Here is a 43,656-nt window from a genome sequence, read left to right on the forward strand (position 1 = left end):
CACGCCGCCAGCGTTCGTCCTGAGCCAGGATCAAACTCTCCAAGATATCTTGAAGCTATTTGAATAGCTCATTTGTTTTGTTGTCGCTACCATTAAGTAGCTTTGAATTATGGTTGGTTTTGACTATGTCAAAACCCGCACTCTGGCATATGTTCAATCATTATGATTGATTACCTATCATTGTTCAGTTTTCAAAGATCTGTACCAGTCTACACATTCTTTCATCGAAGTGTTTCATCAACTGGCGACTTGATTATTCTATCAAGTTAAGCTCATTACGTCAAGTGCTTTTTTTAACTTTTAAGAAGTTTTTTATACTTATCATTTGAGCTGTGTCTTAATGACTTGTATTAGTATAGCATAAATATAATAAACGTCAATATATAAAATTGCTACCTTATTATTTTCATCTTACTTTCATCATTTTCTTAACATTCTATATATAATATCTCATTAAAACCCATTTTAACTTGTTAAATACTTCTTTACCCAATTTTTATCTTAAAATATCTATAGTTCTAAAGGAGTATATCTTTTTACCCATATATGATACAAAGCAAGTGCTATCACCATAACCAATGCAGTGAACATATATAAATATTGATAGCCCCACGCACTAGCTAATACTGCAAGTATAACCGATCCAGCACCGACACTTATATCTAAGGCTAGAAAATAAGTTGCTGTTGATACACCCGCACGCTCAATAGGAGCTGATTGTATAGCCAGCGCTTGGAATGCAGGTTGTGCTGCACCATAGCCTAACCCCAACAACGGAGCGGTGAATAGAATAGCTAATGGTGTTATAGCCAATCCCAATACAAATAAGCCTAGTATAAATAATCCTAATCCTGTATAGATAATAATTTTTGAACCATATCGAGCATATATTTTTCCTACTATGGGTCGACTAATAATAATCATCAACGCAAAAATAGCAAAGAAAGCACTTCCCCATATTCCTGCCCCCATGCTATTAAGTTCTATAGGTATAAAAACTAAAACACCAGAATAGGTAAACCCAATAAATAAGCCCATTAAAGCCCAAGGTAAACTTTTATTTTCTATAAACTGGGAAATATGCCAACCTTTATATTTTGATTGTTTAGGTAATGCTAACTCTTTTGATAGGGGAATAATATTACTTAAGACCATAGCCAATCCAGTCATAACCGTTAAAAATATGTACAATGCCATACTACCATATGACGATAAAGCATATAGGCCGAAAGCAGGTCCTAATACCATTGCTATATTTGAAAAGATAGCAAACATATTAACTCCCTCACCTTTTCGACTAGGAGGTAATACTAATACTGCTAGAGTAGCCATTACAGTTGTTCCAAGGGCAAACACAACACCATGTAACCCACGTAGTACGAAAACAGCCTCTAAGGATGTAGTAAAATTAAATAATCCCATAATAATGAAAAACAAGGCTGTTGATATTAATAGAACAATACGCTTATTAAAACCATCTATTAATCGTCCTGCAAAAATCCTACATAAAATTGTACCAATTTGAAAATATGTCATCGCTAAGCCCGCATCAAGATCACTGCCACCTAGCTCAGACGTAATTACAATTGGCAATGCCGCTACGAGAACATATTGAGTCATATATAAAATGCCACTACTAATACCATAATTAGTAAAAGCAGGGCTCCATAATCTATTTGAATCCATATTTGTATCTCCTTTTGTATCGTGTCACCTAGCCATTTTACGTCTCTATCTTATAGAATTCAAGAACAAGCCTTTTTTAAATTTATATAGTTAAAAATGACTATTATCTGTAAAATACCTATACCGTTTTACATAATAAAAGATAGCAAAATAAAAGAACCTCTCTAAAAATAAATCCAGAGAGGTTCTTATACTTTAATCATTAACACAATAATAATTTATAACTTATTATTGATTACGTACGTCATTTTTATTGCGGCTCTTCCACATAACCCACAAGGAAGTAGCTACACAGATAGAGGAGTACGCACCGCTAGCAAAGCCGATAATCATGCAAAGAGCAAAGTTCTTTGTAGTATCTCCACCAAATAAATAAAGGGATACACAAGCAAACATAACTGTTGCCAATGTATAGAAACTACGATGAATACTTTGTGTAATAGATGCATTCGCAAGATCTGCAAATGTATCAGAACGCTTGTGAGTATGCGTATTTTCTCGAACACGGTCAAAGATAACTACAGATTCATTCATAGAGTAACCTACAACCGTAAGAATAGCCGCCAAGAAAGACGCATCAATTTCTAATTGGAAATAAGAGAATACACCAAGAACCATAATCAAGTCATGGAAAATGGCAACTAACGCAGAAATGGCAACCTTATATTCAAAACGATAAGAAATATATAGAGCTAATGCTGCAAATGCTATAACAAGATTCAATAACGCATGTTCTGTAACTTCAGAACCAATTACAGCTCCTACAGTTTCAATACGTTTAACTGTATTATTACCAATAGATTTAGTCAAAGAATCAACAACAGCGGCACTTTCACTAGACTCGAGATTACGTGTACGAATCATTACGTCTTCGCCCGCTGTATCACCAGTAGTATCACCGGAAAGCTGAATTTGTGCATTTTCAAGATTATATTCTTTTAGAACGTCACGAACTTGACTAACCTCTACAGGTTGATCAAATACAACTTCAACAATCGTACCACCAGTATAATCAATACCAAAGTTAAACCCTTTAGTAAATATGGAAATTAAGCTGATTATAACAAGTGTGGAGGAAATAGCAAACCACCAACGATGATGTTTAATTACGTCTAATGTCATTTGCGTTTACCTCCTTTCAAAGATTTAGGTGCAAATGCGTCAGCACTTGTGCTCGGAGAAATATTCGCACCAAACCAGAATGGATGGTTTGTAAAGTTACAATCGATTAATAAGCGCAATAAGAAATGACTCACAGTAATCGCAGTGAACATACTCACCACAACACCTACGCCTAAGCTGATAGCGAAGCCTTTTACAGGACCAGAGCCTAAAATAGTTAAGATACCAGCTGTAATGATAACGGATACGTTTGCATCAGTAATTGTGGCTAACGCACGGCTAAAGCCTGCTTCCATAGCAACACGCATAGATTTGCCGGAAAATACCTCTTCCTTAAAACGTTCAAAGATAAGAATATTTGCATCTACCGCAACACCCATGGATAAGATAATACCAGCAATACCTGGCAATGTCATAGTCGCATTAAAGCCCTTGCCCAACACGAGTAATAAGAGCATAACATATACAAGTAATGCTATATTAGCTACGATGCCAGAAAAACGATATAAGATAACCAAGAAAATCATGATCATTGCAATACCAGCACTGAAGGCTACAACAGATTTATCCTTGGAGTCTTGCCCCAAAGAAGGACCTACTGTACGCACTTCCAATACATTAATTTTAACAGGTAATGCACCGGAACGTAATAAAATAGCTAAGTCTTTAGCTTCTTCTAAACTTTGACTACCAGAAATAGTGGCTTTACCACCTGTAATTGCTTGTTGTACTACAGGATTAGTCAATTCTTTACCATCCAATGTAATGGCAATACGACGACCAATATTTTTAGATGTTAAATCAGCAAACTTCTTAGCCCCTTCATCACTTAATTCAATAGCAACGAGTGGTTGTTTATTTTGACCTAACTCTTCTTTAGCATCTTTTAAGTCATCACCAGTCATAACGGTTTGACCTTGGTCGTTTTTAAATTCCAAGACCGCTGTTTTACCGATACGTTTAATCGCTTCGTCAGGATCTTTTACACCTGGCAATTCAATGATAATACGACGAGCACCTTCACGTTGTACCAATGGTTCAGATAAACCCATTTCATTAATACGACGCTCTAAGATTTGCTTCGCCCGTTCCACTGCATCATTGTCAGCTGTACCAGTCGCAGAGTCCTCTGCTTCCAATACGATATGCGTACCACCTTGCAAGTCTAGACCTTGTTTCAAAGAGCCTGCTAATGGTTGAATAAAATACGCAAATAATCCAATGATGGCAGCAATGACTACTAAAAACTTGATAATAGCTTTACCGTTCAAAATAGTTGCTCCCTTCTGCTATACACAATGTATAATGCCTTGCTCTGTCACAATTTTACTCATTCGTTGGTCTAATACTTCCATTGGGATTGGTGTCTCCCATAATTGTATAGTCCAACATACGCCCATAAATGTACTTGGTGAAAGTTCCTTGAGAAATCGATCATAATACCCATTCCCCATTCCCATGCGACCACCTTGACGGTCAAAACCAGCACCAGGCACTAAAATCAAATCCAAGTCACACGGATCAATAATATCGTATGGCTCAGCGGGAATACGTATATTTAACACACCCCGAGTGATAGATTCTAGAGACTTAAGGCGAACTGCAATCATAGTCGTCTTATCAGTACATACTGGAACGTATACAGATTTACCATGTTCTAAAGCATGGCGAATCACATCGTCTAAATTGGCCTCTTTAGGCATCGCCAAATAGGCCATAATGTTTTTTGCCGATATATACTCAGGACTATTAACGATTTGATTCGTCAACATCGGCGTCCACGACCTACAATCAGCAACGGATAAAGCAGCGCGCTGAGACTTACACGCCTGGCGCACTGCTTCCTTTGTATTCATTATTTTTCTTCCTTGTTTTTCTTAGACAGTACATTAGCAACTGCTGTACGAGCAAATGTTAATTCAACTTTTTCAGATACCTGTACCTTGACTTTTTCATCATCAAGTTCAACAATTTCGCCATAAATACCACCAATAGTAACGATTTTTTGGCCTTTTTTTAAACTACCTAACAAGCTAGCACGCTCTTTTTGTTGTTTCTTTTGTGGACGCCACAATAAAAAGTAAAAAATCACTACCATTAACAAAATAGGCCAGCTAGTTTGCAAGATTTGTTGAATATCTCCCATGTTATCCTCCTAGGTTAATAAATATGTATTTCTTTTCTAGTATAGCCACCTAATATAAATTTGACTAGACTTAATTACTATTTTTTAAAGCTATCCCAAAATTGCATTCTAAATTGTGGGAACCGATCTTCTAAGATAGCTTGTCTCATTTGACGCATAAACTCTAATAAGAAATAGAGATTATGATATGTTACAAGGCGTAATGCCAAAATCTCTTCTGCCTTATATAAGTGACGAATATATGCACGGGAATAATTTTTACATGTATAACATTGGCAACCTTCTTCTAAAGGACCCCAATCATGAGCAAATTGAGCATTTCGAATATTAAGGCGACCATTCCAGATCATGGCCATCCCATTTCGAGCAACACGAGTTGGATATACACAATCAAACATATCAACTCCACGTGCTACACCTTCTACCAGACAATCTGCGGTGCCAACGCCCATCAAATAACGAGCCTTGTTAGTTGGCAATAATGGCGTAGTATATTCTAAGATTTCATTCATTAAATCATGAGGTTCCCCAACGGATAAACCGCCGATGCTATAACCTTCAAAATCCATAGCTACAAGTTCTTCCGCACTTTGTTTGCGCAAGTCTTTGTACATGCCACCTTGAACGATACCAAACATGCCTTGGCGGTCATGAGCTTTACGAGCCTCTTGGCAACGATGCGCCCAACGCGTGGTACGCGCCGTAGAGCGTTTCGCATAATCATGATCCGCGGGATACGGAATACATTCGTCAAAAGCCATCGCAATATCAGAACCTAATTGTTCTTGTACCTTTGTAGCCACTTCAGGAGATAGAAACTGTTTTGATCCATCAATGTGGGATCTAAATGTAACACCATCCTCAGTAATTTTGCGCATATCGCCTAAACTAAATACTTGGAATCCACCACTATCAGTAAGAATCGCTTGATCCCAATTCATAAATTTATGTAAGCCCCCAGCCTCTTCTACAAGCTCCGGCCCTGGGCGAAGAAATAAATGATAGGTATTACTCAAAATAACTTGAGAACCCATAGCCTTTAGTTCTTCTGGTGTCATAGTTTTAACTGTCGCTTGCGTGCCTACAGGCATAAACATCGGTGTTTGGAAGGTACCATGTGGCGTATGCAATAAACCTGCTCGTGCCCCCGTATGAGGACATGTCTTTTGTAATTCATAAGTAATACTCGGCATAGTCCCTCCTAACCTATAAACATAGCATCGCCGAAGCTAAAGAAACGATAACGTTCACGTACAGCTTCTTCGTAGGCCGCCAAACAGTGTTCACGACCAGCTAGTGCACTAATCAACATTAACAATGTAGATTGAGGCAAGTGAAAATTCGTTACCAACGCATCAATCATCTTAAATTTATAGCCAGGATAGATAAAAATTTGAGTCCAACCACTCATACCTTGTAATACCCCATCATCATTCGTAGCAGACTCAAGAGTACGCACCGATGTAGTACCTACGGCAATGATACGAGACCCTTTTTGTTTGGCTGCATTGATTCGATCCGCCGTATCTTGAGGTACAACAAAGAACTCACTATGCATTTCGTGGTCTTCAATAGTCTCTGCCGATACAGGTCTAAAAGTGCCAAGTCCAACATGTAAGGTTACAAACTCAAGCTCTACACCTTTAGCTTTAATCTTTTCTAAGAGGTCAGGTGTAAAGTGAAGTCCTGCAGTTGGTGCCGCAGCAGAGCCTTTCTCCTTAGCATATACCGTTTGATAACGATCTTTATCTTCTAACTTTTCATGAATGTATGGAGGTAATGGCATTTCACCAATTTCTTGAATCACATCATCAAACACACCGTTGCATGTGAACTGAATGATACGGCCTCCAAAATCTGTTTTATCTATAATAACTCCACTTAGGCGGTCATCAAACTCTATAACTTGCCCGATAGGACATTTTTTCCCCGGTTTAACAAGGCATTCCCATCGATTTTCACCACATGGTGTAAGTAGAAGTACCTCCACCTTGCCACCAGAACCTTGACGATGTCCATATAATCTCGCAGGGATAACCTTTGTATTATTAAATACAAGCACATCTCCTTCATGAAGCTCTTCTAATAAATCATAAAAATGTCCTTTATGTTTAACTTCACCACTTACCTTATCTAAGGTTAAAAGCCGTGCTGTATCACGAGGTTCTACAGGATGCTGAGCAATCAGTTCCTCTGGCAATTCATAATCAAAATCTGTAACTTTCATCGTAATCCTTATTAGTACATTTTCTTCAATGTAATGCCACTATAGTAGTGACGCAAAATAGTTTGGTAATAATTTGTATCTCCAGGATTAGCGCGCTTTGCCATTTCCGCAGCGCCCCATTGAGACATACCAAGGCCATGCCCCCAACCGTGGCCTTTAATATAAACAGTATCATTCTTGCCAGTAAAGCTATGATAAGCCTTACCCGTGCCTTTAGCAGGATTGTGATTTACATAGAAATCAAACAATGTAGATTTTAAACCTAAAATGCTACGTAGTGCATCACCATCTACAGTAGTTTTTCCAGAGGTACCTATGAAAGTAGCACTCTTTATACGACCTGATACACCACGGTCATATGTTTGTTGCCCAGGCTTACCAAGAGGGGTCAATTGAATGCTCTTCAATTTACCTACCCCTTTACTTGCCGCATTAAGTTTACTTTCAAGAGCTTGACGAGAGGTAGTAACAGTCCAATTCGATGTAGATGTACCAGTACTAAAGTCTTTTACCCCTTTCAAGTATGGCACATCACTGCCCCAAACATTTACACTATCCTCTGTATAGCCACCGCCATCGGAATGGAACAAGGCATTAATAGGACGTTGATCATAAAGCATAACTATGCCTTTAGTTTTATTTACAGCATTTGTGGTAGCTTGAGATTCACCACTCACACCACTATATACTTGATGATCCGTGGAATTACTCACATCATAAAATTTACCTTTATTTTGTTCCATCGTATGAAGAGCATAGGTGCGAGCTGCTACGGCTTGCGCTTCTAATGCAGCAGCCGGCCAAGACGGTACTACCTCTTGTGGAACAACACCATACAGGTAATCCTCAAGAGGCACAGAGTTGATGATCATCATGGTTCCATTGTTGGCACGTAATGTGAGCCCACCACGATAACCTTTACCTTCGAACAAAAATGGTGCATCACTATTCGCAGGCTTCAATGTAACCACACTATCAATAGTCTTTCCATTTACAGCAATCTTGCCGCCGCGAACGCCAATAGATGTACCACGATTAGCACTGATTGTGCTAACTTGACCATTACCGCTGTTCAACACAACCATATTAGCTGTAGATGTAACAGTAGCATCAGAGCTACGACTACCTAGTAGAACACGTACATTTGGCATGTTTTCTTTGCGTTCTGTAGCAGGCGTCACTACGGAGCCCACTTTGTTGCGAGTAATAACTGCTGTATTGGCTTGAATGCTATTCGCATCCGTTGTTTTTACTACCTTTTTAGTAGCAGTTTTTTCAGTAGCTCTCTTTTTTACTACAGGCTTTTCATCAGTAACTGCAGGTTTAGCAATTGGCTTCGAAGTACCAGAAGCCGCAGGTTTTATAGTCGTTGTAGCTTTACCTGTAGTGGCTGATTTCGTAGCTGTTGCATTAGTACTAGATTTCGCAGTACTAGTTGATTTTGTTGCACTAACTGGTTTAGCCGGCGTTACCGGCTTTGTAGATGTAGCAGGCTTTGCTACACTAACCGGTTTTGCACTAGGTTTAGCCATCGTAGATGCAGCAGTTGACTTAGAAACCGTTTTAGTTATTGTAACCGGCTTTGCAGCTGGTTTAGTAGCAAGTGGACGAAAACTAGATTTCTTCGTCGTATTTACTTTCGATACAGTTGTATTAGATACTGTTAATTTTGGCGTTGGCTTTTTCGTTACCACTGCACCTTTATTTTGCAGCGTCGCTCCATGTGCTATAGAAGCACCGCCAATGTTTACACCTAAAAACAAAGTGGCCATTATCATCAATTGTAATCGTTTTGTTTTCATTATTATTTCCCTGTCTGTGAAATACCTAAATGCTCATAGGCTAATTTAGTAGCAACCCTCCCACGCGGTGTGCGTCCTAAAAATCCTAATTGCATCAAATATGGTTCATACACATCTTCGATGGTATCTCTCTCTTCGCTGATGGCCGCCGCAATGGTATCAATTCCTACAGGACCGCCATCATATTTTTCAATAATACATTCCAACACACGTCGATCAATTCGATCAAGTCCCATTTTATCTACATATAAACGTTGTAATGCTTCATCTGCAATTTCTTGAGTGATAACCCCATCACCAATGACTTGTGCAAAGTCGCGTACCCGTTTAAGCAGACGATTTGCGATACGCGGTGTTCCTCGTGAACGACGCGCAATTTCGCTTGCCCCAGTTGGCACAATACCAATATTAAGTATCTCTGCGGCGCGAGACACAATAAACTCTAACTCTGGTTGTTTATAATATTCCAACCGATTAATAATACCAAATCGGTCCCGTAACGGTGCCGCCAAAGCACCCGCTCGAGTCGTGGCACCTACCAAAGTAAATTTTGGCAAGTCAATGCGCACAGTTCGAGCACTTGGACCCTTACCGATGATAATATCAATAGCATAGTCTTCCATAGCAGAGTACAACACTTCCTCTACACTACGAGACAAGCGATGAATTTCATCGATAAATAATACATCATGGTCGTCCAAATTTGTTAATATTGCAGCTAAGTCACCAGACTTTTCAATAGCCGGACCAGAAGTTATACGAAAATTAACACCCAATTCATTTGCAATAATCCCTGCTAATGTTGTCTTGCCAAGACCTGGAGGCCCATAGAGCAGCACGTGATCCAATGCTTCCCCACGCTGTTTTGCCGCTTGAATATACACATTTAGATTACCTTTAGCCTCTTCTTGACCTACATACTCATTAAAAAGCTTAGGTCGAAGGCTATATTGCCATATATCCTCTTCGTGCTCGCCATTGCCGACAAGGCGTACTTCCTCATTCATCCTTATCGTCCTTTCCCAAGCTCAATTAAGCTGACTTTTATCAACTCAGATACATCACGCTTACCATCATCTAAAGACTCTACAATATCTGCTACATCCCGTTCCAAGTATCCTAAGGATACGAGGGCTTCAATAGCTTCTCCTACAGCACCGTTTGCAGCAACGCCAATAGGCTGAATAGTCGCAGGTGATTCCGAAGAAATATGTGTCATCTTAGCGATTTTATCCTTTAACTCTAAAACAAGTCGCTCCGCAGACTTCTTACCAATGCCAGGTAACTTAGTTAATTGCTGTACCTGTCCATTGATAATCGCTAATTTGAAAGCCTCAGGTGTCATGCCTGACAAGATGCCAAGCCCCACCTTGGGCCCGATACCAGAAACAGAAATGAGGAGTATAAACAACTCATATTCTTCTTCCGTCCAAAAGCCATAAAGTTGCATCGCATCTTCTCGTACATTAAGATACGTGAATAGTGTCGCCTCATGGCCCTCTGTCAGCTGTTGACGCGTAGTGGTCGGCACATATACGCGATACCCTACGCCATGTACATCAACATAGCACGATTCTTTAAAAAGATGTGTTACGATACCTCGCACATACCCTATCATTATACCAACCTCTTTAATCTATCATTGTGAGAACTATGAGCCGTACAGATAGCAACAGCTAATGCATCTGCCGTATCATCAGGCTTAATTTTCTCACGAATCCCCAAAATATTCATCGTCATATAAATGACCTGATTCTTATCAGCTTTACCATAACCTGTGACAGCTTGTTTAATTTGTAATGGTGTATATTCATAAATAGGAATCCGTTGTTGTTCAGCAGCCAATAAAATAACACCACGTGCTTGCCCTACCTTAATGGCTGTTGTTACATTGCGGTTAAAAAATAATTCCTCCACACCGAACTTATCAGGCCTATATTCCTCCAATAAATCACTAAGATCATTAAATAGAATTTCCAGTCGCTGTGAATCAGTTAATTCCTTAGGAGTTGTAATAGCCCCATAGGCTACTGGTGTTAGTTTGCTACCCTTCACGTCAATAATGCCGTACCCGCATATAGCCGTGCCTGGGTCAATTCCTATAATTCGCACCCCAACCCCCTTAGTTTAAAAATGAGATAAGCTACCGCCTACCTCCATTACATAATCTATTTTATTATAGCATAATTTCACATCGAAGTTCATGAATTCCCCTATGAATTATATATGAGACATATTAATTTTCTTAACTTTAATAAATATCCGAGTTTAATTTCAATAGAAAAGGAGCACCCCATAGAGTGCCCCCTTTATTATTCTTCTTCGTCGTCCGGCAAAATACCATTATGATATACGTTTTGTACATCATCAAGATCATCCAATACGTCAAGCATTTTCTGCATTTTCACAGCATCATCACCAGTCAACTCAATCGTTGTATCTGGAATCATCGTGATTTTAGCTACTACAGTTTCGATACCCGCATCAGCAAGCGCTGCTTCTACCGCATCAAAATCCTCTGGTGTTGTATAAATTTCAAATACATCATCTTCAGACTTAAGGTCTTCTGCTCCAGCTTCAAGAGCTAGCATAGTTACATCATCTTCATCATGACCGTCTTTATCGATAACAAATACGCCTTTAGATTTGAACATCCAGCCTACACAGCCGCTTTCACCAAGGTTACCACCTTGTTTAGAAAAAGCATGGCGCACATCTGCAGCAGCACGGTTACGGTTATCTGTCATAACTTCAACGGTAACTGCAACACCTGCAGGGCCATAACCTTCGTATACGATTTCTTCGTATGCGTTCATGTCCGTAGCCCCGATACCTTTATCGATAGCACGTTGAATGTTATCCTTAGGGATATTATTTTCACGAGCTTTTTGCAAAGCCAATTTCAAACGCATATTACCAGTTGGATCTGCACCACCCATGCGTGCTGCAACGGTAATTTCACGACCGATTTTTGTAGCCAATTTAGCTTTTAATGCATCGGTTTTACCTTTTTTATGTTTAATATTTGCCCATTTAGAATGTCCTGACATAGACGCCTCCTATTTATTCCACCATGCTTCGCCCCGCAGCCGATCTAAGATGATTGATACGGCACTACGCACGGATAAATGATTGTATTCACCATGGCCATATATAGGTTCTAAAATATAGTCAAAGCTTTCCATCGTTTCTTTTGTCATACCATAACCGGTACCAAATAATACTAACACAGGGCGCCCCTCATTTTCAAGATGTTCACGCATCCGTGCATAGGAAATCGTATTATCATAGGTGCGAGCATCTGTTGTAGCTACTATAGGTTTTATACCTTCTATATCTTCAATTGTTCGCACCGCTACCGCAATTGAATTTACCAATTCCACACCTGTGAAAGCATCCTTACGATCAGGATTATAAGTAGAGCCAAATCCAGATCTCCAATGTTCCATAATCGTACTTACCAACTCACGTTGAGCTGGAATATTATGAATGACAAAATATTTAGACACATCATAGGTAATAGATGCTCGTGCAATATCATGTATATCATAATTTGTAATAGCCGTCGTAATGACCTCTTTATGTTTATTCATAATAGGATAATGAACAAGTCCGATATATAAATTAGCCAAAGCCTAAAATCTCCAAAAAAATAAATGATACTTAACTGATAAGATAATCAGTATAAACGACTAGTAATCTTTCAGATTAAGATACTAAAACTAAAATTAAAATAACAACGTAAAATTATTCCACTAAGAGTGGCACAAAATAAGCTTCAGTACCGGCAATTTCTTCTGGAGAAAAACGACAACCGACTGCAGAAGCTTGATCTCCAAGCATAAAACAAGATAATGTCAAACAGCCTTCTTTAGTACCGCTATCTACGGTATGAGTAAAGTGTTTCTGCTTGATGAACTCCTGATACATAACCTTTTGGCTGTCCCGACAAACTATATCATCATAGTTATCTACAAATTTCTCCATGTATAGTTCACCTTGATTTCCACGTTTTTGAACAACCTGAATATTTCGCCCTTCACGTCCCCAAATTTCTTTTTGAATATATAGCCCATCATCAAGGTTTGGGAAATCACTTTCAAAATAAGAAGGCGTCAAATAGCGTTTAATAATATCTCGCTCAGGTCCTGTAAAGAACTGGTTTGTTAAGTATAAGGCATATACCAAGGACATAAACGATTTATTCTGCAGAATAATCGCCTCTGGTGGATTAAATAGATTAAAGCGGTATTCATTATATAAATCTAAAAACATTTCACCTAATGGTTCACCATCTGCTGTAGTTTCATCAATCAATAGTTCCATAGGATGTAAACGATACAGGTTTGCTGCATGACTACCATCAGATAACAGAATACCATCATCATCAATGACCATATCATAAAAGGATAAGAATCGAATATCTGCTTCTGGACATGCTGATTTCATAGCATGTAAGAGAAACTGTGTAGTTCCATAGTCCTCTAAATAATCATGAAAGCACCCGAAAACAAAGGGTTCTATTTCATTATCAGTCATCATATTATGATGTTTATTAGTCACACTATATTTTTTACGAGACGTTCCTTCATATACGCGTTTCAAAAAACGCTCAAGTTCATTATAAGCATCTATATTAGGATCTACTTTATCGAAATATCGTGCCGCTACACCATTAGCATAATAGCTTTCAATCAGAAAGCAGGGTGTATCCGCATTAATCTCTACCATGCGCAATTGCCTTCTATCATCAAGGACAAAGTCAAATCGAGATAACCATGTAGGTAAGCCCAATGGATTCCCACGATGTAAATAAGGAATCAAATTTTCTGGCATATCCATATTGAGTGCAAACTCATTAGGTGCCTGTTGAAATACCTTGGCGGCTTTACAAAATATCTGAAACAACATGCGCGACGCATGTCGTATTTCATCATAAAAATCAGCTGAAAAAGATTGTGCAGAAAGCGCAGGATACCTATCAGCATAGCCCTCATAATCCACAAAAGGCAATATATTCGTATCAAGTTCATCTATATACGATTTCATAATATCGGCCTCCATTAGGAACTACTAGAACGCACTCCAGCACTACCAAATCCAGACTTTTGACCTATGGAGGACGCTTTACTACTTCTACGCTTTTCATAATCTAAATAAGTCCTTCGGCCCAAAGAACTATGCACATTTGAACCAGATGCCGTATATGGTGTCGTTTCTTCATACGGTTTTAATGGGGCTGCCACACGATATGTCATGGTTCGTCCATCCATACGCGCTGTAGGTGGATTAAATCCATAAAACATATAGTAGCCTGCTGCAATACTAGGTAAAAGCCCTGCTAAACCAGCATCCCATACTAAATTTCCACTGGTATCGCGGTGAAAGGTAACAGACCGATTGTCGTCATATAAAGCCGTCTCTTTACCATCTCCATGGTTTAATAGAGAATAACGATTACCTTGATTATCCTTTAATCGGACTTCCCCATCATTTGCTTTGGGATAGATTTTATCACATACAACATAAGCAATGTCATTCCAGTATGAGGACACACCAACAAGTCCCGCCACAGCGGCAAAGGCACTCGTTATGTATATAGTTTTCTTACTTGGCTTATACATAGGACACTCCCTTAGTGCACAGCACCACTAACAACGAGAGCAAGACCTACAAAGATACCAAATACGAGGATACCCGCTGCCGTATTACCACGCATAATCTCTTCAGATAAATTATATTTTCGATGCCATAAATTAATAAACATATAGCCGGTTACAAACAATATAATACCTAAAATAGCATATACGATACTGGCCACAACACCGTGCAATAAAGATGTATCAGCTGTAGTCACTACAGGAGACATAATAACAGCTCGCAAAATCTCACCAATTCCGATAAATGAACCTGCTGAGAGCCATGCTACAGCACAGTTACCACGTTTAATTTCTTCACTGAATTTGCCAGGTACAAAGAAATCAATAACAGTATTAGCTGTTAACATTAGGAAAATTCCAAAGCAAGCATAAAAAATCGTCAATAATACATCAGGAATATAAATCATGATAAACCTCCTAAGATTGTTCCTTTATTTTCATAGTTAACGGTTATATGGACTAGCCGCATTATGATTATATCCGTTATAGAATTTATCGCGTCCCCCACTATCCTTTTGGCGAACCATATAGGCATAGGAATCAAGTACATGGGACTTTCGCATTGTGCCATTAATAATATCTAGATCCTCTTGTGTCAACTTTCCTGGCTCACACACCTTAACTCGGGTTTGACCGTCCGTATTTGTAATAATATAGGCGGACTTAGCATCATAGAATACAATGACTTCACGACCCTCTTGTAGGTCATCACCTTCATTTCTAATCTCTCCGTCTAAAGATTCGATTAAATCTAAGGCTGTACTTACAGGATCTAAACTGGAAGTATATATATATTCATTCTCCGAATCCGTCTTAGTATAATACACGGATGTATCGTGCATATGCTCCTTTGCAGTGTATGGGAATCCGAATGTAGCACGTACGTCATGCCAAGACATATCGCCCTCCCAGCTAATAAGGCACATAAAAAATAATGCACCGACCCCTATAGCACTAGCAACTCCTTCAAAGCGTTTTTTCAAACGTTGATTCCGTTTCTTTTTACTAATAGCGTTAGCTGCCGTATCATTACAGAGACGAATATTCCTCAAAGGAACACGTGCCCCTTCGGCGAACATCTTCTCACCTTTAAACCAGTTTTCTTCAAAGAATACACTAGCACCGCCTTCACAAGGCAATTGATATTCCTTATAGCCAGCCCTGTCACCTACGGAAGCACCACTATCACCATCTACAGCCACAACCTTTTCTAAGCCAATTTGATGTAACGTAAAGCCCTTCGGTGCTCGTTTGCGATAGGATGTTCTAGATACAGTGCACCATTCATTATCATTGTATTCAATGGTGACCCATATATTATCAGACCCCTCAACATCCTCGAGGCCATATTCATGCCAATAATCACCAGGCGACTTTTGCATTGACGGCTTAGCTTTATAGGCCTGTTCTTGATCTGCTTTTGGAATAATCTCGTTATATTTAATTTTTTCAGTTATTACATAACGACTGCCCTGAACCTCAAGGACATCATAACAATTAAACTCCATAAATAACCTCGCTCGAATAGGCAAAATCATACGTGTCTTGCTCTATTCCCTCTCAAAAACGGAATTTAATGAAATTAAGCTTTAAAGTAACCTATCCGTTCATGAATAGTTTCATTCTTCACCTTTATGTCTTACAGACTCTTCCTCAACTATCTCTTTTAAAAGCTTAATTTCTTCTTTTGTTAATGGACGCTCTAATAAATCTGGACGTAACAACCGAGTTCTTTTAAGTGCTTCTTTTTGACGCCAAGTGGCAATGTTTTTATGATGACCACTGCGCAATACATCCGGTACAGACCAGCCTCTAAATTCAGGGGGCTTTGTATATTGAGGGCATTCTAACAGAGGTTCATAAAAAGAATCCTCTTGTGCTCCACTAGCCGCGCCTAATACACCAGGTATCATGCGAGCCACTGCATCAGTAACTACCATGGCTGGCAACTCACCACCGGTTAATACATAATCACCAATAGAAATCGTTTCATCTACAAGATGTTTCTCTACGCGATAATCTACACCTTCATAGTGACCACAAATAAGAACCACTTGATCATAGCTAGCCAATTCACGAGCCTTCTCCTGAGTGAAAGGCTGTCCTGTAGGTCCCATAAAGATAATACGACGTCGTATACTTTCATTAGGATTACCAATAAGACTCATTTCATCACACATCTCATCTGTGGTATAAGTATCATTAATATCACTATCATATTGAGCAATAACGGATTCTACGGCTTCAAAAATAGGAGGTGCCATCATGAGCATACCAGCCCCGCCACCATATGGTGTGTCGTCTACTTGACCATGCTTATTATGGCTAAAATCTCGAGGATTCGTTACACCTACAGATAGACGTTTTGCCTCGATAGCTCGTTTTATGATGGAATGATTAAAAAACGCATCAAAAAACTCTGGAAATAAAGATACAATATCAATACGCATAAACCGTCCCCTGTACTTATTAACTCACATTAACTCATTAGTATTATCTATATATAGCTATATTATATACCTTTTACGATAATATACCTATATGTAGATAAAACAAAACCGCCCAAAGGATTATATCCATTCAGGCGGATCTACGATCATCAATTTATTTTCCACATCGATGTCTTTAACGACCTCTTCAATGGCTGCAAATAATTGATCTGGTTCCCCATCTTTAGAGACCACATAGACATCATTAGCACCTGGTTGTAATACATCAGTAACTATGCCAAGCACATTACCCATAGTATCTTGTACCTCAAGGCCAATGATATCAAAGATATAATAGCGACCTTCTGGCAATTCCACTAAATCTTCACGGCGCACTTGAATTTCTTTCTTACTCAATAATTCAGCCGTATTACGATCAGGAATTTCCTTAAAGGATGCTAATACAAATTGTTTGTGAAATCGTGCGGATGCAACGTGGTATTCTTTACCATCGATGTAACAGGCATCCATATGCATAAACCGTTCTGGAAAATCGGTTTGAGGCATAATACGAAGATCACCCCGCACGCCGTGCGGGGCGATGATAACACCTATTGTGATGAAATCGTTATGTTTCATTATTGACGAAACGCAACGATCTTACCGTCTTCTAATAGGATTTCAGCGCCCATCAAGGCATCCAAATTATCCCCGATTTTAACGGTAACTGTTTGCTCTAATGTACCTTGAGGAATTTCAGTTCCTAAAGACAACTCCTTAGCATCCTTCAATTTAGCTGTTACTTCTTCTTTGAAAGCCAAGCGTTTATTTTTTTCTTCGTCGATTTGTTGACGAATAGCAGTGAGACTTGTAGCATCAACTTTAGCTGCATCAGCCAAAATACGTTGAGCTTGGAACTCAATTGCTTCCAAATCTTTATTCACCATATCAAGACGAGTTTCAAGATCGGAAACAATTTTCGCTTTCAAGTCATCTGTTACTTTTGCTTTTACTGCTACAGGGACACGTAATGTCATTTCTTCCATTGGAATACTCCCTTTTAAACAATATCAACAGATATCTTTTTGTTCTCTTTAATAGCCGCCGCTTTCACCACAGAGCGAATCGCTTTAGCAATTCTACCTTGCTTTCCGATGACTTTACCCATATCCTCTGGGGCTACATGAAGTTCATAAACTTCCACATTCCCCTTTTGGACCATGGTAACAGAAACGGCATCAGGCTGCTTCACTAATGATTTCGCAATTAATGAAATTAATTCTATCATCACAGTATGCCTCTCTATTAATTACTTTTTAGCGTCTGCAAATTTTTGCATAACGCCTTGTTTTTTGAACAAGGAGCGAACAGTGTCAGTAGGCTGAGCACCTTTAGCTAACCAAGCCAAAGCTTTTTCTTCGTCTACATTAACGATAGCTGGTTGTTTAGTAGCATCATATTGACCAATTGTGTCAACAGGACGACCTTCACGTGGAGCACGTGCGTCAGCAACTACGATACGGTAGAAAGGAGCTTTTTTAGCACCTAAACGAGTCAAACGAATTTTTAACATTGTGAAATTCACCTCCTTATACTGATGTGGATGGACAAGTTCAGCGCCCCTGCCCATGTATTACATAAACGGTAATTTAGGCATTCCAGGGAAGCCGCCCTTACCGCCACGTAAACCTTGCATGCGCTTCATCATCTTCCGCGCTTCTTCAAATTGTTTCAACAAGCGATTTACATCTTGGACCTGTGTACCAGAACCTAATGCAATACGCTTGCGGCGAGAACCGTTAAGAATACTTGGATTTTCTCGCTCTGCCGCCGTCATGGATGTAATGATAGCCTCAATACGACGCACCTCTTTACTATTCAAATCAAGGTCCTTTAATTGATCCTTAATTTGTCCCATGCCTGGCAACATGCCAATAATATTTTGTAATGGCCCTAACTTTCGCACCTGGTTCATCTGTTTTAAGAAGTCATCCAAGGTGAAATTGTTTTTCGCCATTTTCTTTGCCATTTCACGAGCTTCTTCTTCATCGATGGCGCCTTGTACATTTTCAATCAATGTTTTAAAGTCGCCCAAATCGAGAATACGAGAAGCCATGCGGTCTGGATAGAATACATCAAAGCCATCCATTTTTTCGCTCACACCAGTGAACTTAATTGGCAAGCCTGTTACAGCTTTGATGGATAATGCGGCACCACCGCGCGCATCACCATCGAGTTTGGTAAGGATAACACCATCAACACCTAGTTTTTCATTAAAGGTTTGAGCTGTTGTTACCGCATCTTGACCGATCATGGAATCTACAACGAGCAGAATTTCATGAGGTCGAACAGCAGCTTTGATGTTGGACAACTCATCCATGAGGACTTCATCAATTGCCAAACGACCTGCTGTATCGATGATAACAACATCTTTCAACATATGAGTGCTCTGCTCTACGGCGCGACGCGCAATATCTATTGGATTTGCACCAGGTGTTTCATCTGCAAATACTGGAATATCAATTTGCTTACCTACTACTTGCAACTGAGTAATCGCAGCTGGACGATATACGTCGGCAGCGACAAGCATCGGACGTTTACCTTGTTTGCGTAAGTATACAGCTAGTTTTCCAGCTGTTGTAGTCTTACCAGCACCTTGTAAACCAACGAGCATGATAATCGTTGGAGGCTTGCTAGAAATCATGATACGACTTTGCGTACCACCTAAGAGAGCCGTTAACTCATCATTTACGATTTTAATAACCGTTTGGGCTGGATTCAAGGACCCGAACACCTCTTCACCAAGGGCCTTTTCCTTAATGGACTTAACAAAATCCTTTGCTACCATAAAGTTAACGTCTGCTTCTAATAGAGCCGTACGTACCTGACGCAACGCAAGATTGACATCATCTTCTGTAATTTTGCCCTTCCCTTTTAAGGATTGAAAGGCTTCTTGTAGTTTTTCTGACAAACTATCAAATGCCATAGTATCCCTCCATTTGCGCCAATACTTGTTGCACCTTAGTTTCTGCCAACACCTCTTTAGGCAATGTTGCTTTCAACTGTGAAAGCAAGCCTTCCCGTTGTTCATATTGTGCCACCAAGTGCAATTTAGATTCGTAATCATTTAAAATGTGTCGAGCACGCTGTAAATTATCGTGTACAGCCTGTCGTGATACACCTAATTCCTCAGCGATCTCGCCAAGAGACATATCATCTTCGTGGTGAAGTTGTAAGGACATGCGTTGCTTGTCCGTCAATAATGGGCCATAGAAATCTAAGAGCAAACTTATGAGTACTCGTTCTTCCATTTCGCCACCTCCATCACTGTCAAGTCATATTACTTTACATATACTACAGCATAAAAAAAGATGTGTCAAGTAGAAATACTTAACACACTTTATTAATTACTGTAGTACATATGAAACACAGATATACAAACTCCCCTAGCGCCTTAAATAAACCAAGAAGCTATAATCTGTATTATATCTTAAAATAGTCATTCTAAATAAATGTAATTAGTAATCACTGATAATTATTTCTATTTTCTACTTTTATATATGTAATAATGTGCTATAATATCAATATCTAATATTTTCAATATAAAAATAGGAGGTATTATATGAATACCAAACAATATGACATTATCGTCTTAGGTTTCGGCAAGGCTGGTAAAACATTAGCCGCAAAATTTGGCTCTATGGGCAAATCCGTAGCCATGATTGAAGAAAATCCACTAATGTACGGTGGTACATGTATTAATATCGCATGTATCCCTACTAAGACGATGATCATTGCCGCGTCAAAAGGCTTATCATACGATCAAGTATTAAACCAACGTGAAGTTGTTACATCTCGCTTACGCAATAAAAACTTCGGTATGTTAGATACAAATGAACATGTCGATGTCTATACTGGACATGGTGCATTTATTAGCAATAAAGAAATCACCGTTACCGCTGGCGAGGATAAGATTATATTATCTGCTGACACTATCGTTATAAACACTGGCGCTGTAGCGATTAAACCTAATATTTCTGGCATTGATACAGCTACAGGTTTCTATAATAGTACAGAAATTCAACAATTACCTACTCAACCTAGTACATTAGGTGTTATCGGCGCTGGTCCTATCGGTCTTGAATTTGCAAGTCTATATGCAAAACTTGGTGCTAAGGTAACTGTATTCAACATCGAATCTAGCATCTTAAAACGCGAAGAACCTATCGTTCAAGAGCTAGCTACTGAGTACTTAACTGAACAAGGCATTACCATTCTTAATAATGTAACATTAGACTCTGTATCCAATGATGACAACAAACCAGTTATCAAAGCTAATAATCAAAACTATACATTTGATGCTGTTCTATACGCTACAGGTCGCAAAGCCAATACAGCTAATATCGGTTTAGAACATACTGATATCGCTACTAACGAACGCGGTGCTATTGTAGTTAATGATACTTGTGAAAGCTCCGTTCCTGGTGTATACGCAGTCGGCGATGTAAACGGTGGTCCTCAATTCACATATGTATCTCTTGATGACTTCCGTATCGTATTTGGTGCACTTACAGGCAGCGGCCACTATACCTTAAAAGATCGTAAAAATATACCTTATACTACCTTCCTAACACCTCCACTTTCTCGGGTAGGTCTTACAGAAGAAGATGCAATCAACCAAGGATATACGATTAAAACCAAGGAAATGCTCGTAGCTACCATGCCAAGAGCCCACGTAAACGATTATTTAAAAGGTGCTTTTAAAATCGTTGTAGATGCAAAAAACGATTTAATCCTCGGTGCTACACTCTATTCCCAAGGTGCTGAAGAATTGATTAACTTGATTAAAATGGCTATGGATAACAACATTCCATATACATATTTCAAAAATCAAATCTTCACACACCCTACAATGGCAGAAAACCTAAATGACTTGTGTAATTTCTAATAGCTTAATAGCTAATACAAACACTAGTCTAAATTAATAACCTAACACAAAAGCCTTTAGACGCTAAACTAATTTAGCATCTAAAGGCTTTTGTATGTATTGAAAAGGCAGTTATATATAAGTGTATTAGGTCATTATAAATATATTAGATTATTATAGATATTTTACCATTATCTGCCTAAAACATTATATAAATTAATTTTTAGTAAACAATCTGCGCACTATCGTTTGTAATTTAGGGGTTAATACAATAGCAACCACAATCCCTGCGGCACTTGTAATCAAAGAGTATTGAATTTTACTAGCCGCCACGACCGCACTTTCAAGAACGAACCACCACGCAAGGAAGTAGCCTAAAGCTGTCCAAACAGCACCAATAATAAGGGCTACTAAAATACGACCAAAGGATGCAGTTGGTTTTGTAATAGAGGGTGGCAGATAGCCTGCAGTCATACCACCTACGATAAGTCCTGCAATTCCTTTAATAAAGAAAGAGAATACGATGTACTGTGTATGACCACCAAAGAGATCAAATAGTGCAGATCCAATTGCCGCACCCAAGCCTCCATATAATCCACCAAAAAGTATAGATGTTGTAAAGAGTGCAGCCGATCCTAAATGAACCATAGCGCCACCTGGTATTTCAATGCGAATTGTAGTAGCCACTGCACATAACGCGGCAATAAAACCAATATAGACAATGTCTCGAGTACTTAATTTCATAATCATGAACCTCTCTTTTAAATCAATTACTATATTCAGTATAACAAATCATAAGCCGTCTAAAAACACCATTATCGTAGAAATTAAATATCCATTTCACGTCTCAATATAAGATATAAATATATACTTAACTATATGTCTGTAGATATAATAAAGCACCTATACCCCTGTATAGGTGCTTTATAGTATTCAATTATATGTATAATCTTAAATTTTAGCTCGCTTCAAACGAAGCGAGTTACCTACGACTGTTACAGAGCTAAATGCCATCGCTGTACCCGCAATCATAGGATTTAATGCACCTATTGCGGCCAACGGAATACCGATACAGTTAAAGATCAATGCCCAGAATAAGTTTTGTTTAATATTGGTCATTGTCTTACGGCTGAGTCGTACTGCTTGTACCAAGGTATGTAAATCATTTCGTACAAGGACGATGTCGGCTGCTTCTACCGCAATATCTGTACCACTGCCAATAGCAAAACCAATATCTGCCGTAACGAGAGCAGGAGCATCATTGATACCGTCACCAACCATCCCCACTACAAGACCTTTATCTTGTAATTCTTTTACCTTGCTAGCCTTATCTTGAGGCAATACTTCAGCTATAACATGAGAGATACCCGCTTGTTTAGCAATATATTGAGCAGTTCGACGATTATCACCAGTAAGCATCCATACATCAATACCTTGAGCATGTAACTCTTTTACAACCTCGATAGTTTCTGGACGTAATTCGTCTTCTACAGCCCACAAAGCACTAACAACGCCATCTACAGCTAGAACAGATACGGAAGCACCTTGTTCTTCAAAGCGTAAAATATCTTCTTGAACCGCCGTTAAATCATAACCTAGTTCATTCATCCAACGACTGTGCCCAAGTTGTACGGATACGCCTTGGTATGCACCTTGTAACCCTTTACCTGGTACATCAGCAAAACTTTCAAGTTCAACAGCTTTACCTTTATAGCCATGATCTTCACCATAGTAAACCATGGCCTTTGCAATCGGATGAGATGTACCACTTTCAAGAGCCATCATAATAGACATATTAGTACTTTCATCACCATTATAATTTTTAAAAGCCGTCACATCCAATACACCCTGTGTAAGGGTACCGGTTTTATCCATAACAATGGCATCGAGTTTACCCGCTTTTTCAAGATATTCTGCACTCTTGATGAGCACACCGTGTTCCGCACCAAGGCCAGACCCAACCATGATAGATGTTGGTGTAGCAAGGCCAAGCGCACAAGGACATGCGATAACCAGTACCGCTGTTGCATTAATGAGAGCAACGTTAATAGAATCTCCCATAATGAAGTACCACACAAGACCTGTCAAAACAGCAAGGCCAATAACGGTCGGTACAAAATATTGAGCCACGATATCTGCAATACGTTGAATACTAGCCTTGGAGGTTTGTGCCTCTTCTACAACCTTGATAATTTGAGACAACATCGTATCGGAACCGATACGCTTGGCTTCCATGGTAAAAGCACCACTTAGGTTTATAGTAGCACCAATAACTTCAGAACCAACTTGTTTTTCTACCGGTAAGCTTTCACCGGTCAGCATAGCCTCATCTACTGTGGAATATCCCTCAGTAATCGTGCCATCAACAGGGATCTTTTCACCTGCACGAACTTGTAAAATATCACCGGCTACCACCTTAGATGTAGGGATATCAATAAATTCTCCATCACGCAACACATGAGCCGTTGCAGGTTGTAAGGCAATCAATTTTTGAAGTGCTTCGGAGGTACGCCCTTTTGCAATCTCTTCTAAGAGTTTACCAAGAAGGATAAAGGTAATGAGCCACGCAGAGGTTTCAAAATATATTCCATGAGGGCCTAATTCAGGGTGAAATTGCCAGTTATAGATACTGAATAGATAAGCTACCGTCGTGCCCATTACTACGAGTACATCCATCGTAAGCGCCCCATTTTTCACTGCACTCCAGGCGCTCTTATAGAACATAAGACCAGGACCAAACTGAGCGATAGTAGCAAGAACAAACTCTACCCATACAGGCAATGCCTGAATACCAAATCGATGTAAGGTCATATTAATCATCATCGGTACTGCCATACAAGCAGCAATAATAAGTCGTATAATATGAGGTTTTAAGTTAACCTTTTCTATTTCTTGCTTTGTTTCGTCTGCTTCTGCAGCACCAAAGCCGATATTCGTAATGGCATCAATAATCTGTTGTGAATCTACAGCAGCCCCGTCTTTATATTCAACGCTCCCCTTTCGAGTTAAGAGGTTAACCTTAACAGATTCTACGCCATCAAGTTTAGAAACAACGTTTTCAACACGTTTTACACAGGCTGCACAGTGCATACCCGTAATATCAAATTCTTGTTTTTTTAAGCTCATATTCACAGGCCTTTCTACTCTATCGATACATATATCTTATTTTACAACTTACTATATTATTACAAATCCGTACTATATTTTGTATTTATGTACTTAAATATACGCCTAAACATCTATCTATAAAAATACTATATACCCTATTGTAAATAAAATAGCCATAAACAAGTTCACTAAGAATGTTTCAATATATTCTAAAACTTCAATATATGAACATATTACATGAGTAACTACTCATATATCTATATTTAATAATAACATAAATTCTCATTACGTCAATATCCTACCAAATATAGAGGCTATTTCTTTTTTATAAGGGAATTAACCGCTTTTACCTATACATAGCCTTCATAAATAGATTATAATAAAGTGATGATGAATAAACATAAGCTTTGATTCCAAAGGAGGTGAATATATGTCTGAATCAGTAAGCCCTACGGTGGAATTTATTTCTGTAGCAAAAGAATTTCGCCATGAATATGTTGTTGAAAAATCACGGTTTATAACAACTGTATATCCTTGCAAGACTGAAGAGGAAGCTCAAACCTTTATAAGTCGCATCAATAAAGAATTCTGGGATGCTCGCCATAACTGCACAGCCTATGCATTAGGCCCACAGCAAGAACAACAACGATCTTCCGATAATGGAGAACCATCAGGTACAGCAGGTAAACCAATGCTAGAAGTACTCAAAAAGACTGGTATTACCAATGTAGCCGTCGTCGTAACACGTTATTTTGGAGGCATTAAATTGGGCGCTGGTGGCTTGATTCGGGCCTATTCACACTCCGTTGCGGAAACCTTACGTCTTGCGCCTAAAGAACTACATACAACACGAACTCGGCTACAAGCAAAGATTGACTATTCACTGTATGGAGCAGTAGAAAGATATGTACAGGATGAAAAATTACACTATGAAGCAAGCTTTGGTGAATATGTAGACATAACAATCCTAATACCACCTACGGATGTAGAGCGCATACAAAAAGAGCTCCAAGACATAAGTCATGGAGCTGCTACTTGTAATGTATTAGATTCTATTGAGGTGGTACTACCACTAGATAAATAATCTAGTTAGTAGATTCCAAACTTTTAATTGCCGTTATTAACTAAACCGGCTATACCTTGACCGAGTTCACGACGTTTTTCCTTAGTCATAGGATAAGGCCATACTCGTTCTAATTGTTTTTTCCGGCTAATTTTATTACGAGCCGTCATTAATCTACGTGCTTCCCAATTACGAATTGCTTGACCTAAGGTTCTTTTTACCACGCCCATAGTAGTACCTACTTTCTTAATTCTTGCTATTATATCAAAATTTATGATAAGTATAGAAAGATAATTTAAAACTTAATTTACTTTCTATTACCTTGTTGAATTTAGTATATATAGCATTCTATTAAATGTGAAATGACCGTTACTTAGTTCGTTATAATTTTTATTTATCATATTATGTGTATAATAGGGAGATTCTATGGATACATCTTACTACCACAATTTTATTACCCTTGTTCAAACGGGCAATATGACACAGGCCGCAGAGATTCTTCATATTACACAACCAGCGTTAAGTAAGCAGTTGAAATATTTAGAGGCTGAATTTGGGGCTCAATTAATCAACATTAAACGCGGCCAACGAGGATCAAACTTACAATTAACAGATGCTGGTAAAATCTTCTATGAAAAAGCACAACAACTCTGCTCTATTGAAGAATCTACATATAATGCTGTACAACAATTGAATTCACGCATTGAAGGTACTTTACGCATTGCGACGTCTGCATCTCGTTCAACGCCAATCGTACAGCAATATTTACCAGCTTTTTCCATGAAATATCCATCTGTCCATTTTGAAATTTATGAAGGACTTATGACAAATGTAGTGACCCAACTCATCAACGGTAGCGCCGAATTAGGTATTGCCAATATTCAAATGGTAGATATCGATAAATTCGATATCCTGCTTACCCAAGAAGAGCATTTATACGCTATTTTCCGCCGTGATGTATTCTGGACAGATCGTGAGCATGATACCATCACGTGGGAAGACATAAAAAAATGTCCTCTATCCCTTTCTGGTGGATCTGTCCGAATGATTATGCAATCTAGCTTAACAGATATGGAGCAACTTAATGCGGTAGCTATAACTACAACAAAAAGCTCAGCTATTGAGTGGGCCTCTTCTGGACGTACAGTTTCTTTAGTCCCAATGGACGCTAAGGAACTCATCAATCATCGCAAAATGGCCCGCATCAAATTGCCAGAATTCTCGGGGGATTTCAAAAAAGCTTTTATCACGCTTAAAGGCCATGCACTTTCCCCAGTAGCACAACAATTTATTGACTTCTACAAAGCATATGTATAATCATAATTATACATATTATTACCATACTATGACATTAACAGTCTATATAATTGGCATCTATGTAATTATAGACCCCAATTCAATACATAAGAAAAGACCTAGTACTGAATGTGCTAGGTCTTTTTGTATCATATCCTATATAACGACAGATCTTATGGTTGTTTAAGTTCGCCGTACATATGATTCTATTATACTTGATGAACAGCACCTACAATATCAGTGATGCTGTTAAGATTATATTGTTCTACATATTCGCTCATTTCACGGGCAATACGTGAAATTGCTGTTGGATCTACCATCGTAGCTGTACCAACTTGAACGGCTTGCGCCCCTGCCATCATAAATTCGATAGCATCTGTGCCAGTCATGATACCACCAAGACCAATAATAGGAATAGTTACCTCTTTATAAACTTGGTGCACCATGCGAAGAGCCACGGGCTTTACGGCTGGGCCAGATAATCCACCATAAGTGTTCCCCAATACAGGCTTGCGACGATGAATATCTATAGCCATGCCCAACAAGGTATTAATTAGACTTACTCCATTACCACCGCCTGCTTCAACAGCCTTTGCGATTTCTACAATGTCTGTTACATTTGGTGAAAGCTTAACGATAACAGGTTTATCCGTTACCTTACGAACCGCTTTAGTTACTGATTCAACGACCTTTGGATCTACACCAAAGGCCATGCCTTCACATTCTACATTTGGGCAAGATACGTTTACTTCTAATCCTGCAATACCATCTACAGATAACGTCTCTGCCATCCAAGTAAACTCATCAATTGTGCCCGCAGACATATTGGCTAATAAAGGTACATCATATTTCTTAATATCCGGCAGAATTTCTTTAACAAAATGTTCAGCCCCAGGATTTTCAAGGCCAATACAGTTCAATACGCCAGATGGTGTTTCTGCAATGCGAGTACCAGGATTGCCATGACGACCTTTAGGTGTTAATCCTTTTACAGAAATAGCACCTACTTCATTACTAAGGTCTAAATAACCAGCATACTCAGGGCCATTACCAAAGGTACCAGATGCAGCGATAATAGGATTTTTCATCTTAATCCCGCAGTAATCGATGGCGAGCTTTGGATTAGGCGTAACGGTGTTATTTAAATCGCGTTCACGCATTAAAAGAACACCTCCTCAGCTGGGAATACAGGACCATCTTTACAAACTTTATAACGTTTGCCACCGGCACCATCACAAGCGCAACCTAAGCAACCGCCCGTACCACATCCCATGCGCTCTTCTAAAGATACTTGGCATGGCACATTGAGTTCTTTAGCCACTTGTGCTACGCCTTTCATCATAGGCATAGGACCACAAGTCATAACAGAGGTAAACGAATTAGCATTAATTAGGTCAGGCATGATTGCTGTAGGGAAGCCTTTTGTACCTACGCTACCATCATCAGTAGTGATGTGGACTTGAACAGGCGTATCTTTAAATAAATCAGCCCAGAAGGTTTCGCTTTCATTTCTAAAACCAAGAATAACTTGTGCTTCTTCATCTTTTTGCAAATGGGATGCGATACATAGCATCGGTGCAATACCAACGCCACCGCCAACGAGAAGCATATTATTAGATGTTACAAACGGTTCGCCCAAAGGACCTAAACAATCTAATGTATCACCAGGCACGAGACGTGTCATAATTTCAGTCCCCTTGCCTACGACGCGATACAAAAGGGTAATCGTACCCTTTCGGGCATCAAATCCAGCATAGCTAATAGGGCGGCGCAACAATGGTGCCGTAGAATCCGCTACGCGAACATTACAAAACTGTCCTACCTTTGCTTCTGCTGCTTGTTTTGGTGCGTGAACATCCATAATCCACACATCAGAGCCTATTTGCTCATTGCGAACGACTTCGCCCTGTTCTACATAGCCACTCATGATTTTACTCCAATTCAAAATCTTGTAATGCTTCTACAGTGTAGTTCGCATCATCTTTACGATTCGCCACAACACGCAATACTTCCCGTGCTGTATCGAGACTTGTTAAGCATGGTGTACCCATTTCTACAGCAAGACGACGCAATTGGAAGCCTTCGCGTTCAGGTCGTTTACCTGCAGTCAATGTATTAAGTACAAGATCGACTTTGTCTTGACGAATGTGGTCAGCACAGTTATCATCGCCTTCAGAGATTTTGTTAACTACCTTGCAGTCAACGCCATGTTCCTTGAAGTATTTACCAGTACCACCAGTTGCTTCAATGTGATAACCCAAATCAATAAAGCCTTTTGCTAATTGACTAGCTTCCTCTTTATCGCGGTCTGCAACAGTCATAAGGATTGTACCATCCTCTGGGATACGCATGTTGGCACCATTGATAGCTTTGAATAAAGCTTCAGAATATGTGCGACCAATCCCCATAACCTCACCAGTAGACTTCATTTCAGGTCCAAGAGCGATTTCTACAAGGCCCATTTTAGAGAAGGAGAATACAGGTGCTTTTACAGCTACATATGGTTTATTAGGTACAAGACCAAGTGGTAAGCTTAAGTCTTTTAAGCTTTCACCAAGGGCAATGCGTGTTGCACATTCTACCATATTGATACCTGTAACCTTAGAAATGAATGGTACAGTACGGCTAGAACGAGGGTTAACTTCGATTACATTAAGTTCACCATCAGCCACGATATATTGAATATTAAGTACACCTTTAACATTAAGGCCTACTGCAATACGACGTGTATAATCAACGATTTGATCAATCAATTCTTGGCTCAAATGTTGAGCTGGATAAACAGCCATGGAGTCACCAGAGTGAACACCGGCGCGTTCGATTTGTTCCATAATACCAGGGATACATACATCGGTACCGTCAGAAATAGCGTCAACCTCTACCTCCATACCAACCATGTAACGGTCGATAAGAACAGGATGCTCCTTAGATGCTACTACGGCTTCCTTCATGTATACATCAAGCTCTTTATCGTTGTATACGATTTCCATCGCACGACCGCCCAATACATAAGAAGGGCGAACGATTAACGGGTATTTCAACTTTTTAGCTGCTTCTTGTGCTTCTTCATCAGAGGTTACCAAAGCACCTACTGGACGAGGAATGCCAAGTTTCGCCAACAATTCATCAAAGCGTTCACGGTCTTCCGCCATATCGATGCTATCTACGGATGTACCGAGGATTTTGACGCCACGTTCTGCCAATGGGCCTGCCAAATTGATAGCCGTTTGACCACCAAATTGAGCAATGACGCCAGCTGGCTGTTCTTTATTGATAATTTCCATTACATCGTCCACAGTCAATGGCTCAAAGTATAAAGAGTCAGAAATATCAAAGTCAGTAGACACTGTTTCTGGGTTGTTATTAATCATAATAGATTGATAACCCGCTTTACGAAGGGCCCATGAGGAATGTACGGAGCAGTAATCGAACTCTACGCCTTGACCAATACGAATCGGGCCAGAACCAAGTACCACTACGGATTTTTCGCCTAGTGGTTTAACTTCGTCTTCTTGTGCATAAGCACTGTAATAGTACGGTGTTTTAGATTCAAATTCAGCCGCACATGTATCTACGTATTTATATGTTGGAAGAATATTCCATTCTTTACGTTTTGCACGAACATCTTCTACAGTTGTATTAGCATAACGAGCGATAACAGAATCAGTGAAGGAATAACGTTTTGCTTTGCGCAATACATCCTCTGTTAAACCTTGCTCAGCCAATGCTTTTTCCACAGTAACAATGTTTTTGATTTTTTCAATAAAGAATGTATCAATTTTTGTAATATAGTGGATTTTTTCTACACTGATTCCCTTGCGAAGTGCTTCTGCTACAACATAGATACGTTCATCATCTACTAAATGTAAACGTTCGATCAATTGTTCCATAGACTCATGAGCGATTTTCTTAAGCTCAATATGGTCTAAACCAATTTCCAAGGAACGAATTGCTTTAAGTAAGGAGCCTTCCAAAGAACGGTCAATAGCCATAACTTCGCCAGTGGCTTTCATTTGTGTGCCCAAGGTACGATCTGCCAAGTTGAATTTTTCAAAAGGCCAGCGTGGGAACTTAGTTACTACATAGTCAAGAGTCGGCTCAAAGCATGCTTTAGTTTCACCGGTTACAGCATTTGTAATTTGATCCAATGTCATGCCTACTGCAATTTTTGCTGCTACCTTCGCAATTGGGTACCCAGTTGCTTTAGATGCCAATGCAGAGGAACGAGATACGCGAGGGTTTACTTCGATAACAATATATTCGTTGCTATTTGGATTCAAAGCGTATTGTACGTTACAACCACCTTCGATTTTTAAATAACGGATAATCTCAACGGATGCGGTACGCAGCATTTGGTATTGAATATCATTTAAAGTCTGGCTTGGTGCCACAACGATAGAGTCCCCAGTATGCACACCAACAGGGTCAATATTCTCCATATTACATACTATGATGCAATTATCTGCACTATCGCGCATTACTTCGTATTCAATCTCTTTCCAGCCTGCAACGGAACGTTCTGCTAGGATTTGGTGAATTGGTGAAAGTTTCAACCCACGGCGTGTAATTTCATACATTTCATCTTCGTTATGGGCAATACCGCCACCAGTACCGCCTAACGTGTATGCAGGGCGGATGATAATAGGATACCCAATGCGATTAGCAAAGGTTACTGCTTCTTCAAGATCGTTAAAGATATCGGATTCAGGAACTGGTTGATTAATTTCCTTCATCGCTTCTTTGAAGAGTTCACGGTCTTCGGCTTGTTTAATAGCTTCAAGAGTTGTACCAAGAAGTTTTACACCATATTTTTCTAATACGCCCGCTTCAGACAATTGTACGGTCATATTAAGGCCTACTTGACCACCTAATGTAGCCAACAAGCCCCAAGGGCGTTCTTTTTTAATTACTTCTGTTACGAATTCAAGACTAATCGGTTCTACATATACGCGGTCTGCAATATCTGTATCAGTCATAATAGTAGCAGGGTTAGAGTTAACCAATACTACTTTATAACCCTCTTCTCGAAGGGAACGGCATGCTTGTGTACCAGCATAGTCAAACTCTGCAGCTTGGCCGATAATAATTGGACCAGAACCAATTACAAGTACTTTTTTTGCTTCTGAGGTCATATTATTTTCCCTTTCTCATTAAGTCTTCAAATTCGTCAAATAAATATAGGTTATCAGTAGGTCCTGGGGATGCTTCTGGATGGTATTGTACGGAGAAGATTGGCAATTCTTTATGACGCATACCTTCTACGGTGCCATCATTTACACTACGATGTGTAATTTCTACAAAAGCTGGCAAAGAAGTATCATCTACCGCATAGCCATGATTTTGAGATGTAATATATACCCGACCAGTACGTAAATCTTGTACAGGATGGTTAGAACCACGGTGACCAAATTTCAATTTGAATGTAGTCCCACCATAGGCTTGTGCCAATACTTGATGCCCCATACAGATGCCAAAGATTGGTTTCTTACCAAACATCTTCTTTACTTCTTCTACTGCATAGCCAAGATCTTGAGGGTCTCCAGGGCCATTAGATAAAAAGATACCATCTGGATTTGCTGCCAACACATCTTCGGCCTTAGCATCTGCAGGAAATACAGTAAGACGACAGCCTGCAGCTTCTAGAGAGCGAAGGATATTTTCCTTTACACCATAATCCATTACCGCTACGTGGAATTCAGCATTTTTATCGCCACGCATACCTTGCCATTTTGTAGTTACACGCATAACTTGATCTGTTGGCAAGTCTTGTTTAAACAATTTTTGAATATCCTCCATAGGATAATCAGAGCGTACAAGTACACCCTTCATTACACCATGGTTACGAAGAACACGTGTAATCGCACGTGTATCTACATCATAAAGGCAAGGGATGCCGTGCAAACGAAGATACTCACTAAATAACCCCTCATTTTGCCAGTTAGATGGAAAGTCACATAGTTCACCTACAATAAAACCTTTACAATATGGCTTAGGACCTTGAGTGATAGAATTTAAAGTACCATAATTACCAATTAAAGGATAGGTTAATGTAATAATTTGATCCGCATAGGATGGGTCAGTCAAGATTTCTTGATACCCGGTCATACCTGTGTTAAATACAACTTCACCTACCGTTGGGGCGCCACCTAATAAGGAACCTTCAAACACGGAACCATCTTCAAGAACTAACTTGCCTTTCATTATAAGACTACGCCCTCCTTCATAACAATTTTGCCATCAACTACTGTAAGTTTAGCTTTACCTGTAACAGTCATACCATCAAATGGGCTAACTTTACCTTTTGTATAAAATTTATTTCTATCTACTGTCCACTTTTCAGTTGTAGAGAATACAGTAATATCCGCTGGCTTACCAACTTCAAGAACACCTGCATCAAGGTGCATCAACTCAGCTGGTCGAGTACTCATATAGTACACAACTTGATCAATGCTAAGTTTATCAGGACCATATGCATTTGTAATAACCGCTGCCAAAGATGTTTCGAGGCCACTGAAACCATTTGGTGCACAGCAGAATTCATGGTCTTTTTCTTCGTATGCATGTGGTGCATGGTCTGTAATAATCGCATCGATTGTGCCATCTTTCAAGCCTTCTAATAATGCTTGGCGATGATCTTCTGAGCGAATTGGAGGAGCCATTTTAAATGCTGGATTATATTCGCGTAGGTATTCATCTGTGAAAGACAAATGTTGGCTTGTAACTTCACAGGTTACATTAAGGCCTTTAGCCTTCGCACGGCGCACCATATCTACAGTATTTTTACTACTTACATGGGCGATATGGATATGACCACCTGTCATTTCAGATAACAAGATATCACGAGCAACAGCCAAATCTTCAGCTACTGCAGGACGACCAATAACACCTAATTCATAAGAAACAATACCTTCATGCATATGGCCATTTTTAGTCAATGTAATATCTTCTGCATGGTCGATAACCATCTTATTAAACATGGACGAGTATTCTAAAGCACGGCGCATAAATGCAGCATTTTCTACATAGTGGCCATCATCGGAGAAAGCTACTACACCAGCTTCTGCCATATCCCCCATTTCAGCAAGTTCCTTACCTTCAAGACCTTTTGATACAGCACCAATAAATTCTACCTTAACAACACCAGTAAGTTCGGCTTGCTTTTGCAACCCTCTTACGAGCGCAGCATTATCTACCACAGGATTTGTATTAGCCATAGTTACAACACGTGTGAAACCACCTGCAGCAGCGGCTTGTGTACCGGAGTGGAAATCTTCTTTCGCTTCTTGACCTGGCTCACGCAAATGTGTGTGAATATCGATAAGGCCTGGTGCTACAATAAGACCTGTTGCATCATATATCTCAGCACCTTCAGCATTTAAGTTTTGACCGATGGCTGCAATTTTACCATCTTTTACGAGAATGTCTGCTACTTCGTTTTGTTTTTTCGCCGGATTTACTACCGTACCATTTTTAATAAGCAAGCTCACTACCGTCACCTCCGATAATAGTTAAGTACAATACAGCCATACGTATAGCTACGCCATTACGCACTTGTTCTTGAATTACTGATTGATCAGAATACGCCACATCTGGTGCGATTTCTAGACCACGGTTCATTGGGCCTGGATGCATGACCATTACATCGTCTTTAGCTAATTTCAATACATCGTTATTAATACCAAAGATACGTGCATATTCTCTGTTTGTAGGATATAGTGCAGAGTGAATGCGTTCTAATTGAATCCGAAGTACGTTTACAACATCTGCATCAACAACGGCTTCACGAATATCGTGGTGTACGGTAACACCTAATTTTTCAAGTTCTGGATATACCATTGTACGAGGACCAGCCAGATGTACATCAGCCCCCATTTTTGTAAGTCCATAAATGTTGGAGCGTGCTACGCGACTATGCATTATATCGCCAAGGATAACCACCTTTAATCCTTCAATAGATTCCTTTTTCTCTAAGATAGAATACATGTCTAGTAATGCTTGTGTTGGATGCTCATGAGCGCCATCACCTGCGTTAATGATAATCGGATCTACGGCTTTCGTAGCGTATAAAGGTGCACCTTCTGCGCTGTGGCGCATTACGATAGCATCTGTACCCATGTAGGACATAGTTAATAATGTATCGCGGAAGCTTTCACCTTTACCCATGGAAGATCCACTAGGAGAAAGATTGATTACGTCAGCCCCTAAATATTTTCCGGCTAACTCAAAGGAACTACGAGTACGAGTACTTGGTTCCATAAAAAGGTTAATAATGGATTTCCCCTTTAATAGTGGAACCTTCTTGTCATCAGAAAGAACGATTTTCTTCATTTTCTTTGCCACATCTAAAATCAATTTGATTTCTTCAGGTGACACATTTTGCAAACCCAATAAATCTTTGCCTTTTAGGCTAACTTGTCCCATGATTTCCTCCTAACTCACGTAACAAAAAAGACCTTTTGCCCAGGGCAAAAGGTCAAATAGTTTGCACAAAGAAGCCCCTATGGGCACTTCAACTATATTCCTTTCTCAGCCTCTCTGGACTAAATTAAAAGGTATTGTATTATGCAATGGTCTCTCGTACCATATATGCATTTTCTTTATTTATTGTACTGAATCCACCTTTGAAAGTCAATGTAAAACACAAAATTCATATGTATTTTAAAAAGAGGACAAGCATATAAAATTGCTTGTCCTCTCTATATTTAAACAGCTATTAATCCACTTCTATATCTTAAACTTTAATCTAAAATTTCTTTTTTAGAAATTAAGGGTCTTAACCTAATGGATATAATTTTGGTGGGTTTTCTTCATCATTTTGCTGTTCATTTTGTGGAGTATATGGCATTTGATCTTGTTGCGGCTCATTCGCTACAGGATTTATCTGCACATATTGCTGATTTGGCGACAATTGAGGTTGACGTTGCTCACGACGACGTGTATTTTGAGATGCAGTCGGTCTAGGTTTTGTCAACTCATCAATGGATACAGCATTTGGAATAGTTACATTTGATGTATCCCCATGAATATCATCAAGTTCACTGAAGGAAGGAGTCCTCTTAGATGCTTGAGCAGCCTTACGTTCGGCTTCAAGTTGTTGACGGGCAAGTTCTGCACGACGACGAGCGCTTTCTTGTTGATCTCGAACACGTTGAATCGCTTCAGCACGCTCTTTTGCTTTACGTTCTATTTCAGCTTGAGCCAACGCTTGTTGACGGGCAGCTTCAGCTTTACGTTCTGCCTCTAGTTGCGCTTTATATCGTTCCTCAGCAAGGCGTCGTGCCTCGGCTGCTTGACGTTCTGCTTCAGCTCGTTCTGCAGCAAGTCGCTCTTGCTCTGCCTTACGAGCTTCCGCCGCTATACGAGCCGCCTCTGCTTTACGAGCCTCTTCGGCACGTCTTGCTTCTTCTATGCGACGAGCTTCTTCGGCTCTACGCACTTCTTCGGCACGTTTAGCCTCTGCAGCAATGCGAGTTTCTTCAGCACGGCGCGCTGCTTCGAGTCGTTCCTGTTCAGCTCTACGTTGTGCCTCAAGTCTAGCTGCTTCTGCTTTCCGAGCTTCTTCTGCTCTACGTGCTTCTGCTTCTAAACGAGCTTGTTCAGCTTTACGCGCCGCTTCAATTCTCGCAGCTTCAGCTTTGCGTGCTTCCTCTGCTCGTTTTGCTTCTGCTGCTACGCGAGCGGCCTCAGCTTTACGTTCCGCTTCAATTCGATCTTCTTCTGCTCTACGCGCTTCCTCCGCACGACGAGCCTCTTCTGCTTTTCTTGCTGCTTCTATTTGTTGTGCTTCCAAAGCAGCCTTAGCTTCTGCCGCTCTACGAGCATCTTCTTGACGCTTCGCTTCAAGAGCGGCTTGCTCAGCAGCACGTTGTGCTTCTAAAGCAGCTTTCGCTTCTGCTGCTTTACGAGCTTCTTCGGCACGTCTTGCTTCCAATGCTTCCTGCTCGGCTTTACGTTGTGCTTCTAAACGAGCTCTAGCCTCAGCAGCCAAGCGTTCCTCTTCGGCCTTTTTGGCCTCTAAAGCAGCTTTTTCTGCTGCTCTTTGCGCTTCAAAGCGTGCCTTAGCTTCGGCCGCTTTTCTTTCTTCCTCCGCTTTGCGTGCGGCCTCAATACGAGCAGCTTCAATTCTACGTTCTTCTTCAAGACGTTTTGCTTCCGCTGCTAGTCGAGCTTCTTCTGCTTTACGAGCCGCCTCTAGCCGATCTGCTTCCGCTTTTCTCGCTGCCTCGATACGTGCCATTTCAGCTTTACGAGCCGCTTCCGCCTTGCGAGCTTCCTCTGCTTTACGCTCTGCTTCGGCTTTTTCAGCCATCTTGCGCTCAATTTCAGCATGCTTGGCTTCTGCAGCCTTTCGCAACATTTCGGCTTTTTCTGCAGCTAGTCGAGCCTCTTCAGCTTTTTTACGAGCTAATGCTTCTTTCTCATCTTTTGCCTTTTTAAGTTGTGCTTCTTTTTTTACATCTGCTACAGCTTTATCGCTTAACTTTTTAGTTTCTTCATGAGCAATTATTTCTGCCCGTTTAGCTGGACTTTCAACAGTAGATTTTTTAGTATCTACGGACCCTTTATCTCCATCTTTACCACCTACAGGTCCTACAGGTATTTGTGTTCCCCCTTGAGTTGGGTTCCCTAAAATATCTTTAACATCTTTTGGTACATTAACAGCAATAGTTTGATGTTTTTGTGGATTTGCAAGAGATTCAGGAATCAACAAGAAACGAATTGGCAAATTCGATGCACCGGCTGGCATAAAGTTTAATGTTAATAAATCGCCCGCATTATAGTTCCCTAAAAGACGGCTATCTAATATAGTACCTTCCCCTAATGCGGAAATACCATCTGCACCACCAATGTGGTAAGTCCGTGTATCTGTCTGCCCCCTTCTAGCACCTTGTTGATGCAATGTTTTTACCGTAAAGGAACCAGAATAAGGTCCCCCAAGAGGATTAAAATACAGTCTAAACGGGTCATTCCCCTTTGTAGGAATTTTTAACGTATACGATACGCCATAGTTACCACGATCTCGAACAAATGCTTTATTTTGCATTTCGTCTACACCATTAATAAACGTATCTTCTCGGTCATTACCAATTTCTACAAAGGCACCACCTAAAGAGGTATCGAATGGTGTAGTAACCTCCATATTACGCTTAGCACCAGTATAAGTACCGCGTAATTGTATTTCATCAATAGGAAGGTTTTTCACCCAATGTGATGCATCTACAGGGTCCATCCCCATAGGCAACATCATGACACGCGCAAATATAGGCCCTTCTGTTTTAATATCTACAATACCCGTAAATAATGCATCTCGATTTACCGGTGTATTTTCTAAGTCACTAAAGATTAATTGGCGCCCTTGTGGTGGGATGCTAAGAGTATATAATGGTCTTGCATCTGGGCTTTCATTAAGAGGTTGCTCCAAATCCTTTCGAGACAAATCACGACCTGCTGCAAAATAATCAGGTGTAGCTACAGATTTTAATTGTCTCATGACATGTACTGAAGTTGGATAAGCCGTTTGGTTTTCTAAGACGATAGCAATCTTGTGAGGTAAATCCATTTCATTTACATGATAGAAATAGATACGACCATTGCCATTAATTGTACCTGCACTTAACGTACCTCCTACAGGTCCTACATATTCAGGACTATCCGATAGGAGCAATGTATCCGTTTGAGACACCAACGATGGTGGCAACGGAGAAAACTGAAAATATCCAATTGATTGTAAATCTATATCACGAGCTTCTACATGGCCTGTAAGGGCAGCCATGGCAGCCATAGCCGCAGCTACACAATATCTTGATTTATAGGAAAACATATATTATTACCTCTATACTTCTTCGAGCCCCAACGGGTCATACGTAAGTGCTAATGCTTCAATCTTCTTTAGTCGATGGCCAATTCCAGATTTAGATAGTTCCCCCTCCATCAACTCTTCAAGCTCTTTTAAACTCGCTTCAGGATTCTCCCACCGAAGTCTTGCAACGACGCGCAACTTTTCAGGTAATTCTTCAATACCGATTTCTCTATCAATAATACGGATTGCTTTTACCTGACGAACTGCTGCATCCACAACCTTCTGTAAATTTGCCGTCTCACAGTTGACTTGACGATTAATTTGATTCCGTACGGTTTTCATAATCCGCACGTTTTCAAATTCCATAAGCGCCGATTGAGCACCCATGATTTGCAAACAATTTGTTACTGCATCCCCTTCTTTAAGATATACTACATACTCGTCCTTCCGCTCCGTTAGACCAGCGTGAATGTGAAAGAGTCGTAATACATGAATAATTTCCCTCGCAAAAGTCTCATTCCCCGTCATAAACTCAAGATGGTAATCACTTTGTGGTTTATTAACAGAGCCTCCCCCTAAAAAAGCTCCCCTTAAAAAGGCACGTCGTGCTTCCATTGATTTGAGCCAACTGCGAGGGATTTGTTCGGTTACAGGCCATAAAGCGAGATCCTCTAAAGCCTGTCTCCCCTCTGTAGAAGGTTCCACAGAGAGCGTATACATATTTTTTTTACGCAGGTTTAAACCTTGTCGTACTAATACATTTGTAGGTAATTCGTATTGCTTTTTCAAAATACCAAGCAACCGACGAGCTACTGCATTATTAGCCGTAGCCAAACGAATGCCAACGGCACCTTTCATCCCCAAAATGATAGATCCGCTCATACGCAATAAGCAAGACGCTTCAATTTTCATGGCCACATCCGCATCACTAGAGGCTTCATATTGGCATAATTCATTTTTTACATCTTCTGCAAATGACATGGACATCCCTTCTCATTAATGATCATCTCGTTGAAGATAATATTCTAAGATATGCGGTTCAGTGTTAGATTGCATAGCATGAATGATATCCATAATAACTTTACCTAACCGTTCAGGATCGTGAACAGCTGGTTTTTGAGGATTAATTAAGGTAGCTCGTATAGTGCGGATTCCTTTGTCTTGTAACTTTTTAGTATCTAATACCAATGGTTCAGATCCTACAGCACTATATTGTTCAACCATTTGAATTGGCAACGGCCCATCATTGGCAAGAACAGTATCTATAATTCCTTCTCCGCCATGAGCAATTAAAGCCTCTACATGGTCATTTAATGTGTAGCCTGTGGTTTCACCCGGTTGTGTCATAACATTAGCAATATAGATTTTATTAGCCTTACTGGCACGTACATGAGAGGCCAATTTATCAGTTAGTAAATTTGGGATAATGCTAGTATATAAACTACCAGGACCTAAAATAATCACATCGGCTTCATCAATGGCACGTAATGCAGCCCCCTCTGGCTTAGGCAATGCTGGATCACTATAGATATGACGAATCCGTTTACCCGAGTGTGGTATATTACTTTCACCTTCTACAATAGTGCCATCTGTCATCTCTGCACGCAATTTAATGAACTCTGTAGAGGAAGGAATTACACGACCACGGACACGCAACAATTTACTAGCCGCTTCAAGAGCTTCTTCAATATCTCCATCGTAAACTTGAGCAAGCGCAGTGATAAAGAGATTACCAAAGCTGTGTCCAGAAAGCTCATTTTCCCCTTCGAAGCGGTAACGGAATAAGTTCTCCATTACCCCTTCTTGTTCAGCTAGTGATACTAAACAGTTTCTTAAATCACCAGGTGCTATCATTTGAAAATCTTCTCGCAAGCGGCCAGAAGAACCTCCATCATCAGCAACTGTTACAATCGCAGATAGGTTTGATGTATGTGATTTCAAACCACGCAATAAATTTGATAAGCCTGTACCCCCACCGATTACTACAATTTTAGGGCCCTTATCGAGTCGGATATTTTGAAAGATAATATCCGATACCTTGCTGTCAGGATTAGGTAGTACCGCACGAATAATCGTTTTTATAACTTTACTTGTACCGATGAGCATTAATACAGCGCCAATCGATAATACTACAGCCCCTACAGCAATGAGTACATTATAATTGTAAAAGCCCGTCATATTATAAGAAAAGGCAAGTACAATATCTTCAAGAACCGCAAGCCATTGATAGTTAAACATCAAGGAAATGCCAATAATTAAAAGACCTACACCACAACTAAATAGGGCAAGCCAACGTTTTATATTTAGACCCGGAATTAGCCACCGGAACCATCCTTTTCGCAACATAATCCCCCCTATCTATTTATCAAGTGTTATAATTTCATGAGGATTATAATCTTCTTCTACATTATTTTTCATCATATCTCTATGTTCAACAGTGACACGATATCCTTTTTCTAACAAGTGGGAATATAGAGCCTCTGCCATAGCTACAGATCTATGCATACCACCTGTGCAACCTACTGCCACAATAAACTGAGATTTCCCTTCTTGTTCATAATTTGGTACAAGGAAATCCATGGTATCAAAGTAACGTTTTTTAAATTCCTCGGTTACTTCAAAGGAATGGATATATTCATTCACTGCTTTTACACGACCTGTTTTATGACGAAACTCAGGAATATAAAATGGATTTGGTAGAAAACGAACATCCCATACCATATCTGCATCGAGAGGAATACCATATTTAAAACCAAAGCTCACTACAGTAATAGCCATACCATGAGCTTCATCAACTTGAGCAAAACGCGTTTTTAAATACTCTTTCAAGCTGGCTGTTTTCATATTAGTGGTATCAATAATAAAATCTGCTTTATGGCGCACAGAGTTAAGAATTTGGCGTTCCTTCTTTAGCCCTGTTGTAATCAGCCCATTAGGAGCCAATGGATGACTCCGTCGACTTTCCTTATATCGACGAATCAAAGTCTCATCTGTAGCATCCATAAATACAATTTCAAAATCTACCTTCATATCTTTTAATGTATCTAAAGATGAAGAAAGAGCTTCAAAAAATTCGCCACCCCGAATATCTACAACAAGAGCAACGCGATTAGTCCGTTCTCCACCTTGTCGGCAAATTTCACTTAATTTAGGGATCAGCACAGGGGGAATATTATCAATACATAAATACCCCATATCTTCTAAAGCTTGCAATACCTGAGTTTTGCCGGCACCTGACATACCTGTAACTATTAACAAACGAAATGCTTCCATAGTTTTACTCCATTATAAAAGATTATCTTCAATCCAATGGGCTACGCCATCGTCATTATGGTGGCCACAAATTGTATGAGCCACAGATTTTACATGATCTGTAGCGTTTTCAACAGCTACAGAGTAACCTGTTTTACGTAGCATAGAAATATCATTTTCTGCATTACCAAAAGAAACGATATGTTCTAAACTAATATGATTATCTAAAGCTAGTTGTGTCAAAGCACGCCCCTTTGACACATTAAGGGCAACGATTTCTAAAAAGTCTTTTTGGCTACGAACTAGAGTCACCATATCACCAACTCTAGGAGTTAAAATTTCAATAATTCTGTTAATTCCTTCTACTGTATCTATGGCAATTAGCTTATTCGGTTCAGAGTTTAAACTATATAACGTATCACCTAAAAATTCTGCCGTAGCACCAGTCTGTTTTTCATAGAGAGCGGACTGCCACGTTTTATGATGACATAGCAAATGATCATCTATATAGGATTGAATATGCCAATCATATTGTTTTGCTAATTCATAAATACGACGTACCACTTCAATAGAAACAGTCTGTTCAAACAGTTTACATCCTGTTTCCAACTCTTGAATGAGGCCACCAGAAAATAAAATCATCGACACATTACCAAGCTTTAATGCCTGCCCAATGGGCTTAGCCGTTTGGTACATACGCCCCGTAGCAATCGTAATAGCAACACCCCTTTGCTGCAACCGATGTAATACATCTACTGTATAGTCAGATATAGTATTATCGCTACGCACCAAAGTTTCGTCACAATCGATGGCAACCATTTTAATATGAGAAAAAAAAGGATTCATATTCGCCGCCTTTATAGAAATTTTAAATACTCTTTATTATACCATTAATAGTGGCTATATAGATAGAAATTAGCGGTAATAACCTAATAATGACAAGAAAATTTACTCATGAAATTTTCATGAAATAAAAATCCTCTATTATTAATCAATTATATATTATTAATAAGTCAACATAATAAATAATTCATATAATTTTCATTTAATTTTATATTAAATCATAACCACCCGTAAAACGGGTGGTTTGCTCTGACCCTATAAGGGTCTTTCTCTAGTGGTGGCCCTCTAAAGAGGG

The 43,656-nt window shown here is 39.7% G+C and carries 41 protein-coding genes; 3 read left to right on the forward strand and 38 right to left on the reverse strand.

All coding sequences use genetic code 11. The features are described 5' to 3' along the window. Window positions 1–510: 510 nt before the first annotated feature. The 24 genes from E7L28_RS09040 to ylxM form a co-directional block, all read right to left on the reverse strand. The gene (locus E7L28_RS09040; protein WP_316692087.1) at window positions 511–1,686 is read right to left on the reverse strand and encodes an MFS transporter; all 1,176 of its coding nucleotides are present in this window, start codon (window positions 1,684–1,686) and stop codon (window positions 511–513) included. 228 nt (window positions 1,687–1,914) lie between these two features. Then, entirely contained in the window at window positions 1,915–2,808 is an 894-nt protein-coding gene (gene secF / locus E7L28_RS09045) for a protein translocase subunit SecF (protein WP_004695602.1), read from the reverse strand. Further along, entirely contained in the window at window positions 2,805–4,079 is a 1,275-nt protein-coding gene (secD, locus tag E7L28_RS09050; protein WP_004695600.1) for a protein translocase subunit SecD, read from the reverse strand. The genes secF and secD overlap by 4 nt, the downstream gene beginning before the upstream one ends. A gap of 18 nt (window positions 4,080–4,097) precedes the next feature. Continuing rightward, complete coding sequence (locus E7L28_RS09055) at window positions 4,098–4,664, reverse strand: 5-formyltetrahydrofolate cyclo-ligase (RefSeq protein WP_316604212.1); 567 nt, start codon at window positions 4,662–4,664, stop codon at window positions 4,098–4,100. Next, window positions 4,664–4,954: a preprotein translocase subunit YajC gene (gene yajC, locus E7L28_RS09060; protein WP_004695596.1), complete on the reverse strand. Its 291-nt coding sequence runs from the start codon at window positions 4,952–4,954 to the stop codon at window positions 4,664–4,666. Before yajC ends, E7L28_RS09055 begins: the two co-directional genes overlap by 1 nt. 77 nt (window positions 4,955–5,031) lie before the next feature. Continuing rightward, the gene (gene tgt / locus E7L28_RS09065) at window positions 5,032–6,147 is read right to left on the reverse strand and encodes a tRNA guanosine(34) transglycosylase Tgt (RefSeq protein ID WP_316604211.1); all 1,116 of its coding nucleotides are present in this window, start codon (window positions 6,145–6,147) and stop codon (window positions 5,032–5,034) included. 8 nt (window positions 6,148–6,155) lie between these two features. After that, complete coding sequence (gene queA / locus E7L28_RS09070) at window positions 6,156–7,181, reverse strand: tRNA preQ1(34) S-adenosylmethionine ribosyltransferase-isomerase QueA (protein WP_316604210.1); 1,026 nt, start codon at window positions 7,179–7,181, stop codon at window positions 6,156–6,158. 11 nt (window positions 7,182–7,192) lie between these two features. After that, entirely contained in the window at window positions 7,193–8,983 is a 1,791-nt protein-coding gene (locus tag E7L28_RS09075) for a SpoIID/LytB domain-containing protein (protein WP_270279350.1), read from the reverse strand. A 2-nt stretch (window positions 8,984–8,985) separates the two neighbouring features. Next, window positions 8,986–9,990, reverse strand: coding sequence for a Holliday junction branch migration DNA helicase RuvB (gene ruvB / locus E7L28_RS09080; RefSeq protein ID WP_004695590.1), 1,005 nt, complete (start codon window positions 9,988–9,990; stop codon window positions 8,986–8,988). A gap of 2 nt (window positions 9,991–9,992) precedes the next feature. Beyond that, complete coding sequence (ruvA, locus tag E7L28_RS09085) at window positions 9,993–10,601, reverse strand: Holliday junction branch migration protein RuvA (RefSeq protein WP_279008669.1); 609 nt, start codon at window positions 10,599–10,601, stop codon at window positions 9,993–9,995. Further along, entirely contained in the window at window positions 10,601–11,095 is a 495-nt protein-coding gene (ruvC, locus tag E7L28_RS09090; protein ID WP_004695586.1) for a crossover junction endodeoxyribonuclease RuvC, read from the reverse strand. Before ruvC ends, ruvA begins: the two co-directional genes overlap by 1 nt. A 200-nt stretch (window positions 11,096–11,295) precedes the next feature. After that, window positions 11,296–12,033, reverse strand: a complete 738-nt coding sequence (locus tag E7L28_RS09095; protein WP_205112920.1) for a YebC/PmpR family DNA-binding transcriptional regulator — start codon at window positions 12,031–12,033, stop codon at window positions 11,296–11,298. Between the two features lie 9 nt (window positions 12,034–12,042). Then, entirely contained in the window at window positions 12,043–12,615 is a 573-nt protein-coding gene (locus E7L28_RS09100; protein WP_205112919.1) for an RNA methyltransferase, read from the reverse strand. 115 nt (window positions 12,616–12,730) lie between these two features. Beyond that, complete coding sequence (locus tag E7L28_RS09105) at window positions 12,731–14,032, reverse strand: glutathionylspermidine synthase family protein (protein ID WP_004695580.1); 1,302 nt, start codon at window positions 14,030–14,032, stop codon at window positions 12,731–12,733. A gap of 14 nt (window positions 14,033–14,046) precedes the next feature. Continuing rightward, entirely contained in the window at window positions 14,047–14,607 is a 561-nt protein-coding gene (locus tag E7L28_RS09110) for a hypothetical protein (RefSeq protein WP_004695579.1), read from the reverse strand. Window positions 14,608–14,618: 11 nt separating this feature from the next. Then, window positions 14,619–15,050, reverse strand: coding sequence for a DUF350 domain-containing protein (locus E7L28_RS09115; protein WP_004695577.1), 432 nt, complete (start codon window positions 15,048–15,050; stop codon window positions 14,619–14,621). Window positions 15,051–15,086: 36 nt separating this feature from the next. Next, window positions 15,087–16,151: a hypothetical protein gene (locus E7L28_RS09120; RefSeq protein ID WP_004695575.1), complete on the reverse strand. Its 1,065-nt coding sequence runs from the start codon at window positions 16,149–16,151 to the stop codon at window positions 15,087–15,089. Between the two features lie 111 nt (window positions 16,152–16,262). Continuing rightward, window positions 16,263–17,093, reverse strand: coding sequence for a tRNA (guanosine(37)-N1)-methyltransferase TrmD (gene trmD, locus E7L28_RS09125; protein ID WP_316692276.1), 831 nt, complete (start codon window positions 17,091–17,093; stop codon window positions 16,263–16,265). Between the two features lie 120 nt (window positions 17,094–17,213). Then, entirely contained in the window at window positions 17,214–17,711 is a 498-nt protein-coding gene (gene rimM, locus E7L28_RS09130; RefSeq protein WP_024060990.1) for a ribosome maturation factor RimM, read from the reverse strand. Continuing rightward, on the reverse strand, window positions 17,711–18,118 hold the full coding sequence (locus E7L28_RS09135) for a YlqD family protein (protein WP_004695569.1): 408 nt from the start codon (window positions 18,116–18,118) through the stop codon (window positions 17,711–17,713). Before E7L28_RS09135 ends, rimM begins: the two co-directional genes overlap by 1 nt. Window positions 18,119–18,132: 14 nt before the next feature. Further along, window positions 18,133–18,360 (reverse strand): KH domain-containing protein, encoded by a 228-nt coding sequence (locus E7L28_RS09140; RefSeq protein WP_004695567.1) that lies wholly within the window; start codon window positions 18,358–18,360, stop codon window positions 18,133–18,135. A gap of 21 nt (window positions 18,361–18,381) precedes the next feature. Beyond that, window positions 18,382–18,645: a 30S ribosomal protein S16 gene (rpsP, locus tag E7L28_RS09145; RefSeq protein WP_004695565.1), complete on the reverse strand. Its 264-nt coding sequence runs from the start codon at window positions 18,643–18,645 to the stop codon at window positions 18,382–18,384. A gap of 60 nt (window positions 18,646–18,705) precedes the next feature. Continuing rightward, a complete protein-coding gene (ffh, locus tag E7L28_RS09150; protein ID WP_287520842.1) occupies window positions 18,706–20,058 on the reverse strand; it encodes a signal recognition particle protein in 1,353 nt (450 codons plus the stop codon). After that, window positions 20,048–20,383 carry a YlxM family DNA-binding protein gene (gene ylxM, locus E7L28_RS09155; RefSeq protein WP_004695559.1) on the reverse strand — a complete coding sequence of 112 codons (336 nt, stop codon included), beginning with the start codon at window positions 20,381–20,383 and terminating at the stop codon, window positions 20,048–20,050. Before ylxM ends, ffh begins: the two co-directional genes overlap by 11 nt. 311 nt (window positions 20,384–20,694) lie before the next feature. On the opposite strand from ylxM, the gene E7L28_RS09160 reads away from it, so the two are divergent. Then, the gene (locus E7L28_RS09160; protein WP_316692115.1) at window positions 20,695–22,020 is read left to right on the forward strand and encodes an FAD-containing oxidoreductase; all 1,326 of its coding nucleotides are present in this window, start codon (window positions 20,695–20,697) and stop codon (window positions 22,018–22,020) included. 195 nt (window positions 22,021–22,215) lie between these two features. Here the strand turns inward: E7L28_RS09160 and E7L28_RS09165 are convergent, their stop codons facing one another. Further along, on the reverse strand, window positions 22,216–22,743 hold the full coding sequence (locus E7L28_RS09165) for an ECF transporter S component (protein ID WP_008715744.1): 528 nt from the start codon (window positions 22,741–22,743) through the stop codon (window positions 22,216–22,218). A 207-nt stretch (window positions 22,744–22,950) separates the two neighbouring features. Further along, window positions 22,951–25,125 (reverse strand): heavy metal translocating P-type ATPase, encoded by a 2,175-nt coding sequence (locus E7L28_RS09170; RefSeq protein ID WP_316711626.1) that lies wholly within the window; start codon window positions 25,123–25,125, stop codon window positions 22,951–22,953. A gap of 412 nt (window positions 25,126–25,537) precedes the next feature. On the opposite strand from E7L28_RS09170, the gene E7L28_RS09175 reads away from it, so the two are divergent. Beyond that, complete coding sequence (locus E7L28_RS09175; protein ID WP_288581743.1) at window positions 25,538–26,191, forward strand: YigZ family protein; 654 nt, start codon at window positions 25,538–25,540, stop codon at window positions 26,189–26,191. Window positions 26,192–26,214: 23 nt separating this feature from the next. On the opposite strand, the gene E7L28_RS09180 is transcribed toward E7L28_RS09175, so the two are convergent. Beyond that, window positions 26,215–26,400 (reverse strand): hypothetical protein, encoded by a 186-nt coding sequence (locus E7L28_RS09180; RefSeq protein ID WP_004695548.1) that lies wholly within the window; start codon window positions 26,398–26,400, stop codon window positions 26,215–26,217. A gap of 196 nt (window positions 26,401–26,596) precedes the next feature. Between E7L28_RS09180 and E7L28_RS09185 the strand changes: the two genes are divergently transcribed. Beyond that, a complete protein-coding gene (locus E7L28_RS09185) occupies window positions 26,597–27,487 on the forward strand; it encodes a LysR family transcriptional regulator (protein ID WP_004695545.1) in 891 nt (296 codons plus the stop codon). A gap of 188 nt (window positions 27,488–27,675) precedes the next feature. Here the strand turns inward: E7L28_RS09185 and E7L28_RS09190 are convergent, their stop codons facing one another. The 11 genes from E7L28_RS09190 to E7L28_RS09240 form a co-directional block, all read right to left on the reverse strand. Continuing rightward, the gene (locus E7L28_RS09190; RefSeq protein ID WP_316711627.1) at window positions 27,676–28,626 is read right to left on the reverse strand and encodes a dihydroorotate dehydrogenase; all 951 of its coding nucleotides are present in this window, start codon (window positions 28,624–28,626) and stop codon (window positions 27,676–27,678) included. Beyond that, window positions 28,626–29,393, reverse strand: a complete 768-nt coding sequence (locus E7L28_RS09195) for a dihydroorotate dehydrogenase electron transfer subunit (protein WP_008715751.1) — start codon at window positions 29,391–29,393, stop codon at window positions 28,626–28,628. The genes E7L28_RS09190 and E7L28_RS09195 overlap by 1 nt, the downstream gene beginning before the upstream one ends. Before the next feature lie 4 nt (window positions 29,394–29,397). Beyond that, window positions 29,398–32,598: a carbamoyl-phosphate synthase large subunit gene (gene carB / locus E7L28_RS09200; protein ID WP_316711628.1), complete on the reverse strand. Its 3,201-nt coding sequence runs from the start codon at window positions 32,596–32,598 to the stop codon at window positions 29,398–29,400. 1 nt (window position 32,599) lies between these two features. After that, window positions 32,600–33,667 (reverse strand): glutamine-hydrolyzing carbamoyl-phosphate synthase small subunit, encoded by a 1,068-nt coding sequence (carA, locus tag E7L28_RS09205; RefSeq protein WP_004695539.1) that lies wholly within the window; start codon window positions 33,665–33,667, stop codon window positions 32,600–32,602. Continuing rightward, complete coding sequence (locus E7L28_RS09210) at window positions 33,667–34,953, reverse strand: dihydroorotase (RefSeq protein WP_123138508.1); 1,287 nt, start codon at window positions 34,951–34,953, stop codon at window positions 33,667–33,669. Before E7L28_RS09210 ends, carA begins: the two co-directional genes overlap by 1 nt. After that, window positions 34,937–35,887: an aspartate carbamoyltransferase catalytic subunit gene (locus tag E7L28_RS09215; RefSeq protein ID WP_012864090.1), complete on the reverse strand. Its 951-nt coding sequence runs from the start codon at window positions 35,885–35,887 to the stop codon at window positions 34,937–34,939. Before E7L28_RS09215 ends, E7L28_RS09210 begins: the two co-directional genes overlap by 17 nt. A gap of 352 nt (window positions 35,888–36,239) precedes the next feature. Further along, window positions 36,240–39,287, reverse strand: coding sequence for an ATPase (locus E7L28_RS09220; protein WP_316711629.1), 3,048 nt, complete (start codon window positions 39,285–39,287; stop codon window positions 36,240–36,242). A 12-nt stretch (window positions 39,288–39,299) separates the two neighbouring features. Next, window positions 39,300–40,247 (reverse strand): DNA-binding protein WhiA, encoded by a 948-nt coding sequence (gene whiA / locus E7L28_RS09225; protein ID WP_123138506.1) that lies wholly within the window; start codon window positions 40,245–40,247, stop codon window positions 39,300–39,302. A gap of 15 nt (window positions 40,248–40,262) precedes the next feature. Then, window positions 40,263–41,612: a gluconeogenesis factor YvcK family protein gene (locus E7L28_RS09230; RefSeq protein WP_021147900.1), complete on the reverse strand. Its 1,350-nt coding sequence runs from the start codon at window positions 41,610–41,612 to the stop codon at window positions 40,263–40,265. 12 nt (window positions 41,613–41,624) lie between these two features. Continuing rightward, a complete protein-coding gene (gene rapZ, locus E7L28_RS09235) occupies window positions 41,625–42,539 on the reverse strand; it encodes an RNase adapter RapZ (RefSeq protein ID WP_101929018.1) in 915 nt (304 codons plus the stop codon). Between the two features lie 12 nt (window positions 42,540–42,551). Continuing rightward, window positions 42,552–43,364: a Cof-type HAD-IIB family hydrolase gene (locus tag E7L28_RS09240; RefSeq protein ID WP_287501660.1), complete on the reverse strand. Its 813-nt coding sequence runs from the start codon at window positions 43,362–43,364 to the stop codon at window positions 42,552–42,554. Window positions 43,365–43,656: the final 292 nt, after the last annotated feature.

It is taken from the genome of Veillonella parvula, assembly GCF_032575955.1.
GTDB lineage: Bacteria > Bacillota > Negativicutes > Veillonellales > Veillonellaceae > Veillonella > Veillonella parvula_J.

Coding starts and splice junctions, on each gene's coding strand:
- E7L28_RS09175 (WP_288581743.1), top strand. CDS start 25,538: ATGTCTGAATCAGTAAGCCCTACGGTGGAATTTATTTCTGTAGCAAAA.
- E7L28_RS09115 (WP_004695577.1), bottom strand. CDS start 15,050: ATGATTTATATTCCTGATGTATTATTGACGATTTTTTATGCTTGCTTT.
- rapZ (WP_101929018.1), bottom strand. CDS start 42,539: ATGGAAGCATTTCGTTTGTTAATAGTTACAGGTATGTCAGGTGCCGGC.
- E7L28_RS09170 (WP_316711626.1), bottom strand. CDS start 25,125: ATGAGCTTAAAAAAACAAGAATTTGATATTACGGGTATGCACTGTGCA.
- secF (WP_004695602.1), bottom strand. CDS start 2,808: ATGACATTAGACGTAATTAAACATCATCGTTGGTGGTTTGCTATTTCC.
- E7L28_RS09195 (WP_008715751.1), bottom strand. CDS start 29,393: ATGAGTGGCTATGTAGAACAGGGCGAAGTCGTTCGCAATGAGCAAATA.
- trmD (WP_316692276.1), bottom strand. CDS start 17,093: ATGCGTATTGATATTGTATCTTTATTTCCAGAGTTTTTTGATGCGTTT.
- E7L28_RS09230 (WP_021147900.1), bottom strand. CDS start 41,612: ATGTTGCGAAAAGGATGGTTCCGGTGGCTAATTCCGGGTCTAAATATA.
- whiA (WP_123138506.1), bottom strand. CDS start 40,247: ATGTCATTTGCAGAAGATGTAAAAAATGAATTATGCCAATATGAAGCC.
- E7L28_RS09220 (WP_316711629.1), bottom strand. CDS start 39,287: ATGTTTTCCTATAAATCAAGATATTGTGTAGCTGCGGCTATGGCTGCC.
- E7L28_RS09135 (WP_004695569.1), bottom strand. CDS start 18,118: ATGGAAGAAATGACATTACGTGTCCCTGTAGCAGTAAAAGCAAAAGTA.
- E7L28_RS09180 (WP_004695548.1), bottom strand. CDS start 26,400: ATGGGCGTGGTAAAAAGAACCTTAGGTCAAGCAATTCGTAATTGGGAA.
- ffh (WP_287520842.1), bottom strand. CDS start 20,058: ATGGCATTTGATAGTTTGTCAGAAAAACTACAAGAAGCCTTTCAATCC.
- E7L28_RS09165 (WP_008715744.1), bottom strand. CDS start 22,743: ATGAAATTAAGTACTCGAGACATTGTCTATATTGGTTTTATTGCCGCG.
- E7L28_RS09110 (WP_004695579.1), bottom strand. CDS start 14,607: ATGTATAAGCCAAGTAAGAAAACTATATACATAACGAGTGCCTTTGCC.
- E7L28_RS09215 (WP_012864090.1), bottom strand. CDS start 35,887: ATGGGACAAGTTAGCCTAAAAGGCAAAGATTTATTGGGTTTGCAAAAT.
- tgt (WP_316604211.1), bottom strand. CDS start 6,147: ATGCCGAGTATTACTTATGAATTACAAAAGACATGTCCTCATACGGGG.
- E7L28_RS09040 (WP_316692087.1), bottom strand. CDS start 1,686: ATGGATTCAAATAGATTATGGAGCCCTGCTTTTACTAATTATGGTATT.
- queA (WP_316604210.1), bottom strand. CDS start 7,181: ATGAAAGTTACAGATTTTGATTATGAATTGCCAGAGGAACTGATTGCT.
- E7L28_RS09095 (WP_205112920.1), bottom strand. CDS start 12,033: ATGTCAGGACATTCTAAATGGGCAAATATTAAACATAAAAAAGGTAAA.
- E7L28_RS09190 (WP_316711627.1), bottom strand. CDS start 28,626: ATGCGTGAACGCGATTTAAATAACACCGTTACGCCTAATCCAAAGCTC.
- E7L28_RS09120 (WP_004695575.1), bottom strand. CDS start 16,151: ATGGAGTTTAATTGTTATGATGTCCTTGAGGTTCAGGGCAGTCGTTAT.
- E7L28_RS09055 (WP_316604212.1), bottom strand. CDS start 4,664: ATGAATACAAAGGAAGCAGTGCGCCAGGCGTGTAAGTCTCAGCGCGCT.
- E7L28_RS09140 (WP_004695567.1), bottom strand. CDS start 18,360: ATGATAGAATTAATTTCATTAATTGCGAAATCATTAGTGAAGCAGCCT.
- rpsP (WP_004695565.1), bottom strand. CDS start 18,645: ATGTTAAAAATTCGTTTGACTCGTTTAGGTGCTAAAAAAGCTCCTTTC.
- E7L28_RS09105 (WP_004695580.1), bottom strand. CDS start 14,032: ATGAAATCGTATATAGATGAACTTGATACGAATATATTGCCTTTTGTG.
- ruvB (WP_004695590.1), bottom strand. CDS start 9,990: ATGAATGAGGAAGTACGCCTTGTCGGCAATGGCGAGCACGAAGAGGAT.
- ylxM (WP_004695559.1), bottom strand. CDS start 20,383: ATGGAAGAACGAGTACTCATAAGTTTGCTCTTAGATTTCTATGGCCCA.
- rimM (WP_024060990.1), bottom strand. CDS start 17,711: ATGAAACATAACGATTTCATCACAATAGGTGTTATCATCGCCCCGCAC.
- E7L28_RS09160 (WP_316692115.1), top strand. CDS start 20,695: ATGAATACCAAACAATATGACATTATCGTCTTAGGTTTCGGCAAGGCT.
- carB (WP_316711628.1), bottom strand. CDS start 32,598: ATGACCTCAGAAGCAAAAAAAGTACTTGTAATTGGTTCTGGTCCAATT.
- ruvA (WP_279008669.1), bottom strand. CDS start 10,601: ATGATAGGGTATGTGCGAGGTATCGTAACACATCTTTTTAAAGAATCG.
- carA (WP_004695539.1), bottom strand. CDS start 33,667: ATGAAAGGCAAGTTAGTTCTTGAAGATGGTTCCGTGTTTGAAGGTTCC.
- yajC (WP_004695596.1), bottom strand. CDS start 4,954: ATGGGAGATATTCAACAAATCTTGCAAACTAGCTGGCCTATTTTGTTA.
- E7L28_RS09240 (WP_287501660.1), bottom strand. CDS start 43,364: ATGAATCCTTTTTTTTCTCATATTAAAATGGTTGCCATCGATTGTGAC.
- E7L28_RS09185 (WP_004695545.1), top strand. CDS start 26,597: ATGGATACATCTTACTACCACAATTTTATTACCCTTGTTCAAACGGGC.
- E7L28_RS09075 (WP_270279350.1), bottom strand. CDS start 8,983: ATGAAAACAAAACGATTACAATTGATGATAATGGCCACTTTGTTTTTA.